A 51,722-nucleotide genomic window follows, 5' to 3' on the forward strand; every position below is an offset into this window, starting at 1 on the left:
GGTCAGCGGTCAGCGGTCAGCGGTCAGCGGTCAGCGGTCAGCGGTCAGCGGTCAGCGGTCAGCGGTCAGCGGTCAGCCAAAAATTAACTAACTGCTGACTACTGTCAAGTATTTGCATTAAACTGAAAGCTGACGGCTTATAGCTGACAGCTTCAAATCAGCTCATCAAACAAATCAAATAACTTATCAAGTTCTTCGATGGTGTTGTAGTGCATGCAACCAATGCGTACAACGCCGCCAGTATCCAATACACCCAATTGCTTGCATAAGCCCTGAGCGTAGAAGTTACCATCCCACACACAAACATGTTGCTTGCCTAAAAACTCAGACACCTGACGTGGTTCAAGCCCTGCAAAAGTTAAAGCAAAGGTCGGTGTACGCTCTGATAAACGCTCTAAATCATCAATACCAAATAGCTTAATTTTAGGGTAGTTAACTAAACGTGTGAGAAAGTACTCACTTAATGCCATTTCATGCTGTTTGGTTTTGGCAAAAGCCGCAGCTAATTTATCACGGCGCGAATGACTATCATCAAGCTCACTAATATCAGCAATGTAGTCAACCGCAGCAATTAAACCCGCGAGTGCCTCAAAGCTTTGCGTACCGGTTTCCCAGCGCCCAGGAATAATATCCTTGGCAGGTTCAACCTTATAAGGCGTAAACCCTTCAAGGTGTTCACGTTTACCATAAACCATGCCTAAGTGCGGACCAAAAAACTTATACGCAGAGCAGGCTAAAAAATCACAATCAAGGGCTTGTACGTCAACTAACTCATGTGGCGCATAATGAACTGCATCCACATACACCAATGCACCCACGCTATGAGCAAGTTCAACAATACGCTGGATATCGTTAATAGAGCCGGTGGTGTTTGATGCATACGTAACGGCAACCAGTTTAGTGTTACTATTTAATAAGCTCTCAAAATGCGCCATATCTAAGCTGCAATCAGCCTCGTTGATAAGCGCAGTATTAACTTTAACGCCTTTATCTTCAGCTGCTTGTTGCCAAGAGGATACATTTGAGAAGTGATCAGCATTAGTCACTATAATTTCATCGCCCGCTTGCCAGTCGCGAGAAATAGCACGGCTAAAGCTAAACGTAAGGCTGGTCATATTCGCGCCAAATACAATTTGATCGCGCGATGGTGAATTAAGTAAATCAGCCGCTGCTTGGCGCGCATTAGCCATTAGCTCAACGGTTTTATCGCTTGAGAAAAACGCGCCGCCTAAGTTAGAGTTGTAATAACCTAAGTAAGCCGACATTGCACTAAGCACTGATTGCGGTACTTGCGAACCACCTGGGCCATCTAAAAATATCGGTGACTTACCCGCAACTTGTTGCATTAATGCCGGAAACTGACGACGAAGTTTAGTTAAATTCATTATCATTCCTTAAGCCGTTAGTACGAAACAATCTAGGTAACCGTCTTTACTTGCATCAATCTTATTCATCGGCGTGGCGTTGTGCCATACTTCACGGTCGTTGATTAATGCAAACATACCGTCTTTAATTTCCATTTTAAAACACGGCTCAGCTTGTTTGTTTTCATAAACAAGTAATTCACCACCTTCTAGATTTTCATGTGATACACCACAAATACATACATGATCAAAGCCGTCTTGGTGAATACCTTCTGGCGCCGGTGGCGTGTCGCTTTCAATTGCTAGCATTCTAAACTGGTGGATCTCAATATCACGGTCTTCGTCTATACCTGTGATAGCACGAAACTCATTAACGATACTTTTCATGCCTTCACTTTGCAGTAAGCTTGACTCTAAGTTCTCGTAAGTACGCTCAACATTACCTTGAAAGGTATTAATTGAATCATCTTGTACAAAGGCTTTAGTGGCTTGTAGTTTTAGTTCGCCACCTTGTGCTTTGATCACTGAATAGCGGCGTTTACGAAACGCACCATCGGCGTACGGATTAGCAGGTAGATTAGCAAATGATGGCTTGACTGCCTCGATATGAGCTTGGTTTACAAAACGAAGTTGTAATAGGTTCTGGTTGTTTAATGCTGTCATAAAGATCTCGCCTATAGTCTAAAAGTATGGCGAGAATTTTAATGCAAATGAATAGAAATTTTTGCGTCTTTATTAAGTGAAAGATTATAAAAAGTGTAAATTTAAGATCGTAAGTTGAACTTTATAGGATTTTCAATTCAAAAACAAAAACAGCCACTCAAGGTGGCCGTTTTATAGCCTAGATAAAGTTTAAAAACTTAAATTAGTATACCCTTGGCTATCTCGTAGTACTTCTAAATAACTCACCGTATCAGCCGATAAGTTGTTTTCCCATAAGTTAATATAGGCAGCTTTATTTACAATCGACTCTAAGCCACTTACAGCTGCTATTTCATTATTGTTCAACCACAAATTTTCAAGCAAACTGTTGTTGCTCGTATCAATATCAGTCAACTCGTTATACTCTGCACTAAAAAATGTCAGTGCAAGGTTATTATCAATATTAACGCTAGCCAGTTGGTTACTACCTAGGTAGAGCTGGGTTAGCTTGATATTTTCCGATAAATCAATGCTGTTGAGATGATTATTGTTAACCTCTAAATATTCAAGCTCTGTATTAGCTGACACATCGAGATGGCTAAAATTATTATGATTAGCATACAAACTTAACAAGTTTTTATTACCAGTTAAATTAAGGCTTTCCAAAAAGTTACCGCTAACCCCCAAATACACAAGCATTGAGTTTTGAGTTAAATCTAAATTCGTCAACTGGTTATCAGATAGATATACGTGTTGCAGTAGTGGATTATTACTTAAGTCGATTTCATTAAATAAGTTATGAAAAGCATTTAGGTGATGAAGATTCGTTAACTCTGTTAAATCGACCAAAGCTAATTGGTTGTGTTCTATACCTAAATACTCAATAAGATTGTTGGTATTAAAGTCAAGTGAAGTAAGTTGATTATTGCCTAAATCTAAAGAGGTTAGTTGAGCATTATTGCTTAAATCTATGGCTACTAACTTATTACCCCAGATCGACAATTGCGTTAGCTTAGGGCTCATAGTAACGTTTAGCTCGGTTATCATATTTCTTCCAGCGTCTAGCCTCCTTAACTCACTTAACTGCGAAACTTCTAATGACGTTAATTGGTTATGACCTACAAATAAACTTTCTAATTGACTTAAATGAGCCACGTTTATAAATGTGAGTAAATTTGATTCAGCAGATAAAAATATTAAGTCGTGATTAACACTCACATCAAGCTCCGCTAGTTGATTGTTATTCAGCTTTAAATCATTAAGGGATGTATTATGACTTAAATCAATAGTTGTTAACGCATTCTGGGATAGATCTAAACGTTGAAGGTTTAAATATTCAGACAAATCGATATTGGTAAGTTGGTTTGAAGTTAAATAAAGCTCAGTAATCATACTAGGGTCATCAACTAAAAGTGATGTCACACCTGAGTTGTGAATGCCAATAATTTTAAGGCTAGGATACTGAGACATATCAATATCCCCACCCCCCAAATTTAACTCACTAATATGAAATGCTTCCAAATTAGGAAAAGAACCTAACCCTTCCAGCGATGTTACTTCACCATTACCACTCCATGCACAATACAATGAAGTTGTTTCTTCTAATCGTGTATAACCTGAGTTGTTAACACATTGCGCAAGTACCGGATCAGTTATACCCGCTTTATCAGCAAGTGGGATTGCCACAACAAACTCTACATTAATCTCGCAAGACTCTGTGATTGGACCTACTTCATAATAGTCAGCTGAGTGCCAAGTACCATTACAACCCTCAATATTCCCCACTTCATAGCCATCATCTGGATATAAACTAATACCTCGCGTTTCATTATCACTAAGTAAAAAACTACTGTCGCTTACGTTACCATTACCCAGAATTGACACACCAACTTGATAACTCACTGAGTAATAAAGGTTGATATAACCTTGATTATCCCGCAAATCATCCAGGTACATGGTCGTTTCGTCTGTTAATGGTAAGCCACTAAAACCTAATTCCGCATTTTTATCAGAAACAAACTCTAAGCCCGAAACGCTCTTTAGTGGTGCTTCCCATACAGTTGCTCCTAATAATTGGTTGTTGTTAGAAAAATCGAGAGATTCAACAGAACTACCTTGCAAGTAAAAGTAGCGTAATAAGCTCAACGCTGATATATCAAGACCGGCTAAGTTTTTATTATAATAGAGATTTAAGTGCTCTAACATATTACCTGCTGGAATTGATAGGTCAGTGATATTAGAGTCAATGATTTCCAATGACCTCAATTGAGTAAGTACTGAGGTATCAACAGAGGTAACATTTTTGCCGCCCATTACCAATTCTGATACTTGACCTAATTGAGACCAAGTTATCAACGAATGATCCACACCGACGATATCAAGGTGCCTCAGCTGTGCTAAAGAAGTGAAGTCGAGGCTATCAAATTCCGTATTTCCAATTAATAATGTTTGTAGAGAAGAAAGGCCACTAAAATCAATATGTTTAGCGCCAATCGAATTAATTTGTAGGCTAGTAAGATTAATTTTATTTTGTAAATCTAACTCTTTCACATTAACTAAGCCAAATAGCCAAGCATCTTTAAGGTTCGTTAAGTGCCCAATATCTAAATTGGTTAGTTCACTATTATTTAGCGAAATCGTTTCTATGAGCTCGTTGTTATGTAAATCCAAATCAGTAATTTGAGTCGCTTGTAAGTCTAGGTGTAGGAGCTTATTTTGCGCATTAAGATTAATATCTGTTAGCGGGTTATCTCTTAGCCCCAAATACTCAAGGTTAGAGTAAGGCGCTAGATCAATGGTGCTTATGTTCTGTGCTATTAGTTCTAACTTTGTAATTTTTTGGGGGTCAATTACAGAGACAGTCTCTATATCACCTCCCCCATTAAGTACTATTTCATTCAAACTTTGTAAGTGACTTAAATCGGCGTGTGCACCTACTTTTACATTCCCAAGCTCTAATACATTAAGATTAGGAAAAGAACCTAACCCTTCCAGTGATGTTACTTCACCATAATTATCCCATCGACAATCTAACTCAGTAACACTCTCCAAATTTTCTTGCTCTGAGCTATCAACACACATAGCAAGCGCAGGATCTGTAATATTTGCCTGAGTAGATAATGGAATGAACTCTTTAAAAGTCACATCAATTTGGCAACTAGCAAATATCTCGCTTGTTACATAAGTACCATACTCATTAACAGCACCACCGCACCCTGATATAGTATCTAATTGATAGCCGTTATCAGGAATAATATCGATATACTTTTTTGTACCATGCGTGACTTGATATCCATCGGTAATGCCTAGCTGACCGTTACTGCCCGAGTTTACCGAAATGGTATGCTGCGGTGCATCAAACGATAAGTAAACTTTATCTTCTTCCTGGCAGCTATTGCCTTTTAAGTGCTTACAGAAAGTAACATTACGGCGATTGTTATCAATAAGCTCAATAACCGTATCTTGACCATTCAGTATTAACTCTAATTTACCGTCAACCAACTCAACATTTACCGGCTCAGCATCATCCAGTTTAAGAGTGTAATATTGTTTATCTTGATCTTCATCGTAATCACCAGAAGTAATAAACCAGCGAGTAATGCCATTACTATCATTTTGATAAAGACTGGTATAGTTTAAATCATACTCATTAAATTGATCGACCTTTGTTGAAGGGTTATAATCATGAATGTATAAATGTGCATACGAGTCTGTTAATTCATTATTGCTATAAAAATGGCTAACACGCTCAACATAGTAGCGATTATTATCGACTGCCACTAGAGTATATTCCATCCCACCAACAAACTCACAGTTAGGCTCAGAGGTATCACACCAATCAACCAGCTCCCATGTATCAGTATTGTAATAAGCGTCACGCTTTAAATGTCCGTCCTCAAACCCCTTTTGATACGAACTGGTCCCTGTAGTAAAGAAAAGCTCTCCATCTTCGTAGACTTGAATCTCCCCCCAATAAGAGTTGGTATCATGACCATCCCTGAACTGATGGCGCCCGGCAAAGTTATCAGCTGAGATTGCTTGCTCATTACGACGTACCATAATACCAGCATCGGTGTATTGCTCATCTTCAAATGTACCTTGTGTGACTAACTGGTAGCCCACATTTAAATCTTTAACGACAAAAAATGTCTCTGTATCAGAGCCTGTTAAATCAAGCACTATTGAATTATTAAGGACTTGCCACGTAAAATTTTCTACTGATAAATCACTTATATCATGAGCTGTACCCGTACCATCTGGATTGAAAGCGACATTGTAAACTGTTTGTTCATTTACTAGATCTACAGACCAATCACCAACGATGTCATCAGTTGTAATTGCCAAACGTTGCTCAAGATACGTTTTGGTCACTTTATATGAGCTTTTAGTCTCTTCAACAAATACATCATTTTTATATTGTTCGATAGTCTGCTCTAACTCATACCAGTTACTTCCTTCAACCGGTAATGGGATTAATCTCAGGCTGCTAGCTATATTTTTGACAGTTACTTCAATCGGTGAACCTTCTGGGTACTCTATATTTTGGAATTCACTAAGAATCAACACTTGCTGTGGAGTGATTTCAACTACCCCTTCAGAGTTTTCAGTCCAAACCACATCAACTTTACCCTCGTAGGTTAAAGAACCTGTATTATCTTCACTTAGCTCTACCGTATAAGTGCTCGCATAATAAAGGTCTTGATTACCAATCATAAAGGTACCAACAGTCTCCTGCTTATCTTTAAAGGTCGCATTAATTTCACAATCCATATTGCCAGCAAATGCAATGTAGTGATTACCCTCAACATAACCATCACAACCTTCAATTGCGTCTAAAACGAAACCGTCGCCAGGAATGATTTCAAATCCAACTTTTTGATACAAAAATGACGCTTGTGATGCGGGCGAAATTTCACCATTGCCACTTGAGTTAGCAGTAAGGGTAACTTTAGGGCGCTTTGATAAGTAAGTAATTTGTGAGGCAGCATTACACGCGCCGCCATCTTTATAATGGCAAACTACAATGCTGCCGGTATCTGATGAAACAAGTTCAAAGTGCCATTTCTCACCATCTCTGTCATAACTTAACACACCGTCATTAAAGGTTGCGCCAGTGTAAGTCTGCCCCTCTAATTCAACAACGTATATTACGTTACCGTTTTCGTCATATTCAGTATAAATTCTATCTGTTTGGCCATCTGCTGAATAAAACTCAGTGTAATTTTCTAATAATTCTTCGGTAAATGCGCTGTAGCTTAAATCTTTGCTGTATTCATAAACTAATATCGCGCCGTCTTGAGAGCTAATCTCACCGTTTGGTAAGTAGTAATTTAGAGTGCGCTCAATGTAATACAGGTTTCCAACAATACTGATGAACTCATGAATCATTTCACTTTCAAGGTAACAACTTGCATCAAAGCCTTCACATGATGTAACAACTTCATTGTTATAAATGAAGCGCTTACGTGTAAACTGACCATCCTCTAAATGCCCTTGCCAATCAGTAATGCCCAAACCAATCATGGTTGTGCCATCGCTATAAATATTTAAATCATATGATTGAGACGTGCCTATAAACCCATGCCAGCGACCTATTACGTCTTCATTTGTTGTGGTAACGGCTTGTTTTTTGATTAACAACCCTGTTAGGGTGTCGCTCGTATCAAGACCAACTAATTGATAACCGCCACTTAATGCTTTTGTAAACCAAAGCTCAAGCTGCCCTATTTCACCATCTTCATCATAGTTAACAGTTAAGCTATGGCTGTTTAGCTGCCAAGTAAATGCTTCGCTGCTGTTACCACCAACATCGCCTGTACCATCAGCATAGAATTGCAGGGTTTCAGGTAGGTCAGGATCGTCACTAGTATCGTAATCATTCTCATACGCATCAAACACCCACTCACCTAAAAGCTGCTCAGCTAATAATGAAATGGATTTATTTTTATATATTAGATTCGTCGTATATGTTTCATCTTCTTCAGTCGTCATTGTGACTGATGCGGAATTTCTATCAACTATCATTCGCTCTGTTGAACGCGTGATCTCGATGGTTCTAAATACATCGTTTTCAGCTAATACTATAAAACTAAGCCCTGTTAAAAATAAAGACTCTGAACTTTCAGCATCTGAATTTTGATAAATCGTAACCTGTTTATCAAACTCTAATGTATACACACCCTCACTTTCAGACCAAGTGATAGCGCTACTGGTATTAGCGCTAAACTCACCGTTACCATCTGCCATTAGGCTTAAGTGAAACGCTGTATTGGTGTGATAACGAGGTGAGTTAATAATATACTCTCCCTCAAGCGTGCCTTTTGCACCTGTTACAAGATCATCATCTTCTTTAATTTCTTTTTTAGTTTTTTCGATGATCTCAGGGTCTTTCTCTGTTACTTCTTCTTCAAACTGTTTTGCTACCTGCTCGTTTGCAACAAGCTCTAGTGTACTATTAACGCCTTCTGGTAACGAATAGTCTGGATTATCAACTACAATTTTAATTAATGTCGCAAGTTGAATTTTTTCATCTGCATCAACATTTAACAATGCTGTATTTAGATCTTCGTCACTACTTAGCTCAACACCATCACGAGTTAAAAGAGCGAACTCTGCAGTTGTTACATTAGTGATGTTTACACCAAAATTATCATTGCTATCGAGGGTTTTATCCTCACCCGCTTGTGCGAGAAGTTTTTCGACTGAGCTTAGCTGCGATACAAATTCAACCCCTGGGTTTAAGGTATCTAACCCTTTCGCTTTGACTCTGACCAACTTTTTAGTTGATGACTCATCGATATTTAAAACCGCGGTATAACGACCACTATCATTTGCTTGAACCTGAAAAGATTCACCACCAACAACAATTTCAAGTTCAGCATTGGCAATTGGCTCATCAGTAACCAGCCCTGTTATGGTTACATTGGTTACTTTACGCTTGATGAGCACTGCTTGAGAAGATGATGTCGAGGCGCCATCATTATCAGTAACCGTTACAGTAAAGTTAACAGTAATGTCTTCACTGATATCTGGGGTAGTAAAGCTCGCTTCAGCACTGGAAAGACCATCACTGATAAAATCAAAGCTCGCATCGTGGCTCCAACTATATGACGAAATTTCACCATCCGTATCGTTTGCAGTCGCATTAAGCGTGAATTTTTCTTGTTCTATTTGTTCATCTGCAGCCGTTATTGTAACTGTTGGGCTTTGGTTTACTGGTTCAACAGGTGTTGGCGTTGTACCACCTTCCTCATCACCTGTGCCTCCACAGCCAGTTAAAAATAATGCACTGGCTAGCAAGCCTATGCGTAGCTTTGTTTCAAAAAAACCCATTTCATTCCCCTTTTAAATGGATGCAATTAAGGGGAACTGTTTAAATCATTCCCTTTAGTGATTAAAAAGCCATAGTTTAATACGGCCCTAAGATATTGTTTCTGACTCTTATAATTTTTAGATAGATTATTAAAATTATACTTGTGAACCTCAGGCTCTAATCACTAGCTCGATAGAGAAGTTGATGCCGCATAATTTGATGTATAATGTGAAATTGAAGTTAGCCGAGGAGTTTACGATGGTCTTTTACAGTACTACTTAATTATTTTAATAGCATGTCGAAAAGAAAATTATCGCCTCTTCCTTGGCAACAAATAACATATGTTAATTATTGTTATCGGTAGGATTTTAGACGAAGAAAAGTTTTCGTCAAGTGAAAATGAACACAAACTTAACAAAAAACCCACGCAATGTGGGTTTTTTGTAACAAGCAGACTTTTAAACAGCTTGTTGGATTATCACGTTGTCTGCTTTTTTAGTGTAAGCAGGCATACGGTGAAAGTTCAAATAACGGTAAGTATCAGCCGCTGTAGCATTGATCTTAGCGGCATATTCTTGGTACTCAGCGGGTGTAGGTAATTTACCTAAAATAGCCGCGACAGCTGCAAGTTCAGCGGATGCTAAAAATACGTTGGCACCATTACCTAAACGGTTAGGGAAGTTACGGGTAGAGGTAGAAACCACCGTGGCTTTATCTGCAACACGTGCTTGATTGCCCATACACAATGAGCAACCCGGCGTTTCAATACGTGCACCAACACGGCCGAAAATACCGTAGTAGCCTTCATCGGTAAGTTGGTCTTTATCCATCTTAGTCGGTGGCGCAACCCATAGCTGAGTTGGAATACGACCAGAGAAACCATCTAATAGTTTACCTGCGGCGCGGAAGTGACCAATATTGGTCATACATGAACCAATAAATACTTCGTCGATTTTCTCGCCTGTAACATCAGATAATAAACGTGCATCATCAGGGTCATTTGGCGCACATAGAATTGGTTCATTGATATCGGCTAGGTCGATTTCTAGGACGTGTTTATATTCTGCATCTGTATCAGCTTCCATCAGCTCTGGGTTTGCTAACCAGTCCTGCATTGCAGTAATACGGCGCTCAATGGTACGAACATCACCGTAACCTTCTGAGATCATCCATTTAAGCATAACAATGTTTGATTCTAGGTATTCAGCAATAGACTCTTTAGAAAGCTTAACGGTACAACCTGCAGCTGATCGTTCTGCTGATGCATCGGAAAGCTCAAATGCTTGCTCAACAGTCAAATGTTCAACACCTTCAATCTCTAGAATACGGCCAGAGAACTCATTAATTTTGCCTTTCTTCTCAACCGTCAGTAGACCTTCCTTGATCGCGAAATAAGGGATTGCATGAACAAGGTCTCGTAAAGTGATACCAGCTTGCATTTTACCTTTAAAGCGCACCAAAATTGACTCAGGCATATCAAGAGGCATAACCCCTGTTGCGGCTGCAAATGCGACTGCACCTGAACCTGCAGGGAATGAAATACCCAGTGGGAAACGTGTATGTGAATCACCACCAGTACCTACGGTATCTGGTAATAACATACGGTTTAACCAAGAGTGAATTACACCGTCACCGGGACGCAGTGATACGCCGCCACGGTTCATGATGAAATCGGGTAACGTATGATGGGTGTTTACATCAATAGGTTTAGGGTAAGCCGATGTATGGCAAAAAGACTGCATGGTTAAATCAGCAGAGAAACCTAAACAGGCTAAGTCTTTAAGCTCATCCCGAGTCATCGGGCCTGTAGTATCCTGTGAGCCAACAGTGGTCATCTTAGGCTCACAGTATTGACCTGGGCGAATACCGGCCACATTACATGCTTTGCCCACCATTTTTTGCGCAAGCGTGAAGCCTTTATCAGATATTTCAGTTACTGCTGGCACTTTAAATACATCCGTTGCACCTAAACCCAGTGATGTACGCGCTTTGTCTGTTAAGCCACGGCCGATGATCAGTGGAATACGACCACCAGCACGAACTTCATCAAGAATGACATCTGATTTAAGTTCAAAAGTAGAGATTACCTCATCAGTACCATGGCGTTTAACAACCCCTTCATAAGGGTAAATATCGATTTGGTCACCCATATTGAACTCGTCGACGTTTAATTCGATTGGTAACGCACCAGAATCTTCCATTGTATTAAAGAAGATAGGCGCAATCTTGTTACCTAAACATACACCGCCAACACGCTTATTTGGTACAAATGGAATATCATCACCCATAAACCAAAGTACAGAGTTAGTGGCAGACTTACGTGAAGAACCCGTGCCAACAACATCACCAACATATGCCAGTGGTAACCCTTTCGTTTTTAATTCTTCAAGTTGAGTAATAGGACCAACTTCACCGCCTTTATCTGGCGTGATGCCATCGCGCTCAATTTTTAGCATTGCTAAAGCATGCAGAGGAATATCAGGGCGAGACCATGCATCTGGTGCTGGTGATAAGTCATCAGTATTTGTCTCACCTGTTACTTTAAAAACAGTAACAGAGATTTTTTCAGCAACCGCGGGCTTATTAGTAAACCACTGTGCGTTTGCCCATGATTCAATAACTTGCTTAGCAAAGCGATTACCTGCTTTGGCTTTTTCTTCAACATCATAAAATGCATCAAACATGAGTAATGTATTTGCAAGACCTTTAACAACAATTGGTGCAAGCGTATCGTCATCAAGTAAATCAATCATAGGGGCGATATTGTAGCCACCAAGCATAGTCCCTAGCAGCTCTGCTGCTTGCTCTTTTGAGATAAGTGGTGACGATGTGCCGCCTTTAGCAACAGCAGCCAAAAACCCTGCTTTGATGTAAGCGGCATCATCCACACCAGGTGGTACACGGTTTACTAATAAATTTAGAATAAACTCTTCTTCACCCGCAGGTGGAATTTTTACTAACTCGATAAGATCAGCCGTTTGCTGAGCATCTAATGGCGCTGGTACAATACCTAATTCGGCACGTTCTTCTACGTGTTTACGATAATTTTGTAGCACAATATAGCCCTCTTGGTGACGTGAAAGTATTTAGTAGTGCGAGTGTTCGCCAAAAATTACCAAACCTTTATAGAATTCTGACTGTTGATAATAAAGCTTTTAAGTATAGATTAAAATCCACCCAGTAACGCAAAACATGATACTCATTATAAGTGGTATGAATACCCTATATAAAAAACACCAGTCAGATGAATGCTAACTACGAATCAGTATTATCAGGCATAAAAAAACCCAGCACATAGCTGGGTTCTTAAATTTAGTTATTATTAACGCTCTACTTTTACGCGCTCAATAACAGTTACATGTGCTTCAACACGACGGTTTTCAGCGTGAGCTTCAGCAGTGTTTGCTGGATTTTTAAGGCGTTCTTCACCTAAACCAACTGTAACGATACGATTTTTATCAATGCCGTCTTTAACTAGACGAGCTGCAACAGCATCTGCACGCTTTTTAGATAACCACTTGTTGTAGTCAGCTTTACCTACTGAAGAAGAGTGACCTTCTAAAAGTACTTCTTTTCCAGGGTGCTCATTTAAGAAAGCAACAGCTGCATCAATATCATCTAAGTACTTTTGCGATACTTTAGAAGTATTGTTAGGGAACGTGATTAATAAGCTCTTAGTTACTTCACGATCTTCATAAAGAGTACAACCAGTACCGTCTACTGCATCTGTCATTGGTGTATTAGCACATTGATCATCAGCATCAGGGATATTATCGCCGTCGCTATCTACAGGTGCTACAGCAACAGGAACTACAGCAGCAACGGGTGCAGCTTCAACTGGTTCAGCTGAGCTTTGTGCGCCAAAGATATAGCTAAGACCTAATTTAGCACCAACATCAGTGTAACCACGGTCAAGACCTTGGTATAAAGATGTTTCAGCGTTAAATGCAAAATTATCAGTGAAGTAATGTTGGTAACCAGCACCTACGTTAGCAAACATTAAATCTTCATCAACAGCATCAAGGTTTTTCAAACCAAAAATCCCATAAAAAGGACCGCCATTGATATGGTATAGACCATCAATACCGTAACGCTTACCGTCTTCAGAACCACTAACCGACGTACCGTCAGTTGCACGAGCAGTCCAATCGAAATCCATGTCTGCGTATTCTAAACGAGCGCTCCAGTAATCATTGAAGCGATAACCTAGCTCAAGACCCCAACCTGTAGAGTCATCAACATCTAAGCCACCTTGTTCATAACCGCGAACATTTTCCCAAGAAGCATCGTAATAGTCGCCAAATGCACCGATGTAAAAGCCTTCTTTTTCGGCCGCGAAGCTTGAAGCGCTAGTTGCAGCTAGTGCTAAAGCAATAGTAAGAGATTTAAGTTTCATGTTTCATTCCTTTCCATTAAAAATACCTAAAGGCCATTTTGGCCAAACTCACTCTAAGATAGATGATGACCAATTAATCCAAACTTAATAAGCTATAGAAACTGAAAATTTAAAATGAAGCTCAATAGCTTAGAGCAACACCAAATACAACAATTCCTATATCAATTGTTAACTCGCTAGATACTTTGCGAGCTCTCAAAATTATTTAACTCATTTCAAACTTCGACAAATTAATTGATTAACAATCACAATACTACAATTATTTACGGCTTTATTACTTTAAATCAAGTTTAAATTCACTTTAATTAAAAGAGAAAGTTGATTAAGTAGTCAAGATTAACATCATACAGTGTTAGCCTTTTTACTCAAAAAGTAAATATTGGCAGGTATTTTAAAAATAAAAAAGCCAACTTAAGTTAATCAAGTCGACTTTCTAAAAGTAAATATTACTGAAGTTAAAGCCACTTTAACTTCAGTAAGTAAAATTAATTGCGAAGAACTTTAACTCGCTCAACACTCTTAACCTGAGCTTCTACTCGACGGTTTTGTGCGTGAGCTTCAAGTGTGTTTGCTGTGTTTAGCAAACGCTCTTCACCGTAACCAATTGTAGATACTCTTTCAGATGAAATACCATCTTTAACTAATACATCAGCCACATCTTGAGCGCGCTTCTTAGATAGTTGCATATTATAATCAGCATCACCAACAGCTGAAGCATGCCCTTCCAATAAAACTGATGTTCCGTCGTTTTCTTTCATAAACGTCGCTAAAGCCGCAATATCATCGAAATAACCATTTGGTACTTCAGCTACATCGTGCGGGAATGTAACTAGCAATGTCATCATTGCTTCTTTCTCTTCGTACAGTGTGCAGCCTTTACTATCAACCGCATCTGTCATTGGTGTATTAGCGCATTGGTCATCTGCATCGATAACGCCATCATTATCACTGTCCATAGGACCAGCTACCGTAGGTGCTGGCTCTACTGGTGCAGCTGCTGAACCTTGCTCACCAAAGATATAGCTAAGACCTAGTTTAGCGCCAACATCTGTATAACCACGATCAAGACCTTGGTATAAAGATGTTTCTGCGTTAAAAGCAAAATTATCTGTAAAGTAATGTTGGTAACCCGCACCTACGTTAGCAAACATTAAATCTTCATCTACAGCATCAAGATTTTTTAAACCAAAGATACCGTAGAAAGGGCCGCCATTGATGTGGTATAGACCGTCAATACCGTAACGTTTGCCGTCCATGCTTGTTGCAGTCATAGCTGGGTTTGAGCTTGATATGTCAAAATCCATGTCTGCGTATTCTAAACGCGCACTCCAGTAATCGTTAAAACGATAACCAATTTCAGCACCCCAACCTGTTGAATCATCAACATTAGTTCCTGCACTGCCACGGACATTTTCCCATGAAGCATCGTAATAATCGCCAAATGCACCAATAAAGAAACCTTCTTTTTCAGCAGCAAAACTTGAAGCGCTAGTTGCAGCTAGTACTACAGCTATAGTAAGTGATTTTAATTTCATTGTTTCCTTCCCATTTTCGCAATTAAAATTGTAGCTAAGTGACCCTAGCTTTTTAACCTTTAACCAGAGTACAAAAACATTTGTTAATCATTACCTAACGAAAACGCCTGAATTGTGTTTTTGTCAACTAAAGTGGTTTTTAATACAAACGGTAATAAGTATAGACGAGATAAAAAACTTTACCTAACCAACAGGTAAATCGTCTACCGGTAACACTGAAAGCACCTTACAAGTCAGTATTAATAGCAGTAAGTGAACTTTAAGACGTGTTAAAGTTTTCAGTCTCTAAGTACATTATATTGGTTAATTTTGAATCAACAAGTGGAAAACGTATTTATTTCTTATAAATATTAATGAATAACAGGTAATAATCAGCCTAAAGCAATAAAAATAAATACAGCCTCATAATAACGGCTGATATTTAGGAAAAAACCAATAGAAACAAAAATATATTACCGATAGGTCGATTTCATTAGGTGCCACAAAATGTTTGATAATTATCATCATCTTCAGATGCTAAAGTCCATGACTCTTTTACTTGAGATTGATATGGCTGTTGCAATGCATGCAAATATTCACTCAATATAGGGCTTTGATACTGCTGCGTAAAATCTTGCAAAATAGCTTCAATAATATGATTTCGTGGGATCAGTTTTGGATTCGCTTTGCGCATTATCGAGTAACTGTTGTCGGATGTCCTCAGCAACCAATTCTGTGACCAGGCAGTTAACTCTTGAGGTATTTCACTATTGCCCTGTTGTGACTCAGTCAACGCATTAAAAGTATTGGTGTAATCAAGCTTATGCGTTTTCAGCAGCGCTAGTAACTCTGAAACTAAATCCTTATCATGAGCTTGCTCGCCATCAAGTCCCAGTTTTTGCGCCCACATTTGACTAAATGCGTGATTAAATTGCTCAGCGAAACCATTAATTAATGGGCTCAATTGCGCAACAGCTTGCTCTTCATCATCACTAATTAAAGGCATTAAACTTTCCGCTAAGCGAGCACAATTCCAATTAGCTATATTTGGTTGATTACCAAAAGCGTAGCGGCCCTGACGGTCGATTGAGCTAAATACCGTGTCAAAATCAAACTGATTCATCATTGCACATGGGCCATAGTCTATAGTTTCACCACTGACCAACGTGTTATCGGTATTCATTACCCCATGTATAAAGCCAACCCGCATCCAGCTCACCACTAGAGCAATTTGTTTTTCAACAACATGAGCTAAAAATGCTAAATAGCGCTCAGGGCCAGTGGCATTTATATCAGGGTAATGACGCTCAATGGCTAAATCAGCCAAAGCTTGTAAACCTGCTACATCACCTTGAGCCGCTAAATACTGAAACGAGCCAACGCGGATGTGACTACTAGCAACACGTGTAACAATCGCACCTGGTTGCGGCGGCTGTCGGTAAACAGTTTCACCGCTGGCGACGACAGCTAAACACCGCGTAGTTGGTACTCCTAACGCGTGCATCGCCTCACTCATTATGTATTCACGAACAGCAGGGCCAATTGCGCAACGTCCATCGCCACCGCGTGAAAATGGCGTAGCACCTGCACCTTTAAGTTGAATATCCCATTGCTGTTGCTGCTGATCAACGACAGCTCCTAGTAAGTGTGCACGACCATCACCCAAGCGTGGTGAAAAATGACCAAACTGATGCCCTGAATAACCCAGTGCAACAGGCTCTACGTTACTGCTATTTAGGTTACCTGCAAAAACCTGTGCACGTTCAGCGCTGGCAACATCAATATTAAGCTGCTGAGCTAATACATCGTTCCACAACAATAACTTGGGTGCTGCAACGGCACTAGGAAAATCGGTCACTGCAAAATCATCAGCAATCTGGGTATAGCGAGCAACTAGTTTCATGGTATTCCTTAAGCTGGGGTTGTTTGTATACCTACGCGATTATCACCTACGCTGTATGCGATAATTAAGCTTAGCGCTTGTAAGCTTAAGCCGCTTTGCTGTTGTAACTCATTAAAAAATGCTTGTGCCGCAGTTAATGACTTTTTAGTTTGCAAACCACCATCAATTATTTTGTGGCCGCGTAAATAGCTTTCAACATCGCGTGATAGTAAAAAAGTGTCTTTGCCAAGTGCACGTAATGTGTAAGGCCCTGTGTTACCACCTAAACGCGCACCGTGTTTTTTTAAATACGCCCATAAACCAATTATGTCGTCTGTTGGCCAATTCGCAATAAACTCACTGAAACTGCCATGCTCTGCAGCGGCATCGTGGATCATATAAGCGTTCTGTGGAATAGTTTGTACTTTTTTAAAGTTACGGACAATTCGCTCATCACTGGCCTTTTGCTCAAGCATGTCCGGTGGCATCATCAGTAGTTTTTCAACGCTAAAGTCCCAAAACACCTCACGAAAACCAGCCCATTTATTGTTGATCACCGACCAATAGAAACCACTTTGGAAAATCTTACGGGTAAACTCTTCAAGCCATGCATCATCCGGTAAGCGCTTCAATTGTGCTGCCGTAAGAGGTGCATGTAACAATTGCTCAAGCATAGCAGTGCCACCTTTACGCTGTGCCGCTCGTTGATAAATATCCTGGAATTTTTCCATTACTTATATACCCTTTTACTTATATGCGCACTAGTGTACGAAAAAAGCTATTAATACGTAACCTTTTGCCAACAAAGATCATATCTACTCATATATATCCAAGCCATCTCAAGATGCAGAATTCAGCGTTTCACAGGGGCTTAATATCAAGGCGTTACTTTGCAGCAATGGCAGTCCCTTTTAAGAAGTAATAACGACGAGACATACTTAGTCTTGACACCTAGACGGCTAAAATGCTTTAATCTCCGCCATTACCCCTATTTAAGGTGTGAGTTTTATTTTTTAAAACTGGCACTGTGGGCTAGAAGAGGTGCGTTATTCAGGTAACGTATGTGAGGAGCACAACACTCCAGTGATCATACGTGAGGGGAATTAACGCCGAGAAGTAACACTTTTTGTGAAGGGTTATTTCGGGCGACTGGGTTGAATCCCAGCGACTGTCACCAATAACAGCTTGGCTGTTAAAACATTTGGTGGAGAGCTTCTGGTCTTAGCATAATAAGGCCATAGCGCCCTATTGTATTAAGCCCATTCGCTCTTCGAATTATTAGTTCGAACGATGTTAATGCGGCTCCAATCATAAAGCTTCTTAACTCCTCGAATAAATTATAAGTTCGTGAGAGATGATCAATAACTTCAATTTAAACGACTACCCATTGTGGACCGCGCTTGTCACGCCATTTACTGACGCAGGTGAGGTCGACTATGGCGTACTTGACCAATTAGTTGCGCAGCAACAAACAGCTAATAATGGCATTTTACTGCTTGGCAGTACTGGCGAAGGCCTTGCTCTGACATTAAAAGAGCAGCAAGCGATTGTTGAACACGTTTGCCAATTAGCGCCAACCGTCCCTTTACTGGTTGCCGTCGGCGGTATGAACTTAAAACAGCAAATAGCGTGGGTTGAATACTGCAACCAATTACCAATTCACGGTTATTTACTGGGTTCTCCTCTATACGCCAAGCCTGGCGTAGTTGGCCAAACCCACTGGTTTGAAAGCTTGCTTAATGCCAGTAAGCACCCTTGTATGCTTTATAACGTACCAGGGCGCAGTGCTGTTGCTATTCCACCGACCGTAATTGGTAATTTAAAAGATCACAAAAATTTATGGGCGCTTAAAGAAGCCAGTGGCGATATTGCCAAGTTTGAAGGCTTTAGAAATGCCGCTCCAGAGCTTGCTATTTTCAGTGGCGATGATGCCCTCATGCCATACTTTGCCCAAGCTGGCGCGAAAGGCTTAGTCTCTGTTGCTGCGAATGCGTGGCCGATGCAAACCCATGAATTTGTAAAGCGCAGCCTCAGTGGTCAACACCCCAATTTATTTGCCGACTGGTCACAAGCAATTCAAAGCTTGTTTGCCGTGGCAAACCCTATTCCCGTTAAAGTTCTCATGCATTTACAGGGGCGTATTAATAGCCCGTACTTGCGTCCACCTTTAACGCATCTTGAGTTAACGCAAACAGATTGCATTAACAACGCAAACAACACCATTTTATCTTGGCATTAAACACAGGTTTTTATAATGAGCTGGTTAGAACTATTAAATAATTTAGAATCGGGCGCAGTACGCGCAGCAACACAAGACGAAAGCGGCCAATGGCATGCGAATGTTGAAGTTAAACAAGGTATTTTAGAAGCGTTTAAAAATGGCACTAATACCGAATTCCCAGGTGGCTTTGTTGATAAGCACAACTTAGCACCACAAGGTTTCGCAGCCGATGCGGGGGTGCGTATGGTACCTGGTGGGTCAAGTGTACGCCGCGGTGCTCACGTTGCTAAAGGTACGATTATCATGCCACCAGCGTATGTAAACATTGGCGCATTCATTGACGAAGGCACTATGGTTGATAGCCACGCCTTGGTTGGTTCGTGCGCGCAAGTAGGTAAAAATGTGCATTTAAGTGCTGCAGTGCAACTAGGCGGCGTACTTGAGCCAATTGGTGCAAGTCCTGTGGTAGTAGAAGACGATGCATTCATCGGCGCAGGCTGTGTCATTGTTGAAGGCGTAGTGGTTAAAAAAGGTGCTGTACTTGCTCCAGGCGTGCGTTTATCAGCAACCATTCCTGTATACGATTGCGTCAATGAGCGCCAACTAGATAAAGGCGAGCCAATTCCAGAATATGCGATTGTTATTCCTGGTTCTCGTCCAGCATCAAATGCATGGGCCCGCGAGCAAGGCTTAAGCATGTCGTGCGCATTAATCGTAAAATACCGCGATGAACAAAGTGATGCGTCATTACTTCTTGAAGAGGTTCTACGTTAATGACCTTTTTGAGCACGCCTGTTAAAAACGCTATTGCTGAACTATCAACTAAACTTGATACGCCATTTTTTGTTTACGACCTTGATACCCTAAACGCACATTTAGCGCGTTTAGTAGCGCAAAGCGAGGTAAAACTGTGGTATGCGGTAAAAGCCAATCCGCTTTCTAAAGTGATTCAAAGCTTAGATAACGCAGGTTTTAACTTTGACGTAGCAAGCAAAGGTGAACTTGAGCAAGTACTTGCACAAGGCATTAACAGCGAGCGCGTGCTCAACACGGGGCCAGCAAAGAGCCCACGCCAAATTAAACACTTTATTGAACGTGGCGTACGTATTTTTGTTGCCGAAAGTCTCAATCAAGTCCGCTGGTTAAATGAGCAAGCGATTGCAAAGCAATGCCAGCTACAGGTTTTACTACGTGTGCAATTACGTTGGCCTGAAGGCGAAAAAAACCCTCTCGGTGGCGATAGCCTTACTCCATTTGGTTTAGGTTGCGACGAATGGCAAGCGCTAAATACCAGCGACTACTCTGCGCTTAGCTTTGATGGCCTGCATATTTTCCAATGGGGTAATATGCTCAGCAGCGACAAACTTGCCGAGCTTTGGTCACAAATGGTTGCACCACTGCAACAACTTGCAAGCGAATTAGGTATTCGTTTAAAAGTGCTCGATTTAGGCGGTGGTTTAGGTATTCCTTACACCCTAGATTGCCCTACTCTAAGTTGGGGTGCACTCATTACAGCCCTTGCAAAAATTAAGCGTGATGCAGGTGTTGATGAGTTATGGATGGAGCTTGGCCGTTATGCGGTAGGTGAATGTGGCCACTACGCCACACCGGTGGTTGAGCGCAAACTTAACTATGGCCAACAGCAAGTGATCTTAAGTGGCGGCATTAATCACTTGTTGCGCCCTGCAGTAACCAGCCAAGATTTCCCTGCACGATTATTACGTGACTCAACAGCCTCAAACCAAGCGATGAGTTTATATGGGCCATTGTGTACGGCACTGGATTGTTTAGGTGAACATCAATTACCTAACGATTTAAACGAGCAAGACTGGCTGGTGTTTAGCCAATGCGGCGCGTACGGTTTTACCGAAAGCATGCCGTACTTTTTATGCCATGAACTGGCCGCCGAGTACGTTATACACAATGGCGAACTTAACTGTATTCGCCAAGCAGAAGATGCCAGCTACTACTTAAGGTAATTGAAATGAGTATGACAACAGCTATCAGCCAAGAAAATATTGTGGTTGGCGAAGTCGCCAACGGCTTACCGCTGACCATTCCTGTGTATCGCTTAAAAGGCGATGGCACTGGGCCAAGTGTTTATGTGCAAGCAAATATGCACGGTGCTGAAGTACAAGGCAATGCAGTAATCTACCAGCTGCTCGAACAGTTAAAGCAACTAAAGCTTAAAGGTGACATAACTTTAGTGCCTTATGCCAATCCGATTGGCTGTAATCAAAAATCAGGGGAGTTTACCCTTGGCCGTTTTGATCCAATTACCGGCACTAACTGGAACCGCATGTACCATTGCAACAGTAAGCTCGCAACTCAGTTTGCCGAGCAATATCGTGATGCCGATGAGCAAACCTTAAAAAGCGCTTTTAAAACTGCGCTGATTGAAGAGGTAGATCAAAAGCTTAACGGTCCAGCTTATCGATTAACCACAGGTAAACGTATTGCGCTAAATTTGCAAAAGCTCGCACACCAAGCTGATATTGTACTCGACTTACACACAGGGCCTATTTCTAGCCAGCATTTATATTGCCCAGATTACGCTAAGGCCAGCGCCAGCTATTTTAACATACCCCATGTACTGTTCATTCCTAATGACTTTGATGGTGCAATGGATGAAGCCAGCTTCTGCCCATGGTGGCAACTAACTGAGGCATTAGCTCAGCAAGGACGTAAGTTTAACGTGCAAGTTGAAGCGTTTACGGTAGAGCTTGGCAGCCAAGAAAAAATCGATTTAACCGCAGCTTTTGATGACGCCAACAGTATTCTGAGTTACCTAAATCACAAGCAAGTGTTTATCGATGCACCGTATCAGCCAAAAGTAATGAAGCGCTACGGCTGTAATTTAAATGACTACCTTGCTTACTATGCCCCTATGGGCGGCATGGTTGAATATATAGCGCCACTAGGCGGGCATATTAAAGCCGGGGAGCCTATAGCTAAGGTGCTGCGAATGGAGCGCTACCTCAGCGAGCAACCACTGCAAACCCTAAGCCTTGATTGTGATGCCATCGCTATTTTGCATTTTGCCTCAGCAAGCGTAAATCAAGGCACCGAGCTATATAAGTTTTTTACCAACGTATTTGAGCTTTAACTTTTATGTAAAGCTCAACCCTTCTCATTGCGTGAGAGCACGATTATCCAACGGGAAAACGTGCATTGAACAAGCGGCTTCGGCCGCTTTTTCTTTGTATTTATGATCGAAAAGCGCCACAATCACGTAAGTTCAGTAACAATTCACTGATGTTCAGTTACAGTCAATGCTGGATAAAATGTAATTAATAGGTATTTTAGTGGTTTTATAGCACTGAAATTAGCCCATTCTCATTTACTAATAACACACGATAGCTACTTTCTAGTTGATTTTATCAAAGGAATAACAATGACTTGGCACTATGGGATCTTATTTACTGCACTATTATCAAGCACCGCGTTCGCGCAATCAGAACCTGCAACAAAAACCAATGAGCAAGATGATGATCTTGAGCTAGTAAAGCAATGTATTTTAAACGAGGCAATTGGTGGAGCTGGCGAAATGACGCTCGCACAGTTGCGTGAAAAATGCTCATCACTCGATGAAAGCAAACAAGTTACAGCATTGGATAAACGCAAAGCTCGCGAAGAAGTCAGCAAAAAAAATCGTAATGTTATTACGCCGCACAAACGTAACTACATTTTACCTATCTCTTATGTATCCCATCCAAACAATAGCTCGTTTGAAGCATATGACGAACTAACTGGTGAAAAAAATGATGAGCCACTCGATAACTTAGAAGCAAAATATCAGCTTTCAATTAAGGTGCCTATTTTCGATGATTTTTCTGACGAAGACCAAGCTATATTTTTTGCCTTTACATTGCAGTCATATTGGCAACTTTATAACAAAGAAAGCTCCTCACCATTTCGTGAGACCAACTATGAGCCAGAAATTTTTTGGGTTAACTATTTAGATAAAGAGCACGTTCCATGGGGCGACGAAATGGCAGTGGTTCTTGGTGTTTCTCATCAATCTAACGGTAATAGTCAGCCAGATTCACGCTCATGGAACCGTATTTATGCAAACTTTCTGTGGGAAAACGACGGCTACGTATTTAGCTTTAAGCCTTGGTACCGTATTTCAGAAAGCGAGAAAGAAACGCCATTAGATCCAAGAGGTGATGACAACCCTGATATTTACAAATACATGGGTTACTTTGAGTTTAGCGGTGCATATCGACTTAATGATCATGAATTTAGCTTTATGACACGGAACAACTTAAATTCAGATAATCGTGGCGCAATCCAGCTGGATTGGTCATTCCCGTTATGGGGGCGGGTTCGTGGTTATGCCCAATACTTCAACGGTTACGGTGAAAGTTTAATTGATTATAACGCTGATATAGAACGTATTGGTGTGGGTATATTGTTAACTGATTTACTGTAAAAAATAAGGCCAAGCAATCGCTTGGCCTTTTTTTGCTGTTAATTCTAGTTACTTAATAATTTTAAATGTGCCTTCAAACTCAGCGACCAATGCATCGCCATCATAGATTTCAACGGGTACTAAGTAGCTTGCTTTACCTTCTGACTCTAATTCGGCTAACTTACCTTTGCAGCCGCTTAGATCAACGCTACCACGAGGCTCATTATTGAGTGGTTTTAGATATTTAATATTTGCATCAGCAAGCACAATATTCCCCTCAAGCCCTGCTTCTTTAAGCGCTAAATACGTTGCCCCCCAACCGGTTAGCGTCGCTAAGCTATAAATAGAACCGGCAAACATAGTGTTATGCAGGTTTAAATTCGCATTGAGATCCGCGCTGGTGGTAAATTGCCAATCTGTGTAGCTTTCAACCTTAATGCCCATCGCATCACTAATTGGAATAGATTCACGCCAGGTATTTTGCAGTACTTGAGTCCAATTAGGGTGACGGAACCAACCAGGCGCAGACGGTTTTTGTTTCACCATTTTCCAATGTTGAACATCATCATAAGCTAAATGGGCTTTTTCTTTGAGTTCGTAACCATGGCGCTTATAAAACTCTAAAGCACGCTCTCGAGCGAATAATACCAACTCATCAGCATCTTGGGTCCAAGCTATTTTTTCAAGTTCATGGAGTAAACGACTACCTATATGTTGGTTACGATTTCCCTCAGCCACCGCCATATAACGTACTTGGGCTTGCTGTTGATTATTAAAATGCAATCGTGCCACACCCAATACAACACCTTCTTTATTTTTAATAAAGCGGTGTTCTGCATCTTGTTCTAAATCATCTTGCTCTGAGCCACGCGGCTCATTCCAAGGCGCACGTAGCACTTGCCAACGTAATTGATAATAAGCTTGCCAATCTTCGCTACTTTGTGGTGTTGTCACCTGAAACATAATCACTCCTGTTGTGCTAATACCGTACGATAAAACGCTGCTGATCATTGCAAAAAAATAACATCAACAAAATACAGCTATTTATTATTGCGACCTACCATACTCCATCTGATAAAAACTTGGAATACGACTTTGGTGAGCAAAGTAAAATATCTGCTTTACCTGTAAAACTTGATAGACATATTGGCGCTTTAGATTGACTCGTCTATGCTGATGTAACTATGGAACATTTTTTTGAAGACAGCGGTGCAGTTAAACACAGCTTTATTGAAGATTGCCATCGCATCGGGCAATTACTCTATTGGCACAAATATGGCGCCGATTGTATTCAGGTGCGCCAGCATAAACAGTTACGCTGGTTACTGATCAACGAAACCTTGCAATCGGTAGTCGAAAAAAGCCGCCCAAGCCGTTTGCTATTCCCACATTTGCAATATTTAGCAATGCTATGGCAACCATTAACACCGCCCAAAGCAATCCTTGAGCTAGGTTTAGGTGGGGGAGCAATTCGTAATTACTTACAACACACTTATCCTGATAGCCAGTTGATGTCGGTAGAGAAAAACCCCAATATCATTCATTGTTATAAACGTTTTTTTGGTGGTGATCACGCATCTAACTTACGCTGTTTTGATGCTGAGGCTGTGCTTGACCAACAACAAACATATGACTGGATAATTTTAGATTTATTCAGTCAATTAGATGCACCGTTATTTTTATACAAACACCGCTTTTACGAAAAGCTGCGCAGCGCTTTAGCTAAAAATGGCTACCTGTTCATTAATTTTTTATCGGGTCATGAATCACAATTAAAACAGCTAGAACATTTGCTGATCACCACATTTGGCAAAATCCCTAGCATTGAAAAAATCCCAGGTTATGCCAATAACATTGTAGTGATCAGAAAATAATGCTTACACCGCCAAATTAAATGTAACAGGCCCATCGTTACACAGGCTCACCTGCATATCTGCCCCAAACTGCCCGGTCGCAACAGTTAACCCCGCCGCTTTTGCTTGGTTTACAAAATACTCATACAGCTCATTTGCTTGAGCAGGGGTTGCCGCCGATGAAAAGCTTGGGCGCATGCCTTTTTTGGTATCAGCTGCTAAGGTAAATTGCGACACAACTAATAATTCACCTTGGATATCTTTGAGGCTTAAATTCATTTTATCGTTTTCATCAGTAAAAATACGGTAGTTGCTTACCTTGTGCAGCAGTTTCTCAGCAGTGCTATTATCATCGTGCTTCTCAACACCTAGCAGCAACAATATTCCCTGTTCAATTTGCCCGATGATTTGCCCATCTACTGCAACTTTTGCGTGTTTAACCCGCTGAATTAGTCCTTGCATTTATTCCTCGATAATTTGATGTACATAAGATCGGCTGCGCGCCGTACTGCTGATAAATATACATTATTATCAACACCATGCCCAACGCCATCTAATATAAGTAACTGAGCATTGAGTTGCTCGGCTAAATGCTGCACAGCATTGAATCGACATACTAAATCATGACGACCATGAATAAACCAAGTGGGGATTTTGCTAATTTTTTTATAGTGCTCACTAATAAAGTTATCCGAAATAAAGCACTGTGCAGCAAAATAATGGACCATCAAGCGCGCCATATTGAGGCCCAATTGTGGTGAACTCAATCCCCATTGATGCTGCTGTTTACCATGACTCAATACATTTTCCCACTGGCACCATAGTTTCGCAAAATGGTTGGCATTTATTTGATTATCATCATTTAATTGCTGCTGATAAAACTTAAGAATACTCCTCACATCCGGTAGGTTTTGGGAAAACCGCGCATACAACTCAGGGTAAAAGTGCGCCGCACCGCCTGCGCTGCTATATAACCAGTCTAAATCTGCTGAGGTGGCTAAAAACGTTCCCCGTAAAATAAGCCCTTGCACATGTTGAGTATGCTCAATAGCATACAGTAAACATAAAGTAGCTCCCCACGACCCACCGCTAAGCAACCATTTTTCAAGCCCAAGATAAGTGCGTAAGTAATCAAGATCTGCCACAAGCTCTGCGGTAGTGTTCGCATTAATTAAATGGGGAGTAGATTGACCACAACCGCGTTGGCTATACAAAATAATACGGTAGCGGGTAGGATCAAAGAAGCGACAATTATCCGCATGTAAACCCACGCCGGGGCCGCCATGACAAATCACCACCGGCAAGCCCTCTGGCTCGCCGTATTCCTGCACATGAATTTGATGACCATCCCCAACACTTAAATGAAAGTCATGATAGGGAGTGATGTTCGGATATAACTGCATAATGCTGATTCTCCTATCAGCGATGCAATTAACTAATGGCTAGCATCGCCTTCTTCATCGAGGATAATTTCAGGTGTATCGGCAATATTTTGCGGGCTAACACATACTGTGAATTCAGCCCCTAACAGCACAACCACCCAAGATAAATAAACCCATACAAACAAAATTGGGATTGTTGCCACCGCGCCATAAATTACTTCATACGATGGAAAATGACTGATATACAGTGCAAAACCTTTTTTTGTTAGCTCAAATAATAAAGCTGCAAATAAAGCCCCAGGGATTGCAGCTCGAAAAGGCACTCGAGTGTTAGGCACTAAAGTATAGAGCAAAATAAAGCCAGCCATGGAAATAATAAACGGTAATAGTTTAATCAAAAAGCCACTGAAACCAGGGATCCCTTCGTCAGCAAAGGAAACCAACGAAACAATATATGAAGAAATACCGATACTTGCCCCTAATAGCACTGGGCCAAGCGTTAATATCATCCAATAAACCGATAAGGAGATCATCAAGGGGCGTTTCTTTTTAATACGCCAAATACGATTAAGTGTCGCATCTACATTTTTCATTAGTAACAGTGCAATCGCGGCAAGAAAACTGATACCTACCGCCGTCATTTGATTCGCATTGCTGGCAAAAGAGCTAACATGCTCTCTTATCGCATCTGATGATGCAGGTACAAAGTTAGTAAACAAAAAGTTTTCAATCGCAACCTGGGTGTCTTCAAAACCCGGAAAAGCCGAGAAAATAGCAACTGCAACCGCAATTAAAGGCACTAAAGAAAGTAACGTTACATAAGCTAAATAACCTGCATTAACAGTGATATGGTCATCTATACAACGGGTTAAATATTGCATCCACCAACCGGGCTGTTGGCGTAAAAATGAACCAGCTTGTTGCTTATAATGTGCGACTTTATCACTCATAAATTTAACTTTCTGCTAAAATAGTTTTGATTATCATAGCAATCCGCCACATAATTTACAGCTATAACGGATTTAAAAAAGGGATCTCCATGAAAAAACTTACTTTGTTAGGCGCACCAATTATCGCTTTAACGCTCACCTTAACAGGTTGCCAATCTGCATATTACTCGGCCATGGAATCGGTCGGTGTGCATAAGCGCGACATTTTGGTCGACCGCGTTGAAGAAACTAAAGAATCACAAGAAGAATCTCAGGAAGAATTTCAGTCTGCCCTTGAACGTTTAACTACATTGATTAACTTTGATGGTGGTGACTTACAAGCAGCCTATGATCAACTCAATGATGACTACGAGTCAAGCCTTGCTGCTGCGAGCGATGTCACTAACAACATCAACAAAGTTGAAGACGTAGCCGAAGCACTGTTTGAAGAATGGGGCGACGAATTAGAGCAATACACTAATGCGTCACTAAAGCGTGAAAGCAATAAAAAGCTCACTGCAACCAAACGTGATTTTGACAAACTGTTACGTTCAATGCGTAATGCTGAAAGTAAAATGGAACCTGTGCTGTCGTCACTGCATGACAATGTTTTATATTTAAAGCATAACCTTAACGCACAAGCAGTATCAGCGATTCAAGGTGAGTTCACTAATCTTAAGCGCGACATAAAAGTGTTAATGGATGACATGAACAAGTCGATTGCTGATTCAAATAAATTTATTGAACAAATGAATAAAGCAGGGTAAATCAGCTGCGAGTTGGCGAGAAAAGAATACATTAAGCCTGCGATTTCGCAGGCTTTTTTATTGTTATATCTTGTTACTTTTTAAGTATTTTTTTATCTGCTATTTTTGGTACACTTTTCAATCATTAAAATAATAAAAACAGTCAACAATGAAAATACGTACCATTAGTTTGATTATCAGTTCAACTATCTTAGTCGCTTGTAGTAGCGCAAATAAAGTACAAACTATTGCGGGGCCAGAAACTATTGTGCCACTGCACCAAGATGGTGAACGAGCTGGCCGCTACCACAACCTCTATCCTGGTGATAAAACTTACCCTATTAGCTGTGAAAATGACTGCTATCCAAAAAACGCGAGCTTAATCTGTGAAACTGAGACTGAAAACTGCCAATATCAAGATGAGCAATTAAACCCACAACTCGATACTGGCTTTACTGTGCGTTGGCTCGGCCATGCAGGATTTATGGTAAAAACCCCCAACGGCCAACAAGTGGTATTTGATCCGGTAAAAGAGCAATTTGACTCCCCTGTTGATTTAGCTTTTCGCTTGGCATCTGGGTTTTATCGCAAACCAGGTGATTGGCTCACTGACAGCGAACTTAAAGATTTAGACGCCGTCATATACTCTCATCTTCACTACGATCATTTTAATAAAGCTGATATTGAAGAAATTGGCAATCAACCTCGCTACCTAACACCACTTGGGATGGCCGATAACTTTCCAACCGGTGGTTTTAATATTAGTGAAATGGCCTGGTATGCGAAAACTAACATTGCCGATTTAACGATTCATGCCATACCTGCGCACCACTTTAGCAGCCGAGTGTTAGTACCGTTTATTTACGAAGATCACGACAAAGATTTATGGAATGGTTGGCTGCTTGAACAAAATGGCAAAACACTCTTTTTTGCAGGAGACACAGGCTATTCAAAACACTTTAAAGATATCCAGCAAAAATATAGCGATATAGATATCTGCCTAATGCCTATAGCTTCTTATTACAGTGAAGAGAGCCCTAAATGGTACCGCTACGTTCACACTACGCCAGAGGATGCCTTAACGGGCGCACAGGAGCTTAACTGTAAAGTTATGATACCGTGGGGCTATGGCAACTCAAGTTGGCAGATGGGCGACCACAGCAGCCACTCAGCACTACTGCGTTTATTACACATGTACGATGAAATGAACTCGCAAGTACCGCTGTATATTCTCAATGAAGGTGAAAGTATCGCATTATAAAGCGATACTTGGGCAATCATACGGTTATTTACTTACCTGAATATTGTAAGTTGTTTTCAATTTTTGTTTCAGTCACTATTAGGCCATAAACAAAATAAGTAACCTTGGGAATTTGATGAAAACCGTCGCACTGACCTTAAGCCTATTAATCAGCAACGCCGCTATGGCTATCGATGTAGAGCATACAGCAACGCCTATTACTATTGATGGTGTCTCTGAAAGCGCATGGGATAAAGCACAATGGCAATCGATGCCTTACCTTATGGATGGTACTTTACCTGACTCAGATAAAGACTTTAAAGGCCGCTACAAATTACTTTGGGATGAAAACTATCTTTATTTACAAGCCGACATTGCTGATGATGTACTAATTGATACGCACCCAGATCCAACAGTCAAATATTGGGATGACGATGCACTGGAAATATTTATCGACAGCGATGCATCAGGTGGTAATCATCAATTTAATCATACTGCATTTGCGTATCATATAGGCCTTGATAACCAAGCCGCCGATTTTGGGCCTGATAAAAAGCCCCATTTATACACAGATCACTTAATTAGCCGCTGGCAACGCAACACCACCTCGCCCTACAACATCACTTGGGAAGTAGCCATAAAGCTCTACCCGAACGATTACCAAGAAGGCGCGCAAAACCCCCCGCTTAAATTAACCGCAAAACAAGTAATCGGCTTTATGCTCGCCTACTGCGATAACGATGGTAGTGACGTGCGCGAACACTTTATGGGCTCCCACGAAGTACAACCCGTTAACGGCAGCCGCAACCTTGGCTATATAGATGCTGATGTGTTTGGCAAAATCACTTTGTTACCAAAAAATAACTGATCCACGCAGAACTCAAGAGATGCTGCGCTTACAATAAAATAGGTACTAGGTTGCTAGGCGCTAGGGCAGCAAATCCCGATGACTTTGTTGCCCTAACCTCATTTACTGCTCATTATCTTCTCTTTGTGCAAACATTTTTTAAGTGAATTATTCACAAAGAGGATAAGAGACGCTGCACTTTTAGAGGAAAGAGGTTATGTTGCATGGTTTATAAAATCTAGCGGTTTTTACCTAATAGCTATACAAACACCAATCTAGCCAACTATGCTGTTCTAATCTGACAGCTGACAGCTTATAGCTCTTCCCCTCGCTAACTTTCACCCACAAAAAAGCCGCTGTATTTTACAATACAGCGGCTTTTAAAATCATTGTTCTAAATTAATAGATTATGATTTAGGCGCACGACCCGCACGTTTACGCTCATTTTCAGTTAAATGACGTTTACGAATACGGATGTTTAATGGCGTTACTTCTACTAACTCATCATCAGCAATAAACTCAAGCGCTTGCTCAAGTGAATAGTTAAGTGCTGGTGTTAATGTTTGTGCTTCATCTGTACCAGATGCACGAACGTTAGTAAGTTGCTTACCTTTAAGCGCGTTAACTGTAAGGTCGTTATCACGGCTATGAATACCGATAACCATACCTTCGTAAACTTCAATACCGTGACCGATGAATAAACGGCCGCGCTCTTGTAAGTTAAACAATGCGTTAGTTAGTGCTTTACCTGTTGCGTTTGCAATCATTACGCCGTTCTTACGAACACCTAGCTCGCCACCTTTGTGCGGACCGTAGTGATCGAAAGTATGATACATAAGGCCTGAACCTGATGTAAGCGTCATGAAATCAGTTTGGAAACCGATTAAGCCACGGCTTGGGATCATAAAGTCCATACGCATACGACCTTTACCATCTGGTGCCATGTCAGTAAGCTCGCCTTTACGAAGACCGATTTGCTCCATGATAGAACCTTGGTGCTCTTCTTGACAGTCAATCGTTACTGTTTCATACGGTTCTTCAAGAACGCCATCAACAGTACGTAAGATTACTTCAGGACGAGAAACCGCTAGCTCGTAACCTTCACGACGCATGTTCTCGATTAAGATACCTAAGTGTAATTCACCACGGCCAGAAACACGGAAGCTATCTGGGTTTGCAGTATCTTCAACACGAAGTGCTACGTTGTGTACTAATTCTTTGTCTAAACGTTCACGAATATTACGTGATGTTACAAACTTACCTTCTTTACCACAGAAAGGAGAGTTATTAACAGAGAACGTCATTGTTACTGTTGGCTCATCAACACTTAGTGGTGGTAATGCTTCAACATTAGTAGGACAACAAACAGTGTCTGAAATCTTAAGTTCGCCGATACCAGTAACAGTTACGATGTTACCAGCATAACCACGTTCAGTTTCGATACGCTCAAGACCTAGGTAGCTTTGTACAGAACCGATTTTACCGTTACGTTTAGTGCCATCAGCACTGATGATAGTAACTTGTTGGTTTACTGCAACAGAACCACGCTTGATACGGCCAACACCGATTACACCAACATATGAGTTGTAATCAAGTTGCGAAATCTGCATTTGGAAGTCACCTTCAGGATCTGCATCCGGTGGTGATACTTCGTCAACGATCATCTTGAACATAGGTTCCATGTTCTCTGATGGCTCGTCTAAATCTAATGTTGCCCAGCCGTTGATTGCTGATGCATAGATAACTTTAAAGTCTAACTGTTCGTCAGTTGCGCCTAGGTTGTCGAATAAATCAAAGATTTGATCCATAACCCAATCCGGACGTGCACCTGGCTTATCAATTTTATTGATAACAACGATTGGCTTTAAGCCTTGCGCGAATGCTTTTTGCGTAACGAAACGCGTTTGTGGCATTGGACCTTCTTGAGCATCAACAAGTAATAATACTGAGTCAGCCATCGAAAGTACGCGTTCAACTTCACCGCCAAAGTCGGCGTGTCCTGGGGTATCTACGATATTGATATGGTAGTCATTCCATGAAATGGCTGTGTTTTTAGCCAAAATGGTAATACCACGTTCTTTCTCAATGTCGTTTGAGTCCATCACGCGCTCTTCGTTACCGCCGCGTGTTTCTAATGTACCTGATTGCTCAAGTAGTTTGTCAACCAATGTTGTTTTACCGTGGTCAACGTGCGCGATAATCGCTATATTTCTTAACTTTTCGATGCTCATATTTTTACTCAGAGAAATTAAATTCTCAATGATCCTGCAAGATCTACGCACTCATCTGCGTTTTCACGAGATGTCCCAGCATAGGATTTAAAAGGGCGCATATTATCCCTTATTAATGACATGGATGAAAGTTTATCCAATATATATTTCACAACTTTCTTCATACTTCTAATAAGTATCTGTTTTATATATGACATTTTCATTAATTTAATTTTTCAATTTGCCACTATTTTGCTCATTCCTAGCTATTCTTGTCATAATTTGGCAGTATTTGCTGAGTAAGTTAACAAAATAGCAGTGTTTATTATATAGACAAATTGTTTGCAAATAGCGTTCACTCAACGCATGCACCAAAATGATCAAACAACGATCCATACTGGTGCAAAAATACTAAAACATAGCAACTACTGGTATTTTTTAACGATTAAAAACAATAGATTATAAACATGGCATGGAAGCCGCTTACTAGAAAGCAAAAGCAATTATGCAGCAAAAATAAAACCCAACAGTTGGAGGACACATGTCACAATCGGTTTTAGATTTTATTAAAGAAAATGACGTTAAGTTCGTTGATTTACGTTTTACTGATACCAAAGGTAAAGAGCAACATGTTTCTATTCCTCATCATCAAGTAGATGAAGACTTCTTTGAAGACGGCAAAATGTTTGACGGCTCTTCAATTGCTGGTTGGAAAGGTATTAACGAATCAGACATGGTATTACTACCAGTTGCTGAATCAGCTAAATTAGACCCTTTCACAGAAGAAGCAACTTTAATCTTGCGTTGTGACGTGGTTGAGCCTAGTACATTACAAGGTTATGAGCGCGACCCGCGTTCTGTTGCTAAGCGCGCTGAAGAATACATGAAATCTACAGGTATCGCTGACACAGTTTTATTTGGCCCTGAGCCAGAGTTCTTTGTATTTGATGATGTTAAATACAAAACTGACATGTCAGGTTCTATGTATAAAATTGATTCTAAGCAAGCTGCTTGGAACTCAGATAAAGAATATGAAGGCGGCAACACCGGTCACCGTCCTGGCGTAAAAGGTGGTTATTTCCCTGTTGCTCCAGTTGATGATTTCCAAGATTGGCGTTCAGCTACCTGTTTAGTTCTTGAAGAACTAGGCCAAGTTGTTGAAGCACATCACCACGAAGTGGCGACTGCTGGTCAAAACGAAATCGCGACTCGCTTCAATACTATGGTATTAAAAGCGGACGAAATCCAAGAAATGAAATACGTTATCCATAACATGGCTCACTTATATGGCAAAACAGCAACGTTCATGCCTAAGCCAGTTGTAGGTGATAACGGTTCTGGTATGCACTGTCACCAGTCTTTAGCTAAAGACGGCGTTAACTTATTCGCAGGCGACAAGTACGGCGGTCTTTCTGAAGATGCACTTTACTACATCGGTGGTATCATCAAGCATGCTAAAGCAATCAATGCGTTTGCAAATGCTTCAACTAACTCGTACAAACGTTTAGTACCAGGTTTTGAAGCACCAGTAATGCTTGCATACTCTGCACGTAACCGCTCTGCTTCGATTCGTATCCCAGTAGTTCCATCTGCAAAAGGTCGCCGTATCGAAGTACGCTTCCCAGATCCAACTGCTAACCCATACCTTGCTTTCTCAGCAATGCTTATGGCTGGCCTTGACGGTATCAAAAACAAGATCCACCCTGGCGATGCTATGGATAAGGATTTATACGACTTACCAGCAGAAGAAGCAGCAGAAATTCCAACAGTTGCATCTTCATTAGGTGAAGCACTAGCTGCACTTGATGCTGACCGTGAGTTCTTAAATCAAGGTGGTGTATTCACTAATGATTTAATCGATGCTTACATTGCACTTAAGTCAAAAGAAGTTGAAAAACTTAACATGACAACTCACCCAGTTGAGTTCGAAATGTACTACAGCTGTTAATCACGCTGTAGTTAAAATTATCTTGTTATAGATAATATATGTGTGTTCTCAAGGCCCGTTCTGCGGGCTTTTTTTATGGCTAATTTTCCCATTCTCCACTAAAGTTTAACTAGTGCAAAAAATGCAAGGTGACAAGGTGAAAACAAGGCTTTTATTACTAGCAACACTGATTTTAATCAGCTTTTATGGCTACAGCGGTGATAAGAAAATTTATTCTTGGAAAGACAAGAATGGCGTTTTAGTATTTTCTGATACACCTAAAGTCGGTGCTACCGAAGTAAAGCTCACTAGCCAAACTTTATCTATGCCTAGCGTTGATACAAGTGTTTTAGATGAACAGCAGCCTGTTGCCGAAAAAAGCTATAAAGTGGTTATTTCTTCTCCTGCCGATCAAGGTACTGTGCGTGAGAATACCGGTTCTGTGTATGTGACTAGTCGTATTACGCCTCGTTTTGAGAATGGTTTTAAAATTCAGCTGCTGGTTGATGGTACTGCATTTGCAGAGCCTAGCAATACCAGCACGTTTGCCCTGCGCGATGTAAATCGTGGAGAACACACCTTACAAATTAAACTATTTGATCCGCAAGGCTCTGTAGTCTCTGTTAGCCCAATAAGTACTTTTTTTATGCATAGAGCATCATCTTTGTAAAAAGATCGTATTCTCATACAAAGACAATAATTTGCTTAATAATTATGTGCTAAGCTGCTAATTATCATCAACGCACTAAAGTGGTGCAACCATGCCCAATAATAAAAATTTTAGCCCTGAACTACTCACCAGTATTTGGCAAAACCTGTCGACTGCGGTGATTTTACTCGATCAACAATTTACGCTTATTTACGCTAATAATAGTGCCAGTGAGCTATTAGGATTAGGCCCTAAGCGAATTTTAAAGCAACCTTTTGATAGTCTATTTAATTACCATTCGATAGATTTAAAACGCATTGCTCAATACTCACTGGTGGATGGTGTTGATTGCCATCAGCATAGAGCTGACGTAGTGTTCGTTGATTCTCGCCACGCAAAATTGGCGATTAGCTCGCGCCGAGTAAAACTACAAAATGAGTACTATATTTTATTTGAATGTCGCCAAACTGATGATGAAATTCGCCACGATCAAGCGTCTAATCAAATGCATCAATATCAAGCTGCTCGCAATCTAATTCGCGGACTTGCCCATGAAATTAAAAATCCTTTGGGCGGAATTCGCGGAGCGGCGCAATTATTGCAGTATGAGGTTGATCAGCAAGAACGGGATGAATGTGCAGAACTGATCATTGAACAAGCTGACCGCTTACGAGAGCTGGTAGACAGATTGCTAGGGCCGAATCAATTACCGCAAAAATCATACGGTAATATTCACCAAACCTTAGAATCTGTAATTAAGTTAAGTACCTTAGATAATTGCGCCAATATTAGTTTGGAAAAAGATTACGATCCAAGTATTCCGGATGTATTTATTGACCAAGGTAAAATTCAGCAAGTGGTACTTAATATTGTTCGTAATGCACAACAAGCGTTAGTCGATGGTGGCGTGATAAAAATTAAAACACGCATCAATCATCAACAACGTCGCCCGGGTAAAGCGCCTAAAAAAGCATTGCTGATCCAAATATCAGATGACGGACCTGGGATCGATCCTAGCATCAAAGAGACCTTGTTTTACCCGATGATCACCAATAAAGAAGGTGGTTCAGGGCTGGGTCTTTCGATTGCACAAACCTTGATCGATCAACACAATGGCTATATCGAATGTGATAGCTGGCCGGGTCATACAGAATTTAATATATATCTGCCTTTTGTGGATTAATCGGTTGTTGGAGTTCGCATGAAAACAGTTTGGCTTGTTGATGATGATGCATCAATCCGCTTTGTACTTGAAAAAGCGCTAGCACGCGCAGGTTTCAACGTTGAAAGTTTTGCTAATGCCCAAGACGTGCTCAGTGCATTAAAATTTAGCCAGCCCACCGTGTTGGTTTCAGATGTAAGAATGCCGGGTATGGATGGTATGGCATTGCTTGAGCTTATTGCAGAGCAAAACCCGGGACTTCCCGTGATCATTATGACTGCGCATTCCGACTTAGACTCTGCAGTTAATGCCTTTCAAAAAGGCGCATTTGAATACTTGGCCAAACCGTTTGATTTAAATGAAGCGGTTGCCTTAGTTGAAAGCGCGTGTCGCGCGAACTCCACTAAAAAGACCAAACGTAAACCAGCCCCACCAAAAAGCGCTCATATCATTGGTGAAGCACCCGCCATGCAAGAAGTGTTTCGTGCCATTGGTAAGCTGTCGGCATCAAGCATGAGTGTGTTGATCAATGGTGAATCGGGTACAGGTAAAGAACTCGTTGCCAGTGCCTTACATAACCATAGTCCGCGTAAAGAAAACCAGTTTATAGCCTTGAATATGGCTGCAATTCCTAAAGAGTTGGTAGAGTCTGAACTGTTTGGCCATGAGAAAGGTGCCTTCACTGGTGCTGATAGTGTGCGAAAAGGTCGTTTTGAACAAGCTAATGGCGGTACCCTGTTTTTAGATGAAATAGGGGATATGCCGCTGGATGTACAAACTCGACTATTACGCGTATTAGCTGATGGCGAATTTTACCGTGTTGGTGGTCATCAAAGTATTAAAGTTGATGTGCGGATCATTGCTGCGACCCACCAAAACCTTGAAGATTTGGTCAAACAAGGTAAGTTTAGGGATGACTTATTTCACCGCCTAAACGTAGTACGATTACGCCTACCCGCTCTACGCGAGCGCACCGAAGATATTGAACGCTTAGCACAACATTTTTTGCATAAAAGCGCAAAAGACTTACAAGTTGAAAGTAAAGTACTCAGCTCTAAAGCTACTGATTTACTACGTCTATTCAATTGGCCAGGTAATGTTCGCCAACTTGAAAACACCTGCCGCTGGCTTACTGTAATGGCCCCAGGTGAGTTAGTTAGTGAACAAGATTTACCGCCTGAAATTTTAGAAATTGATGAGGCTCAGCAAGAAGGTGATTGGCTTGATTCATTCCAGCAGTGGCTTAATCAAGAGCTGAAACAAGGTAAAGAGAATATTTGGCCAAATATTCAAGCACAGTTAGAAACTCGCTTAATTAAAACTGCGTTGGCAAACTGTGCAGGGCATAAACAAGAAGCTGCGGTTAAAATTGGTTGGGGTCGCAATACATTGACCCGCAAATTAAAAGAGCGCAATATCAACTAAAGTTCCCTGTTTGAAAGGAAAGCAAGTTGAAATTAATCGAGCATATTCCATTAATAAAGCAGATGGAAATACTCAATCGGCTGAATTTTTTTAGAGAGTTTACCCTCAACGAGCGGCAAATTTTACTCGAATCATTCAGCCATTTATATTTAGTAAGTCAAAATCGTTTTGTGTTTAAACAATTCGATAACGATAAACAGCTGTACATTGTTCTCAGCGGCGCTATTGTGGTATTTAACCACAGCCATTTAATGGAACTGGGCACAATAGAGCCCGGTGAGTTTATTGGCGAAGGTGCGTTTATCAATAACCGTGAGCGTAGCACCAGTGCCCGTGCAAAAACTGACACGATCGTGCTCGCAATATCACCTGAAGCACTAACACGACTCCCCAATGTGATCCGCGAAAAAATCAAAGACCGTATTATCGAAGGTATGAGCGAGCGTATAGCCAAACTTAGTCACTACCTAGAATCACGGGGCTAATCCATATACACAACTTGCAGCGAGCAGTTTAACCAATGCGGCCCTGTAATGTGTGCGTTATAGCGAAATGTGTCTGAGGGCTTTTCCCCAAAAGGAGTAGCAACCAAAGGGCTTAAATGCGTGTATGACTGCGAAGTATCTCTATAATTGATGACTAAATAATTTTCATAACGCTGCCAAACTAACTGAGCGCGGGCACCATTTAGTAAAGCAAATTCAACCAAGTTATCAACAAATCTAACTTTGAGACCATTGTAACGATCTTCAACGCAACCAGTAGTTCGCATTTGTTCTGGCACATCAAAACCTAGCTCTATTTGCTCACCACGCAAGTAAAAGCCAATATTGCCATTGCTATAATGATGATTTGCCGCCGACACATAGTGTATCTGTGGCTGATAGCCCATTGCTTGCATAATATCAGCAAGCTGCTCGGTTTCAGCTGTAAGTAGCTTATCTTCGGAAGTTAACAGTGTCGCAGCGGCAAACTCTTTGGGGATTGGTAATTGAATAAACTGATACGGTAATGGTTGTTGCTGTAAGCGTATTGTTAGCTGTTGTTTTTCTAGCTCTGTTAACGCTTGCGTGTACACATATATTGTTGGTTGTTGGCACGCAGTTAGTAATAACAACATGCAGATTAAAATTCCATTTCGCATAACACCTCCAAATGATTACAAACGTAGTCTATTAGAGGTGCCCTATTATAGCAACTTAATTTATTTGGCTATTTAACCAAACATCAACACTTTGTTTAGTGTATAGCACGTCTTTAAATAAACGATGACGTTGAAACTCCAACAAACGCTCTCGGTTATTATCACCACTGAGTAATTGACTGTGGTTATCATTAAACTTGGAAATTACCGAAAAACCTTTTTGCGTACTATGCGGCTGCTGTTTTACCTGTTGAGTTAGGTGCGCTCTGACATCATCAGCTGTTAACATATCTGAGTTATTTAAACCCATTAACTCTTTTCTCATTGCTAATCTTACGCCCATCTTCTACTCCATTTTTCAGTGCATGAGCACTTAAGTTACTGCATCTAGCGGTTATTAATTTTCACCATTTATGGCAAATAACAGGCCAGATTTTACAAGGGCAGCTTACACCGCAATTACTGCAGTTTTTTTAAAGCCAATCAAAAATACCAAAAAGTTATTGGTTATTTGTATTGAAAGCCTCTCAGAAATTAGATGGCTTGATGCAAAAGCCGCGCATAGCCTTTATACTACAGGCTATGCCCTACCTTAATGAGATCAAACATGAACGACGAATACATTGAAATTGAATTAGAAGAAGAACCGATTGAGTTATGTAAACTTTTAAAAGTTCTTGATTTAGTTGAAGGTGGCGGCCAAGCAAAAAACCTCATAACTGAGGGTTATGTGGGTGTTAACCATGAAATTTGTACAATCAAACGGAAAAAATTATACAGTGGTGATGTGCTTGAATTTGATGGTGAGCTATTTAAGTTAACCCTAAGTGAAGATGCAACACCGGCGCAGCGTGCTGTGGAAAATACTCAATCTGAGAGTGTAAAAAGCCCTGTGCAAGAAACACCAGCGGCACCTAAAAACAAACGTAAACGTACTAAAAAGCCGAAAGTAGATGAAAAAACGGGCCGTCGTCCAATTTCATTTGGTTAATCACCAGCATAACTTGTAAAACACTTTGAGGTCGTCTTTAATTACTTTCTAAATAACGACAAATAGAAAGCATTTTATGACGACTTCAACAGCCCCTACTTGGCTCAAAAGTGTTGCTTGGGCCGCATTAGTTTGGAATTTACTCGGGGTAATTGCATTTATTATGCAACTGCTTATGACACCTGAGATGATTAGTAAACTTCCTGCAGATCAACAAGCTGCATATTCAAATACCCCTTTATGGTCTACCTTAGCATTTGCTGTAGCCGTTTTTGCTGGCACATTAGGCTGTGTTTTCTTATTGCTTAAAAATGCCATTGCGCGAGCGTGTTTTGCGTTGTCTTTAATCGCGATTTTTATCCAGCAATTTTATAATTTTATCGTCATTAACAGTATTGAATTACTCGGTGCGAGTGCTGTATTTATGCCACTACTGGTGATCATCATCGCTGTTTTATTATTACAACTTAGTCATCGTGGCAAACAACAAGGCTGGCTGAGATAAAACATCACTGCAAGCTTGCGTTGTTTTGATTGGTTTTACTACCCATGGCTTGAAATCTAAATTTTCAGCATCATCTCTGTATCATAAACTGTCTACTAATCGTGCAATCTGATACTGGTATGCAGTTTGCATTTCACTATTTAAAAGAGGTTACATTTACCATTTAAGGACATTCATCTACTTTAGGGGCATATAATGAATAATAGTTTTGATACCCAAAAACAACTCACTATTAATGGCGAGCAGTTTCATATTCATTCACTGCAAGGATTAGGCGACAAAGCCAAACGATTGCCGTTCTCGCTGAAAATTCTACTAGAAAATTTATTACGCAATGAAGATGGCGTAAATATCAAAGCACAAGATATCGATGCATTATTAGATTGGGATCCTCAAGCTAAGCCAACTGCTGAGGTAGCATTTACGCCAGCACGCGTAGTAATGCAAGACTTTACCGGTGTGCCTGCAATCGTTGATTTAGCCGCAATGCGTGACGCCATGGAAAAACTCGGTGGCGATCCTGCGAAAATAAACCCACTATCTCCTGCCGAATTGGTAATTGATCACTCTGTACAAGTAGATGGCTATGGTAATGATGGCTCATTTGATTTAAATGCCAAGCTAGAATATGAACGCAATAAAGAACGCTATGAGTTTTTACGTTGGGGGCAAACAGCCTTTGATAACTTAAAAGTAGTGCCGCCTGCAACAGGGATCGTTCACCAAGTGAATTTAGAATACCTGGCACGAGTGGTATTTAACGAAGACCGCAATGGGCAAAAATTTGCTTACCCAGATACCTTAGTTGGTACTGATTCTCATACTACCATGATCAATGGCTTAGGCGTGCTTGGCTGGGGTGTAGGTGGTATTGAAGCAGAAGCCGCAATGCTCGGCCAGCCAATTAGCTTGCTGATCCCACAAGTTGTGGGCATGAAGCTCAGTGGCCGCTTACCTGAAGGCACCACAGCGACAGATTTAGTACTGACCGTCACTGAGATACTGCGCAAACATGGTGTGGTGGGTAAGTTTGTTGAATTTTATGGTGATGGCCTTGCCGACTTACCATTAGCAGATCGTGCCACCATCGCCAATATGGCCCCTGAATACGGCGCTACGTGTGGTATTTTCCCTATTGATGATGAAACCATTAGTTACTTGCGCTTAACTAATCGCGATGAAGAGCAGTTAAAACTGATTGAAGACTACGCAAAACATCAAGGGTTATGGCGTAATGATGGCGATGAAGCTAATTACACCGATAAACTCGAGTTAAACCTCAGCGATGTGGTGCCAAGCCTTGCAGGTCCAAAACGTCCACAAGATAGAATTGCACTGGATCAAGCCGGCGATATTATTACCAAACACTTAAAAACCTTCCAAGATGAACGCTTAGCAAAACGTGACAACAGTGATGAACAGCAATCGCGTATTGAAAGTGAAGGTCCCGCTATAAACCCTGATGATACGGTCAACGAAGCACAGTTTATGGGGGCTGCAAAGGTTAACTTTAAAGAGCAAGAATTTGAGCTCAAAGATGGCGCTTGTGTGATTGCTGCCATTACTAGCTGTACCAACACTTCTAATCCAAGTGTGATTTTAGCCGCAGGTTTAGTTGCGCAAAAAGCTCGCCAATTAGGAATTAATGTAAAACCTTGGGTAAAAACATCACTGGCACCTGGCTCACAAGTGGTCACTGACTACTTAGAAAAAGCAGGTTTAATGGATGATTTAGATGCCCTTGGCTTTAACTTAGTGGGTTATGGTTGTACTACCTGTATTGGTAATTCAGGCCCTCTCGCTGATGAAATCTCTGACGCGATTCAAAAACATAAACTGGTGGTAAGTTCTATATTATCAGGTAACCGTAACTTTGAAGGGCGTATTCACCAAGATGTGAAAATGAACTTTTTAGCTTCACCACCGTTGGTTGTTGCTTACGCAATTGCTGGGCGCACTGATATCGATGTATACAACGAGCCTCTAGCGCAAGATGCTAATGGTAATGATATTTACCTGAAAAACATCTGGCCTTCAGTAAGTGAAGTAAATGAACTCGTGAAAAAAACCGTTACCAAAGAAATGTTTGCTTCAAGTTACGGCAATGTCTACAAAGGTGACGATCGCTGGCAGCAAATTAAAATACCTGATGGCAAATTGTATGATTGGAATGATGCATCAACTTACATCAAAAAAGCGCCATTCTTTGATGGTATGACAGCAGAACCACCGGGGATCCCAACAATCAATGGCGCACGCTGTTTAGCAAAACTTGGCGACTCTGTTACTACCGACCATATTTCTCCTGCGGGGGCAATCAAGGCCGATGCACCAGCAGGCCTATATCTGCAAGAAAATGGCGTTGAAAAGGCCCAATTTAACTCTTATGGTTCACGTCGTGGTAATCACGAAGTGATGATGCGTGGTACGTTTGCCAACGTAAGGTTAAAAAACTTATTAGCACCGGGCACAGAAGGTGGTGTCACTCGCACCCAGCCTGATGATGAGCTTGCTAGCATTTACGATGCCGCAATGGCCTATCAACAGCAAGGTACGCCACTAGTCGTACTTGCAGGCGCTGAATATGGTACGGGTTCATCACGTGATTGGGCTGCAAAAGGCTCACTATTACTCGGTGTAAAAGCTGTGATAGCGCAAAGTTATGAACGTATTCACCGCTCGAATCTGATTGGTATGGGCGTACTGCCACTGCAATTTAAAGAGGGCGAAAGTCATGAATCCCTTGGTTTAACTGGCCAAGAACAATTTGACATTGATGGCTTGTATGACAAAACCACAGAAGTAAGCGTGATTGCTACCAACAGTGAAGGTAAAAAACTTAGCTTTACTGCTGATGTGCGTATTGATACCCCTAAAGAATGGGATTACTACAAGCATGGCGGTATTTTACAATACGTCTTGCGTAATATGCTCAGCAATTAACTATGAGTAAAGGGCTAAGCAAATTTAATTTGCTTAGCCCTTGGTTTATTGATGTAAAAACCTAACCGGCTAAAAACCCCAAACAACATACCTACACCCAAGTCAGCTAACAGCTACGTATTGTATGACTGAGCAAAACCCCATAAGAATAAGGTATTTATTACTGAGCCGCTTCTAGCGCCTTAGTACGTTGCTCTAATGTGCTTTTAACTTGCTCTGCATCTTCAAACAGTTGTTTTATCACTACAGGATCATAAACACTAATTGGCGTTGGCGAAAGTGACGGCATATTAGCGGCCTTAGCACTGCCTTTGAGAATTGCGGTATCCTCGGCTGCAACCACCGTTATATCGTTGGGGTCGAGTATCATTTGTTGGCTTTTACCATCCGGGTTTGGCCTATCTGAATAATGCCATTGGCCTTGCTTGTCTTGCCATTTATAAATTACGATAGCCACCTGTGAATCATCCGAGGTTATTGATTCTAAGAAGTTTTGGCTGGTCTCACTAACAACCTTAACAGCGCGCGCCAGCGTATCACTGGATAATGAAATCATTTGCTCTTTTATACCACTGGATTGACGCGTTATTTCATCACTCGTTAGCCATGTTTGACCATCTGGGCGCTGCAAATAAAATAATCCTGCAACACTAATTAGCAATACCATAATTGCTAGGTAGGCGAAGTACTTCATATTCAATCCTTTGAGTTAAAACTTTCCATAACTATCATTGATAGCGAGCAATGATTTTATCCAGCTCGCCATTATCTTTCAACTTTTGTAAAAAATCATTAAATTGTTGCGCATACTTTTTACCTTTGGAGTTATAAGCAAACTGCAACTGTAAGGGTGCCACACCAACGTTTACATCACTTACCACTAACGCAGCAAACTCAGGGTGGTGATCTATATACCAGTTCAAAACTGATTTCGAGATAACGGTAAATCGTTGACTAGAATGCGTATCTTTATACAAGCTTTGCAGTACTTCTAAATCCGAATAAAAGTTTTCACGATGTATTACTTTGTTCTGCACTAACAACTCAAATGTTGGATAAACATAACCAAAGCGGCCAAGTAAAACGCCACTTTTTAAACTATTCAATTTTTGCAAATCGATTAGCTTGGCACCTCGGGCAGCCACCATCACATCTTCCTCTCGTATAACCTCGTGACTCCAATAATATGAACCATTGCCAACTTGCCAATCTTCAGACTCCATCCGTGCATCAACATCACCATCTTTCACCATTTTTGCTGAACGCATTTCTGGCACGAATACATAATCTACTTGAACCCCCGATGCCTTCGAGAATGCAGTTATAATGTCATGTAAAATACCTTTATTTTCTGAGCGGACAAAGTGAAAGGGAGGATAATCTTCGTTCGGTAAAGCGATGCGAAGACTCTCGGCCAAAAGATTACTGGAATATAACAACAAGAAAATTACGCAATACAGTTTCATACAATACGTACACATCTATTTATAGCGCCTAATAGTATTGTAGTCCAAAAACACAAAACGCAGCTAGGCTGCGTTTTAGAATATTCAAATAAGTGTTTAAGGTTAGATACCATCACCATCAATGTGTAGGCCACATTCACGGTTTAAACCAAAGAAACGGGTTTCTTCTTCGGTCATACCTGGCTCTAATTTACGCGTGGTGTGCACATCGCCCATTGACACATATCCTTGCTCCCAAAGCGGGTGGTAAGGTAGGTCATGCTTGGTTAAATACTGATACACATCGCGGTTTGACCATTCAATAATCGGGTAAACTTTAACAGTACCACGGCTAATTTCAACAATCTGCTTTTCAGCTCGGGTTGACGCTTGATCACGGCGTAGGCCACTAAACCAAGTGCCGGCCTCAATGTCTTTTAGCGCACGAGTCATAGGCTCCACTTTATTAAGCTGGTTATATTGCTTAATACCCGCTTCGCCTTGCTCCCATAACTTACCAAACTTAGCTTCTTGCCATGCTGGGCTAAGGGCCGATTTATACACTTTTAAATTAAGTGATAAGCGTTCGGTCATCTGTTCTATGAACTGGTATGTTTCCGGGAATAAATAGCCAGTATCTGTCAGTACCACCGGAATATCTGGACGCTGCGATGTCACTAGGTGCAACATCACCGCAGCCTGAATACCAAAGCTTGATGATAAAAACTGCGTATCAGGCAAGTTTTCTAACGCCCAAGCCACACGTTGTTCAGCAGTTAAATCTTTTAATACGTCGTTTGCATCTGCAAGCAACGTCGCTTGGCTTTCTTTATCTAGCTGTAATATGTTTTTAAATTCACTCATAGTAAATTCCAAACCTCAGCAAGCTCATTCGCTTGCTTTAAATTAAGCGTGAAAATCGGTGACTGACACTTTAACTTCAGCAACAATGCCTTTTCTAATAACAAAGTCACCAAAACATTCGCCGTCGTTACGTTCACTTGCCCATTGACCAATTAGTTTGTCAAAGGCATCTAAATACACGTCTTCACCAACATTCTCTAAATACAATTTAGGAATACGTGTGCCTTCAAGGTTGCCCCCTAAGTACACGTTATATTTACCAGGACCTTTACCCACTAAGCCTGCTTCTGCCAACATGGCGCGACCACAACCGTTTGGACAACCAACCACACGCATAATGATGCTGTCATCTGGAATGCCGTGCTTCGCAAGCAGCGCTTCTGTTTTTTCAATTAAGCTTGGTAAGTAACGCTCAGCCTCTGCCATTGCAAGTGGGCAAGTTGGTAATGCCACACACGCCATAGAGTTTTTACGTTGCTCAGAGTCTTTATCGTCAATCAAACCGTGATTACGGGCGATTTCTTCAATCACCGCTTTTTGATCCGCAGGCACGCCGGCGATAATCAAATTTTGGTTCGCCGTCATGCGCATGTCACCTTGGTGAACTTCAGCAATTTTACGACAACCTGTTTTCAGTGGTTTACCTGGGTAGTCTAAAATACGGCCACTTTGAATAAATAGCGTTAAGTGGTGTTTACCATCAATACCTTCAACCCAACCAATACGATCGCCACGATGAGTAAACTCATAAGGGCGACTCGGTGCAAATTTAACCCCTGAGCGTGCTTCAACTTCCGCTTTAAATACATCACTACCTACACGGTCTAGGGTGTATTTAGTTTTCGCATTTTTACGGTTTGAGCGATTACCCCAATCACGTTGTACTGATACCACATGCTCAGCAATTTTAAGTGTGTCTGCTAAGGCGATAAAACCAAAGTCATCCGCTTTACGTGGATAGGTTGCGGTATCGCCGTGAGTCATGGCAAGACCGCCACCGACTAATACGTTAAAGCCTACCAATTTGCCATCTTCTGCAATGGCGACAAAGTTTAAGTCATTTGCGTGTACGTCCACTTCATTATTAGGTGGGATAGTCACAGTGGTTTTAAACTTACGCGGTAAATAGTTAGAGCCTAAAATTGGCTCTTCAGTGGTTTCTGCCTTTTCGCCATTTAACCAGATTTCTGCATACGCTTTGGTTTTTGGTAATAAATGCTCTGAAATTTTTGCAGCCCAATCGTATGCTTCTTGATGTAGCTCAGACTCAACCGGATTAGTAGTACATAACACGTTACGGTTAACATCACCTGCGGTGGCAATTGAGTCAATGCCCACGCTATTAAGCATCTGGTGCATGCCTTTAATGTTTGGCTTTAACACACCGTGAAACTGAAACGTTTGACGCGTAGTTAAACGAATACTGCCGTAGCTGGTTTTTTCATCGGCAAATTTATCAATTGCAAGCCATTGCTCAGGCTTAATAATACCGCCAGGCATACGGGCACGTAACATGACATTGTGTAGTGGCTCAAGCTTTTGCTTAGCACGTTCACCACGAATATCACGGTCATCTTGTTGATACATACCGTGGAAACGAATTAACTGAAAGTTATCCGCAGTAAAGCCACCAGTGATCTCGTCTGTTAAATCTTGCTCTATGGTGCCACGTAAAAAGTTACTTTCTCTTTTCAAACGCTCGTTATCAGAAAGCTTTACGTTTTTATCTTGTTCGCTCATGTTTAATCCTAAATTTGTTACAGTGACGGCTGTTAGCGTTACTTTTATAAAGTAAGCAATGTGTACTTAGTACACATCTTTCTGATAGCGATTTGCGCTTCGTAAGTCTTTTAAATACTGCTCAGCGTCTTCATCGTTTTTACCGCTATTTTCTTTGATGATATCAACCAAGGCTTGGTGTACATCTTTCGCCATGCGATTTGCGTCACCACAAATATAAAAATGTGCGCCAGCTTCTAGCCACTCAAATACCGCTTGGCTGTTTTGACGAAGCTTGTCTTGCACATAGACTTTCTCAGCTTGGTCACGGCTAAACGCCACATCAACTTTGCTCAATAAACCTGATTTTAAATAGCCTTGAATCTCTACTTGATACAAAAAGTCTTGAGTAAAATGTGGGTTACCGAAGAACAACCAGTTTTTACCAGCTGCTTCACGGGCATCACGCTCTTGTAAAAATGCACGAAACGGCGCAATACCTGTACCTGGGCCGACCATGATCACCGGTGTTTCGTCATTAGCAGGTAAACGGAAATTATCGTTATGCTCGCTATATACTTTTACTTTACAGCCTTCTTCGGCACGGCGTGCTAAATAGCCTGAACAACCACCTAAATGCTCGCTGCCAAACGCTTCAAACTCAACCAAACCAATCGTTAAATGTACTTCGTCTTCAACTTCAGCTTGGCTGGAAGCAATTGAATATAAACGTGCTTGTAATTTACGTAAGCAATCAACTAAAGTTTGTGCTTCAAGTTTGGCTGGGTTTTGGCGGATCACATCAAAGATTTGACGAGGTTCAATGTATTCACGCATTGCCGCTTTATCTTCAACTAGCTTTAATAACTCAGGTGTACCTGTGGCGATTGCGTATTTTTCAACAAAGCCAGGGTATGACTGAGTAAGTTCAAGTTTCTCAATTAATGCATCACGAACACTTAATTCAACATCACCTAACTTTACGCTCGTTGCGCCATCAATTTGAGTCAGTGTCAGCACTTCATCAACTAATGCTTCATCATTTAGGAAGTAAACACCTAATGAATCACCCGGTGTATATGTGATGTCTGAGCCTTCTAATGAAATTTCAACATGACGTACGTCTTTTGTTGAATCACGACCAGTGATCTTTTGCACTGTGCTTAGCTCTGCTGCAAACGGGTTTTGCTTAGTGTATTGGCTCGCAGCTGTTGCTGGTGCACCAAATGACACTACTTGCCCGCCAGTGGCACTTTGCTGTGCTTTTAAATCAGGTTCAAACGCATCGAGTGCGCCAGTGATCCAGGTAGCCGCTTCATCATCGTAATCAACATCTAAGTCAGCGCGCTGATAAATGGTTTCTGCGCCGAGTTTATTTAAGCGCTGTTCAAAGTCTTTTGCTGTTTGGCAGAAAAACTCATAGCTTGAGTCACCTAAACCTATAACCGCTATTTTAACACCATCAAGTTTAGGGGCTTTTTTAGTCGCTAAAAATTCATGCAGTGTTTCTGCATCTTCTGGCGGCTCACCTTCACCGTAAGTTGAAACAACAATGCTCAGGAACTTTTCTTTTTTCAGGGCTGTTGGTTTGTAATCAGCCATACTCACTAATTTAACAGCCAAACCACGTGATTCAGCTTGCTCTTTAAGTTTAGTCGCGACACCTTTTGAATTACCGGTTTGTGAACCATATAAAATGGTCAATGCAGCTGCTTCACCTGCACTTGGTGCAGCACCCGCCACGCCACCTAAAGCCGCTGTATTTGCATTTGCAGCAAGATAGCCACTTACCCACGCTTGCTGAATTGGATTAAGCTCAGCTACTAAACCTTGTAGCTTTTGTACTTGCTCTTGCGATAATGGACTTGCTAGCGCATTAAGTTGACCTAACAACATGAATTAATTCCCCGTAACCCTGAAAGTTATCTACAAAATGATTACTGATTGCAGTCATCACTTTGCCTAAAATTTGTGTCGACTTTAAGGCAAATAAATCAGGCCCTAAAGATTTCTCTGAGTGTGAAGAATAACGGGGTATCCGCCAATAAAAAAAGAATAGAATCTGCTTTGTTATTCCATTTAGTTATTAATTTATAAATTTACCAGTAAAAACAGATTAAAAGCTAGAAACAGTGCCCGTCTACTATCGCAACACAATAATCACCTCTCAAAAATAGTCATTACCAATCTTGATTACAAAATAACACATTAACTTTTTTGCAACAAAACTCGGGTACGCTATAGTGGAATTGGCCACATTTTGTGCGCCCATAACAATAAGGAAACACTATGTCACACGGGACATATAAAAAATGCATACTCGCCAGTGCTGTTTTATCAGCAGCACTACCTTGCTTAGCCGCCGTTGATAATGGCGACTTTGAAAATTGGGCAGGCAACACCCCTAATAATTGGAGCACTATTGATTCCGGTATTACGCTCTCGCCATCAAGCTCTATCGTCAACAGCGGTTCACTCGCTGCTAAAGTAGAGGTGAATACAGCAAGCCAAAGCAATACGGATTTACTGCAACAGGTAACTGTTGAGGCAGGCCAAAGCTATCTATTTTCAAGCTGGGTTTACCACACTGAAGGCGGTGTTAAAGCGCGTCTCATTGCCGACGGTTATCAAGGCTACTCAAACCCTGCACTTTTAAATCAATGGCAACAGATCAGCTATACATACACAGCATCAAGTAACACGACCATTAGCGTTGGTCTACGCTTTTATGATGTTAGCGGTTTTGATGGCAGTGAAACTGTTTATGTTGATAATTTCACACCAAACGCGACTGGCAGCACACCAACACCGACCGGTTGTGCTGATAACACTGTTAGTTTAGCGCTCACCACAGATAACTATGGCGAAGAGACAAGTTGGCAAATTACTAATGCGCAAGGCACCCCCGTTGCATCTGGTGGCAGTTATAGCGGCAATAACAGTTACACTGAACAAGCCTGCCTAGTTGATGGCGATTATACCTTTAGCATTTTCGATAGCTATGGCGATGGTATTTGCTGCTCGTTTGGTAACGGCAGTTACGCGCTCACATTTGAGCAAACACAACTTGCAAGCGGCAGTAGCTTTCAAACTAGCGAAGCAACGCCATTCACACTGGGCGATGATACTAACCCAGAAACGCCCCCCACAGAGCCAAGCGGTTATTATGTCACCGTTCAAGGTTTAACAGGCTACGCTCTAAAAACAGCACTATATAACATCGTTAAAGACCACAACTCACAGGGTTATTCTGCAATTTGGAGCTTTTACGATATTGCTGCACGAGATAAGTACTTTGAAAATGACAATTCGATTCTCGATCGTTATGCTGAAAACCCAACGGGCCAAGACAGTTATAACTATATAGCAGTAGCTGATCAGTGTGGAACCTACAGAGGTGAAGGTGATTGTTATAACCGCGAACATTCATTCCCGAAAAGTTGGTTTGGCGGCACAAATGAGCCTATGAATTCAGACGTACACCATATTTTTGCCACCGATGGTTATGTAAATTCAAAACGCAGTAACTATCCGTTTGGTGAAGTAGGCAGCGCCAGCTATACCTCAAGTAATGGCAGTAAATTAGGCAGTGCAGCAAGCTCAATTAATTACTCAGGCACGGTATTTGAGCCAATCGATGAATTTAAAGGTGACTTTGCCCGCGCTTATTTTTATATGGCAACCCGCTATGAGAATGTCATTGGTTCGTGGCAAAACAACACCACTGCAAGTAACGCAGTACTGAATGGCACATCAAACCAAGTATTTGAGAATTGGGTAGTGACTATGCTGATTAATTGGCACAACGACGACCCTGTCAGCCAATTAGAGTTAGATAGAAACCAAGCCGCTTATGAACATCAAGGTAATCGTAATCCATATATCGATCACCCAGAATTTGTAGAGATGATTTGGTAAAGGTCAGCGGTCAGCGGTCAGCGGTCAGCGGTCAGCGGTCAGCGGTCAGCGGTCAGCGGTCAGCGGTCAGCGGTCAGC

Annotated in this window: 39 protein-coding genes and 1 riboswitch; of the genes, 19 read left to right on the forward strand and 20 right to left on the reverse strand. The window is 41.2% G+C overall.

All coding sequences use genetic code 11. The annotated features are described in order from the left end of the window. Window positions 1–152 precede the first annotated feature (152 nt). From V7783_RS18715 to V7783_RS18750, 8 genes are all read right to left on the reverse strand, one after another. A complete protein-coding gene (locus V7783_RS18715; protein WP_335680013.1) occupies window positions 153–1,385 on the reverse strand; it encodes a cysteine desulfurase-like protein in 1,233 nt (410 codons plus the stop codon). A gap of 9 nt (window positions 1,386–1,394) precedes the next feature. Then, window positions 1,395–2,027 carry a 2OG-Fe dioxygenase family protein gene (locus V7783_RS18720; RefSeq protein WP_182718990.1) on the reverse strand — a complete coding sequence of 211 codons (633 nt, stop codon included), beginning with the start codon at window positions 2,025–2,027 and terminating at the stop codon, window positions 1,395–1,397. Between the two features lie 189 nt (window positions 2,028–2,216). Beyond that, entirely contained in the window at window positions 2,217–9,338 is a 7,122-nt protein-coding gene (locus V7783_RS18725; RefSeq protein ID WP_335680014.1) for a leucine-rich repeat domain-containing protein, read from the reverse strand. A gap of 438 nt (window positions 9,339–9,776) precedes the next feature. Beyond that, the gene (gene acnB / locus V7783_RS18730; RefSeq protein WP_335680015.1) at window positions 9,777–12,374 is read right to left on the reverse strand and encodes a bifunctional aconitate hydratase 2/2-methylisocitrate dehydratase; all 2,598 of its coding nucleotides are present in this window, start codon (window positions 12,372–12,374) and stop codon (window positions 9,777–9,779) included. A 266-nt stretch (window positions 12,375–12,640) separates the two neighbouring features. Further along, a complete protein-coding gene (locus V7783_RS18735) occupies window positions 12,641–13,714 on the reverse strand; it encodes an OmpA family protein (RefSeq protein WP_335680016.1) in 1,074 nt (357 codons plus the stop codon). A gap of 485 nt (window positions 13,715–14,199) precedes the next feature. Beyond that, the gene (locus V7783_RS18740; RefSeq protein WP_335680017.1) at window positions 14,200–15,249 is read right to left on the reverse strand and encodes an OmpA family protein; all 1,050 of its coding nucleotides are present in this window, start codon (window positions 15,247–15,249) and stop codon (window positions 14,200–14,202) included. Window positions 15,250–15,721: 472 nt separating this feature from the next. Further along, window positions 15,722–17,131 carry a protein adenylyltransferase SelO gene (locus V7783_RS18745; protein ID WP_335680018.1) on the reverse strand — a complete coding sequence of 470 codons (1,410 nt, stop codon included), beginning with the start codon at window positions 17,129–17,131 and terminating at the stop codon, window positions 15,722–15,724. An 8-nt stretch (window positions 17,132–17,139) separates the two neighbouring features. Then, entirely contained in the window at window positions 17,140–17,841 is a 702-nt protein-coding gene (locus tag V7783_RS18750; RefSeq protein ID WP_335680019.1) for a DNA-3-methyladenine glycosylase I, read from the reverse strand. A 297-nt stretch (window positions 17,842–18,138) separates the two neighbouring features. Then, window positions 18,139–18,333: riboswitch (Lysine riboswitch) on the forward strand. Window positions 18,334–18,464: 131 nt separating this feature from the next. Here V7783_RS18750 and dapA point away from each other — a divergent pair. The 5 genes from dapA (at window position 18,465) to V7783_RS18775 (ending at window position 23,766) form a co-directional block, all read left to right on the forward strand. Then, window positions 18,465–19,349, forward strand: a complete 885-nt coding sequence (dapA, locus tag V7783_RS18755; protein ID WP_335680020.1) for a 4-hydroxy-tetrahydrodipicolinate synthase — start codon at window positions 18,465–18,467, stop codon at window positions 19,347–19,349. A 15-nt stretch (window positions 19,350–19,364) separates the two neighbouring features. Further along, complete coding sequence (locus tag V7783_RS18760; RefSeq protein WP_335680021.1) at window positions 19,365–20,105, forward strand: 2,3,4,5-tetrahydropyridine-2,6-dicarboxylate N-succinyltransferase; 741 nt, start codon at window positions 19,365–19,367, stop codon at window positions 20,103–20,105. Next, on the forward strand, window positions 20,105–21,310 hold the full coding sequence (locus tag V7783_RS18765; protein ID WP_335680022.1) for a PLP-dependent decarboxylase: 1,206 nt from the start codon (window positions 20,105–20,107) through the stop codon (window positions 21,308–21,310). The genes V7783_RS18760 and V7783_RS18765 overlap by 1 nt, the downstream gene beginning before the upstream one ends. 5 nt (window positions 21,311–21,315) lie before the next feature. Next, a complete protein-coding gene (locus tag V7783_RS18770) occupies window positions 21,316–22,437 on the forward strand; it encodes a succinylglutamate desuccinylase/aspartoacylase family protein (protein ID WP_335680023.1) in 1,122 nt (373 codons plus the stop codon). Window positions 22,438–22,725: 288 nt separating this feature from the next. Beyond that, a complete protein-coding gene (locus tag V7783_RS18775) occupies window positions 22,726–23,766 on the forward strand; it encodes a phospholipase A (protein WP_335680024.1) in 1,041 nt (346 codons plus the stop codon). Between the two features lie 48 nt (window positions 23,767–23,814). Here V7783_RS18775 and V7783_RS18780 read toward each other — a convergent pair whose 3' ends face one another. Continuing rightward, on the reverse strand, window positions 23,815–24,708 hold the full coding sequence (locus V7783_RS18780) for a bifunctional GNAT family N-acetyltransferase/hotdog fold thioesterase (RefSeq protein WP_335680025.1): 894 nt from the start codon (window positions 24,706–24,708) through the stop codon (window positions 23,815–23,817). 47 nt (window positions 24,709–24,755) lie between these two features. Here V7783_RS18780 and V7783_RS18785 point away from each other — a divergent pair, with 47 nt between their 5' ends. Then, complete coding sequence (locus tag V7783_RS18785) at window positions 24,756–24,908, forward strand: hypothetical protein (protein ID WP_335680026.1); 153 nt, start codon at window positions 24,756–24,758, stop codon at window positions 24,906–24,908. 21 nt (window positions 24,909–24,929) lie between these two features. Further along, a complete protein-coding gene (locus V7783_RS18790) occupies window positions 24,930–25,619 on the forward strand; it encodes a spermidine synthase (protein ID WP_335680027.1) in 690 nt (229 codons plus the stop codon). A 3-nt stretch (window positions 25,620–25,622) separates the two neighbouring features. Here the strand turns inward: V7783_RS18790 and dtd are convergent, their stop codons facing one another. From dtd to V7783_RS18805, 3 genes are read right to left on the reverse strand one after another with little or no spacing between them, the layout of a single operon-like run. Continuing rightward, window positions 25,623–26,060 carry a D-aminoacyl-tRNA deacylase gene (dtd, locus tag V7783_RS18795; protein WP_335680028.1) on the reverse strand — a complete coding sequence of 146 codons (438 nt, stop codon included), beginning with the start codon at window positions 26,058–26,060 and terminating at the stop codon, window positions 25,623–25,625. Further along, window positions 26,048–27,001: a prolyl aminopeptidase gene (gene pip, locus V7783_RS18800; RefSeq protein WP_335680029.1), complete on the reverse strand. Its 954-nt coding sequence runs from the start codon at window positions 26,999–27,001 to the stop codon at window positions 26,048–26,050. Before pip ends, dtd begins: the two co-directional genes overlap by 13 nt. 32 nt (window positions 27,002–27,033) lie before the next feature. Continuing rightward, entirely contained in the window at window positions 27,034–27,930 is an 897-nt protein-coding gene (locus tag V7783_RS18805; RefSeq protein ID WP_335680030.1) for a virulence factor BrkB family protein, read from the reverse strand. 89 nt (window positions 27,931–28,019) lie between these two features. Between V7783_RS18805 and V7783_RS18810 the strand changes: the two genes are divergently transcribed. The 3 genes from V7783_RS18810 to V7783_RS18820 all read left to right on the forward strand — a co-directional run bounded on the left by V7783_RS18810 (window position 28,020) and on the right by V7783_RS18820 (window position 30,763). Then, on the forward strand, window positions 28,020–28,676 hold the full coding sequence (locus tag V7783_RS18810; protein WP_335680031.1) for a DUF2959 domain-containing protein: 657 nt from the start codon (window positions 28,020–28,022) through the stop codon (window positions 28,674–28,676). A gap of 148 nt (window positions 28,677–28,824) precedes the next feature. Next, window positions 28,825–29,916, forward strand: a complete 1,092-nt coding sequence (locus V7783_RS18815) for an MBL fold metallo-hydrolase (protein WP_335680032.1) — start codon at window positions 28,825–28,827, stop codon at window positions 29,914–29,916. A 115-nt stretch (window positions 29,917–30,031) separates the two neighbouring features. Then, entirely contained in the window at window positions 30,032–30,763 is a 732-nt protein-coding gene (locus tag V7783_RS18820) for a CBM9 family sugar-binding protein (RefSeq protein WP_335680033.1), read from the forward strand. 386 nt (window positions 30,764–31,149) lie between these two features. Here V7783_RS18820 and typA read toward each other — a convergent pair whose 3' ends face one another. Continuing rightward, window positions 31,150–32,973: a translational GTPase TypA gene (gene typA, locus V7783_RS18825; RefSeq protein WP_182740376.1), complete on the reverse strand. Its 1,824-nt coding sequence runs from the start codon at window positions 32,971–32,973 to the stop codon at window positions 31,150–31,152. A 520-nt stretch (window positions 32,974–33,493) separates the two neighbouring features. Between typA and glnA the strand changes: the two genes are divergently transcribed. From glnA to V7783_RS18850, 5 genes are all read left to right on the forward strand, one after another. Beyond that, entirely contained in the window at window positions 33,494–34,900 is a 1,407-nt protein-coding gene (gene glnA / locus V7783_RS18830; RefSeq protein ID WP_335680034.1) for a glutamate--ammonia ligase, read from the forward strand. 136 nt (window positions 34,901–35,036) lie between these two features. Next, entirely contained in the window at window positions 35,037–35,549 is a 513-nt protein-coding gene (locus V7783_RS18835; RefSeq protein ID WP_335680035.1) for a DUF4124 domain-containing protein, read from the forward strand. A gap of 91 nt (window positions 35,550–35,640) precedes the next feature. After that, complete coding sequence (glnL, locus tag V7783_RS18840) at window positions 35,641–36,711, forward strand: nitrogen regulation protein NR(II) (RefSeq protein ID WP_335680036.1); 1,071 nt, start codon at window positions 35,641–35,643, stop codon at window positions 36,709–36,711. An 18-nt stretch (window positions 36,712–36,729) separates the two neighbouring features. Continuing rightward, window positions 36,730–38,115, forward strand: a complete 1,386-nt coding sequence (gene ntrC, locus V7783_RS18845; protein WP_335680037.1) for a nitrogen regulation protein NR(I) — start codon at window positions 36,730–36,732, stop codon at window positions 38,113–38,115. Between the two features lie 26 nt (window positions 38,116–38,141). Beyond that, complete coding sequence (locus tag V7783_RS18850) at window positions 38,142–38,600, forward strand: cyclic nucleotide-binding domain-containing protein (RefSeq protein WP_335680038.1); 459 nt, start codon at window positions 38,142–38,144, stop codon at window positions 38,598–38,600. Here V7783_RS18850 and V7783_RS18855 read toward each other — a convergent pair. Continuing rightward, the gene (locus tag V7783_RS18855) at window positions 38,597–39,259 is read right to left on the reverse strand and encodes a hypothetical protein (RefSeq protein ID WP_335680039.1); all 663 of its coding nucleotides are present in this window, start codon (window positions 39,257–39,259) and stop codon (window positions 38,597–38,599) included. The two genes, V7783_RS18850 and V7783_RS18855, sit on opposite strands and share 4 nt — an antisense overlap. Before the next feature lie 55 nt (window positions 39,260–39,314). After that, on the reverse strand, window positions 39,315–39,602 hold the full coding sequence (locus tag V7783_RS18860; protein WP_210795931.1) for a hypothetical protein: 288 nt from the start codon (window positions 39,600–39,602) through the stop codon (window positions 39,315–39,317). Between the two features lie 264 nt (window positions 39,603–39,866). Here V7783_RS18860 and V7783_RS18865 point away from each other — a divergent pair, with 264 nt between their 5' ends. The 3 genes from V7783_RS18865 (at window position 39,867) to acnA (ending at window position 43,698) form a co-directional block, all read left to right on the forward strand. After that, on the forward strand, window positions 39,867–40,250 hold the full coding sequence (locus tag V7783_RS18865) for an RNA-binding S4 domain-containing protein (protein ID WP_064667768.1): 384 nt from the start codon (window positions 39,867–39,869) through the stop codon (window positions 40,248–40,250). Between the two features lie 76 nt (window positions 40,251–40,326). Continuing rightward, window positions 40,327–40,755, forward strand: a complete 429-nt coding sequence (locus V7783_RS18870; RefSeq protein ID WP_335680040.1) for a hypothetical protein — start codon at window positions 40,327–40,329, stop codon at window positions 40,753–40,755. A gap of 195 nt (window positions 40,756–40,950) precedes the next feature. Continuing rightward, window positions 40,951–43,698, forward strand: a complete 2,748-nt coding sequence (gene acnA / locus V7783_RS18875; RefSeq protein ID WP_335680041.1) for an aconitate hydratase AcnA — start codon at window positions 40,951–40,953, stop codon at window positions 43,696–43,698. A 160-nt stretch (window positions 43,699–43,858) separates the two neighbouring features. On the opposite strand, the gene V7783_RS18880 is transcribed toward acnA, so the two are convergent. The 5 genes from V7783_RS18880 to V7783_RS18900 form a co-directional block, all read right to left on the reverse strand. Beyond that, a complete protein-coding gene (locus V7783_RS18880) occupies window positions 43,859–44,392 on the reverse strand; it encodes a DUF4124 domain-containing protein (protein ID WP_335680042.1) in 534 nt (177 codons plus the stop codon). Window positions 44,393–44,426: 34 nt separating this feature from the next. Then, entirely contained in the window at window positions 44,427–45,116 is a 690-nt protein-coding gene (locus V7783_RS18885) for a substrate-binding periplasmic protein (protein ID WP_335680043.1), read from the reverse strand. Between the two features lie 150 nt (window positions 45,117–45,266). After that, on the reverse strand, window positions 45,267–46,007 hold the full coding sequence (locus V7783_RS18890; RefSeq protein WP_335680044.1) for a phosphoadenylyl-sulfate reductase: 741 nt from the start codon (window positions 46,005–46,007) through the stop codon (window positions 45,267–45,269). A gap of 42 nt (window positions 46,008–46,049) precedes the next feature. Continuing rightward, window positions 46,050–47,747, reverse strand: a complete 1,698-nt coding sequence (gene cysI, locus V7783_RS18895) for an assimilatory sulfite reductase (NADPH) hemoprotein subunit (protein ID WP_335680045.1) — start codon at window positions 47,745–47,747, stop codon at window positions 46,050–46,052. Window positions 47,748–47,813: 66 nt separating this feature from the next. Next, a complete protein-coding gene (locus tag V7783_RS18900; RefSeq protein ID WP_335680046.1) occupies window positions 47,814–49,622 on the reverse strand; it encodes an assimilatory sulfite reductase (NADPH) flavoprotein subunit in 1,809 nt (602 codons plus the stop codon). Window positions 49,623–50,015: 393 nt separating this feature from the next. On the opposite strand from V7783_RS18900, the gene V7783_RS18905 reads away from it, so the two are divergent. Continuing rightward, window positions 50,016–51,644, forward strand: coding sequence for an endonuclease (locus V7783_RS18905; RefSeq protein WP_335680047.1), 1,629 nt, complete (start codon window positions 50,016–50,018; stop codon window positions 51,642–51,644). Window positions 51,645–51,722 lie beyond the last annotated feature (78 nt).

Source organism: Pseudoalteromonas sp. (assembly GCF_036960685.1).
GTDB lineage: Bacteria > Pseudomonadota > Gammaproteobacteria > Enterobacterales > Alteromonadaceae > Pseudoalteromonas.

Coding starts and splice junctions, on each gene's coding strand:
- V7783_RS18890 (WP_335680044.1), bottom strand. CDS start 46,007: ATGAGTGAATTTAAAAACATATTACAGCTAGATAAAGAAAGCCAAGCG.
- V7783_RS18900 (WP_335680046.1), bottom strand. CDS start 49,622: ATGTTGTTAGGTCAACTTAATGCGCTAGCAAGTCCATTATCGCAAGAG.
- V7783_RS18715 (WP_335680013.1), bottom strand. CDS start 1,385: ATGAATTTAACTAAACTTCGTCGTCAGTTTCCGGCATTAATGCAACAA.
- V7783_RS18735 (WP_335680016.1), bottom strand. CDS start 13,714: ATGAAACTTAAATCTCTTACTATTGCTTTAGCACTAGCTGCAACTAGC.
- V7783_RS18820 (WP_335680033.1), top strand. CDS start 30,032: ATGAAAACCGTCGCACTGACCTTAAGCCTATTAATCAGCAACGCCGCT.
- V7783_RS18815 (WP_335680032.1), top strand. CDS start 28,825: ATGAAAATACGTACCATTAGTTTGATTATCAGTTCAACTATCTTAGTC.
- V7783_RS18720 (WP_182718990.1), bottom strand. CDS start 2,027: ATGACAGCATTAAACAACCAGAACCTATTACAACTTCGTTTTGTAAAC.
- typA (WP_182740376.1), bottom strand. CDS start 32,973: ATGAGCATCGAAAAGTTAAGAAATATAGCGATTATCGCGCACGTTGAC.
- V7783_RS18860 (WP_210795931.1), bottom strand. CDS start 39,602: ATGGGCGTAAGATTAGCAATGAGAAAAGAGTTAATGGGTTTAAATAAC.
- V7783_RS18855 (WP_335680039.1), bottom strand. CDS start 39,259: ATGCGAAATGGAATTTTAATCTGCATGTTGTTATTACTAACTGCGTGC.
- V7783_RS18745 (WP_335680018.1), bottom strand. CDS start 17,131: ATGAAACTAGTTGCTCGCTATACCCAGATTGCTGATGATTTTGCAGTG.
- glnL (WP_335680036.1), top strand. CDS start 35,641: ATGCCCAATAATAAAAATTTTAGCCCTGAACTACTCACCAGTATTTGG.
- V7783_RS18810 (WP_335680031.1), top strand. CDS start 28,020: ATGAAAAAACTTACTTTGTTAGGCGCACCAATTATCGCTTTAACGCTC.
- acnA (WP_335680041.1), top strand. CDS start 40,951: ATGAATAATAGTTTTGATACCCAAAAACAACTCACTATTAATGGCGAG.
- cysI (WP_335680045.1), bottom strand. CDS start 47,747: ATGAGCGAACAAGATAAAAACGTAAAGCTTTCTGATAACGAGCGTTTG.
- V7783_RS18765 (WP_335680022.1), top strand. CDS start 20,105: ATGACCTTTTTGAGCACGCCTGTTAAAAACGCTATTGCTGAACTATCA.
- V7783_RS18780 (WP_335680025.1), bottom strand. CDS start 24,708: ATGTTTCAGGTGACAACACCACAAAGTAGCGAAGATTGGCAAGCTTAT.
- V7783_RS18725 (WP_335680014.1), bottom strand. CDS start 9,338: ATGGGTTTTTTTGAAACAAAGCTACGCATAGGCTTGCTAGCCAGTGCA.
- V7783_RS18750 (WP_335680019.1), bottom strand. CDS start 17,841: ATGGAAAAATTCCAGGATATTTATCAACGAGCGGCACAGCGTAAAGGT.
- V7783_RS18775 (WP_335680024.1), top strand. CDS start 22,726: ATGACTTGGCACTATGGGATCTTATTTACTGCACTATTATCAAGCACC.
- V7783_RS18740 (WP_335680017.1), bottom strand. CDS start 15,249: ATGAAATTAAAATCACTTACTATAGCTGTAGTACTAGCTGCAACTAGC.
- V7783_RS18905 (WP_335680047.1), top strand. CDS start 50,016: ATGTCACACGGGACATATAAAAAATGCATACTCGCCAGTGCTGTTTTA.
- ntrC (WP_335680037.1), top strand. CDS start 36,730: ATGAAAACAGTTTGGCTTGTTGATGATGATGCATCAATCCGCTTTGTA.
- dapA (WP_335680020.1), top strand. CDS start 18,465: ATGATCAATAACTTCAATTTAAACGACTACCCATTGTGGACCGCGCTT.
- V7783_RS18880 (WP_335680042.1), bottom strand. CDS start 44,392: ATGAAGTACTTCGCCTACCTAGCAATTATGGTATTGCTAATTAGTGTT.
- dtd (WP_335680028.1), bottom strand. CDS start 26,060: ATGCAAGGACTAATTCAGCGGGTTAAACACGCAAAAGTTGCAGTAGAT.
- V7783_RS18870 (WP_335680040.1), top strand. CDS start 40,327: ATGACGACTTCAACAGCCCCTACTTGGCTCAAAAGTGTTGCTTGGGCC.
- glnA (WP_335680034.1), top strand. CDS start 33,494: ATGTCACAATCGGTTTTAGATTTTATTAAAGAAAATGACGTTAAGTTC.
- V7783_RS18790 (WP_335680027.1), top strand. CDS start 24,930: ATGGAACATTTTTTTGAAGACAGCGGTGCAGTTAAACACAGCTTTATT.
- V7783_RS18805 (WP_335680030.1), bottom strand. CDS start 27,930: ATGAGTGATAAAGTCGCACATTATAAGCAACAAGCTGGTTCATTTTTA.
- pip (WP_335680029.1), bottom strand. CDS start 27,001: ATGCAGTTATATCCGAACATCACTCCCTATCATGACTTTCATTTAAGT.
- V7783_RS18760 (WP_335680021.1), top strand. CDS start 19,365: ATGAGCTGGTTAGAACTATTAAATAATTTAGAATCGGGCGCAGTACGC.
- V7783_RS18865 (WP_064667768.1), top strand. CDS start 39,867: ATGAACGACGAATACATTGAAATTGAATTAGAAGAAGAACCGATTGAG.
- V7783_RS18770 (WP_335680023.1), top strand. CDS start 21,316: ATGAGTATGACAACAGCTATCAGCCAAGAAAATATTGTGGTTGGCGAA.